The sequence below is a fragment of the Clostridium sp. UBA2485 genome, assembly GCF_002341865.1.
GTDB lineage: Bacteria > Bacillota > Clostridia > Clostridiales > Clostridiaceae > Clostridium_J.
Genome location: NZ_DDOV01000112.1, coordinates 58,257 through 107,776 on the forward strand (window position 1 = coordinate 58,257; position 49,520 = coordinate 107,776).

Sequence of the window (49,520 nt, forward strand, 5' to 3'; positions counted from 1 at the left end):
CTTTTCAGCCTCTGACTTTTCTTTATCTTTAATTGCTCTTGAAGCGTCATTTATATCTGTTTCTTTAGTAACAAATCTTTTAAACCCTCCACCGGTTCCAGATATTCCAATAGGAATTTTAACATCTCTGTGAATTTTATTAAATTCTTCTGCCATTCCTTCTGTAATAGGTGCTACAGTTGAAGAACCATCAATTTTTATCTCTCCAGTTAGTGAAGATGAACTCTCTTTCTTACCGCAACCTATAAACACTCCTGTTAAAGTTACTACTAGTAAAGAAGTAAGTATAAGTTTAATTGATTGTCTTTTCATTTTGCTTCCTCCTAAATATATATGTTATTATTTCTTCCAAATTTTCCTTACAAGTTTATTTTATAGAGGTTTTATTAAGTAAGTTTTATCATCTTGTTAATTAAAATTTACTTAATGTTAAGTATTATTTACAATTAGAATCTAGCCTATGCAGTTGAGAATTGATAATGAATAATTATAGTAATTTATCCTTTATAAGAGAATTCTTTTTGAAGCTACACAGTAGCTTCTTATAAAAAAAACTAGCAATATAATTGCTAGTAAAAAATATATTTAAAGAGATTAATTCATACAGAATTAATCTCTATCTTAATTTTCAATTGTCCATTGTCAATTCTCAATTGATTTAACTATAAGGTATAGTTATAATAAATTTTGTTCCCTTGTTTAATTCACTTTCTACAGATATATTACCGTTAAAACCTAACACAATATGTTTAACTATTGCAAGACCTAGCCCGGTTCCTCCCTTAGCTCTAGATCTGGCCTTATCCACTCTATAGAACCTCTCAAATAAGCGTGATATATGATCTCTAGATATTCCTATTCCTTTATCTTCTATCTCAATAATGCATTGATTATCTTTATAATATCTATTAATAATAATCTCTTCACTTTCGGAATACTTAATTGCATTATCAACCAAATTAATAAGCATTTGTTTAAATTTATCACTGTCTCCAACTAAATTAGGAACTTTTTCTCCTTTTATTACAATGTTTACATCTTTCTTATCCCCTACATTTCTCATAAGAGCATCAACATGAGAGATTATTCTATTTACATCAACTATTTCTTTTTTAAAGTCTTTTTGTAATTCAATATCAGAAAGAATTAATATGTCAGATATAAGCCTAGTAAGCCTATCCGCTTCCTCTTCAATTATATCTAAAAACTTATCTCTAGTTTCTATATCATCAACATATCTTAAAGTTTCTGTAAATCCTTTAATAGAAGTTAAAGGTGTTTTTAATTCATGAGACACATTAGCTACAAATTCCGTTCTGACATTTTCTAATTTTTTAACATCTGTCACATCCTGTATTACAGCTACTTTACCAATATGATGATTTCTATTTATAATATCTGCAGTTCTAACTCTTAAATATGCTTCTTTAGGGTAATCTATTTTAACTTCTTTATAATGATCATCTATATCCTTAAAAATCATACTTATATCAAAATTTTTGGAGATTGTGTTTATATTTTTGCCTATAACATCTTCATTAATTCCAAAAATTTTTTCCGTATATGCATTAACTATAATTATATTATCATTAATATCTATAGCAATAACTCCACTATCCATACTTTGAAGTATAGCAGATAATCTATTTTGTTTTTCTTTAACTTCATTTAAACTATATTCTAGTTTATTTGCCATTTTATTAAAGCTTGCACCTAGCTGTCCTATTTCATCCTTAGAAGTCACCTTAACCCTTCTATCCAACTCACCTTGTGCTATCATAGAAGTAGTATTTTCCAAGTCCATAATAGGTTTTACGATTATATAAGACAACTTTGAGGAAACCCATATTGTAATTAGGAGTATAACTCCTACTACAGTTACATAAGTGAATATATATGTTTTATCCTCACCGTTAATTCCTTTAACTGGTTGAGAAGTTCTTATAATATAATTGTCAAATTTTGATGCATAATAAACAGTATCTATATCTAAACTTTTACTAACTCTTACTCCATAACCTTCACCACTAACTAATGCATCTTTAAATTCTGATCTTTCTTTATGATTTTCTAAATTATTTTTATCTACTTTAGAATCAAACTTTACATTTCCTTCGATATCTAGTATTGTAACTCTTATATTTAAATCATCAAGTTTCTTAAACAATGCTTTATTATTATCAATTTCATTAACTTTAATAAACTCCATTATAATTCCATTATAGTTTTTTAAATTTTCTTTTACATTTTCCTGTCTTTGATAATTTAATATAGTTATAAATAAAACTGTCACAAATCCAAAAATAAATATCATGGAAGATAAAATATAAAACATTAATTTCTTCTTCATGGGATTAGTTTACTCACTTCCCTCAGAATAGTTGAATTTATATCCTATTCCTCTTATTGTTTGAATAAACACAGGATTTTTATCATTACTCTCAATCTTTTGTCTTAAATGCCTTACATGAACATCTACAGTTCGAGTTTCCCCTACATACTCATAGCCCCATATTTTATCCAAAAGAAAGTCTCTAGTCATAACCCTTCCACGATTTTTAATAAGTATCTCTAAAAGTTCAAATTCTTTTAAAGTAAGCTCTACTTTTTCTCCATTTCTCTTTACTTCATGCTTTTCAAAATCTATAACTACATCACCAAATTTGAAATTATTATCCTCATATTTTACTACAGTTCTTCTAAGAATAGCTTTAACTCTTGCCATAAGTTCTCTAACAGAAAAAGGTTTTGTTATATAATCATCTGCGCCAAGTTCTAAGCCTAATATTTTATCTAGTTCCTCACTCTTTGCAGTAATCATTATGATTGGCATAGAAGAGATGATTGGTTCCTTTCTAATTTCCTTACAAACTTCAAGTCCATCCATTCCTGGAAGCATTAAATCTAATAAAAGTAGATCAGGCATTTTTTCTTTTGCAATTTTTAAGCCTAGGTCTCCAGTATTAGCTGTTAAAACTTTATATCCATTTTTCTCAAGATTAAACTTTATAAGCTCAACTATATGCTCCTCATCATCTACTACTAAAATTTTTTTTTCTGCCATAAGTTTTCCTCCATTATTCAATATATACAAAAGAAAATAATCTTCCCTCTTTTTCATGTTCTTTTCTATAAGAATACAACTTATATTCACTATTACAATAAGTGCATATATCTGCAGAATAAATATTATCTTTTTTAATATTTAAGTTTGTAAGCTGTACCCGTATGCATTCTTGTAAATTTAAATATCGTCCATTACTTATATTTTCATATTTGTAAATGGGAAGGGCTTTAAATTTTTCTATTAATTCTTCACTTACCTCATAACAACATTCTTTATTATGAGGTCCTATATATACTTTTAAATCCTCTTCATTACAGCCATATTCTTTAATGATTTTTTCTATAGTTTTTGTAACAATAAGATTAAATGTACCTTTCCATCCACTGTGTATTGCTGCTACTACTTTCTTTTTATTATCTACAATTATTACAGGTACACAATCTGCTGTGAAAATTCCTATTGCTGTTTTATTCTTAGAGGTTATAATACTATCTCCATCTAAATTAGTTATATTGTCATTTTCATAAATATGAACTATATCACTATGAATTTGATTTAGATAAATAACCTCGTCTAATTTAAATAAATCTTTTAGATTGTTTAAATTATTCTGTCCTTCTTTTGTTCTTTTATTAAAGTTTAAATTATTTTTTGATGTTGAAAAAACTATATTTATATTTTCTTCTTTATATGTTACAAATTCATAATCACTAATATTTAGCTTTGCCATGTTGACCCTCCTAATTTCTACTTTGATAATATCACTTAAAGTAATATACTGTAACAGTTTCCTCTATTTTTTAACTTGTATTTAACATAAAATTTTCAGATTTCATCTAAAACTTTACATAGAAAAAAAGTAAAATACTTTTTAAGTATTCTACTTATGACTCATAAGATTTCTAATTTCATGCATAAAAGTATTTATGTCTTCAAATTGCCTGTATACAGAAGCAAATCTAACATAAGCAACTTCATCGATAGTTTTTAACTTTTCTAGCACCATTTCACCTATATCCTCTGAGCTAATTTCTGTAATCATTTTATTGTTTAAAGATTTCTCTATATCATTGGTTATATTTTCAATTACAGCTCTGGATACCGGTCTTTTTTGGCAAGCAATAACTAATCCCCTTATTATTTTATCTCTGTTGAAAAACTCTCTATTTAAATCCCTTTTAATGACTAATACCGGAATATCTTCTATCTTTTCATAGGTGGTATATCGTTTGTTACAGCGAAGGCATTCTCTTCTTCTTCTTATTGCAACATTATCATCAGTGGATCTTGAGTCAACTACTTTACTTTCTTCACCGCTACAAAATGGACATTTCACTTATCTTCACTACCTTTTTAAAGAATTTTATATAGTTAATTATACACATATTTTGATAAAATTCCATAAAAAAATAAAATATCTCTTATTCTTCCATTATATCTATATATCCTTCTCCATCAACTAGTATTACATCAATACCTATTTTTCTAATATTTTCCCAAGGAATTTCAATATCACTACTTTTATTAAACCATCCACCTTTTTCTTGAGAAGGTATTACAATTGACAATACTCTATAAACTTCACAGTCTATTTTTAAATCTTTTATATATCCAAGTTTTGATCCTGAATTTATATCTATAACTTCCATCATCTTTAAACTATTTATTGCATACATTGTGTTTTCCATAATATCCTCCCATATTTTTTTCTCTATGCTAATATATATTTTAAAGTAAAATATATATTCTTATGAATCTAAAATAAAATAATTAATTAAAGAAATTAGTTTAATTAAAACTAATTTCCACCACAATTATAAATTTTCTATTTTTAATTCTCCATTGATCAAAGCTGTGACTTGAAATATTTAAAGATATATCTATACATTATTTTAAAAATAGTTTATATATACAAAATTTCTCAACTTACTAACTGGTTATTTTTGAATATGCTTTATTTAATAAGCTTGTACTTAGAAACTGATTAATTTTTAGCCTTTACAGATTTTTATCAAGCTTTTAATAATATCTTTAATAAGAAAAAACAGAGCCTATATAGGCTCTTTAAACATATTTCCTCATATGCTTTAACGCTGTCTTTTCTAATCGTGATACCTGTGCTTGAGAAATACCTATCTCATCTGCTACCTCCATTTGAGTTCTTCCATCAAAGAATCTTAAATTTAATATTAATTTTTCTCTATCACTTAATTTTTTCATAGCTTCTTTTATAGATATATTTTCAAGCCAACTATCATCTAAATTCTTATTATCACTAATTTGATCCATAACATAGATAGCATCTCCACCATCATGATAAATTGGTTCAAACAAAGAAACTGGATCTTGAATAGCATCAAGTGCAAAAACTACTTCTTCTCTTGATACTTGAAGCTCTTTTGCTATTTGTGAAACAGTAGGTTCTTTATTATCTTTATTAACTAATCTATCTCTAACTTGAAGTGCTTTATATGCAATATCTCTAAGTGATCTACTAACTCTTATAGAATTATTATCTCTTAAATATCGCCTTATTTCACCAATAATCATTGGAACAGCATAAGTAGAAAACTTAACGTTTTGGCTTAAATCAAAATTGTCAATGGCTTTAATTAATCCTATACATCCTACTTGAAATAAATCGTCAACATTTTCTCCCCTATTGTTAAAACGTTGAATAACGCTAAGTACCAGTCTTAAATTTCCTTTTATAAATTTTTCTCTGGATTCTTCATCTCCATCCTTCATTTTTAAAAGCAATTCCTTCATTTCCTTTTCTTTTAAAACTGGTAGTTTTGACGTGTTTACCCCACATATTTCTACTTTGTTTATCATCATAAGGTCACCATTCCCTTCAGAGTAATTGCATTTTAATTATCTCCTTATGTGATAACTTTTATACTAAGGACAACTTTACAACATTTTATTAATTTCTTTTTTCAACCTTTTAATAATTCTTTTTTCTAATCTAGAAATATATGATTGTGATATACCAAGTATATCCGCTACTTCCTTTTGGGTTTTTTCTGCATATCCATTAAGGCCAAATCTCAACTCAACAATTTCTTTTTCTCTATCATTTAATTTTTCCATTGCTAAAACCAATAATTGCTTGTCAACCTCATCTTCAATAAGGTTGTAAACTACATCACTTTCAGTACCTAATATATCCGATAATAAAAGTTCATTTCCATCCCAATCAATATTTAGTGGTTCATAAAATGATATTTCTGTCTTGATTTTACTATTTCTCCTTAAATACATAAGTATTTCATTTTCGATACATCTTGAAGCATATGTAGCAAGCTTAATCTTCTTTTCAGGATCAAATGTATTTACAGCTTTAATAAGCCCTATAGTACCTACAGAAATTAAATCTTCTACGTTCACTCCTGTATTTTCAAACTTTCTAGCAATATATACAACTAGTCTTAAATTTCTTTCTATAAGTGTAGCTCTAATGCTTTCATCTCCTAAAACTAAATCCTGTACTAACTTATCTTCCTCTTCCTTAGTAAGCGGTGGGGGTAATGCATCATTTCCTCCTATATAATAAACCTTTTTATAAAAAATTTTTATTTTGCCTAACAAGCTGCTTAATCCACTTATTAATTTATTGAAAAAGACTTTAATTTTCACTTAAATACCCCCGTTCAAATTATTATGCCTCTTGGCAATAGTGCATTATAGTCATTGTATTTACTAAGTTTATTATCACAAAAAGCTATAATTGCATCTTTTAAAATTACATTTTCATCAAAAATAATACTAACACTATCAGGTTTAAATCCCTCTAGCTTTCCATCTTTCCCGTTTACCACTGAATAACCTATTAGATATTTTACATAACTGTTTAATTCCAATTCCTTTAAAGCATCTTTCTCTACTATAATTACTGGTAAATTAGTAATAGGCTCTCTTAATTCATTACCTGTATCTAAAAATCCTTTAACCCTTAACTTTTGATTATTAACAGAGATATCAATAGTACAAATATAGTTGTATAATATTTTTCTATCTTTTATGTATACTACAACTCTGTTAATAATTAAGTATAGAATCATTATAGCTAATGCTAATTTTTCATAATTAAATTTAAACATAGAATGAGTAAATAATAAATTAGGATCATTGTTTAGTGAAAAGTAATAGGTAGTTCCCGCAAGCAACATAGAATAAAGTATATAAATTAAAGTACCTTTAATGCAGATTAATTTGCTTTCTTTTCTTAAGCAAATTATTATCATTATAAAAGCAATGATTACATTAACTAATTTACTTTTAAGAAACATAAGTCTTGGAATAAACATCACCAAAACATACAGACTTCCAAAAGCTGCTGCAATGATCTCTTTTGTAAACTTTGTTTTCTTCTTTATAGTTTGAAGAGTAATACATAAGATGAATAAATTAACTAAAAAATTTTTAAATAAAATTTCATCTAAATAAATAACCAAAATTATTCCTCCTCTAAGAAATATTATACATGTAATAGAGTATAAAATTTGTAAAATTTTACCTGTATTTTTAGAATTATTCATTTTTTTTTACGTCAAATTATGATTATTTTCCCAAATAATTTTGATATACATAGATTTAAATAAATATTTTGATATTTTAACTAAAGTTATTTAATTACTAATTGTGAAAACTTGTTCTTTATACAATTGAGAATTGAAGATGTATAATCTATAGAAATTTCTCCTTATATTAAAGAAGTTTTAAATTAATTTATTTTTAAGTTACATCATAGTTTCCTATAAAAAAACTAGCAATGTAATTGCTAGTTAAAAATCAGTTAAAAAAATTAATTTAATTAAACTTAGAAATAATATATTATTTTGCAAAAAAGAAAAGCAAATGTAATTTTACATTTGCCTTAAAATTATCTATTTGTATTTCTTCTTAACCACGTTGGTACTGAATAATTTTCTTCTTCATATTTCTCTTCTGTTGCTGCTACTTCCTCTTTAGGGACATTTCTTGAAGAAACTATTGTATCAGCTTTCGAATTATTAATTATATTTTGAGGAGCTTTGTCACATTCAAATCCAGTTGCTATAACAGTTATTCTTATTTCTTCTTTTAAATTCTCATCAATAACCGCACCAAATATAATGTTTGCATCTGGGTCTGCAGCTTCTTGAACTATTTGTGCAGCTTCACTAATTTCTAATAATGATAAATCAGATCCTCCAGTAACATTTAATAGCACTCCTGTTGCACCAACGATTGAAGTTTCAAGAAGAGGGCTTGATATTGCTTCTTTTGCCGCTTCTTGCGCTCTATTATCACCTCTACCTGCACCTACCCCCATATGAGCCAGTCCTTTATCCAACATTATTGTACTAATATCAGCAAAGTCCAAGTTTATAAGTCCTGGTATAGTAATAAGGTCTGATATACCTTGAACACCTTGTCTTAATACCTCATCCGCTTTTTTAAATGATTCAACTAATGTAGTTTTTTTATCTACCATGCTCAACAATCTTTCATTTGGTATTGTCACTAAAGTATCTACCGATTCCTTTAATGATTTAATTCCAGTTTCAGCATGAATCATTCTTTTTCTGCCTTCAAATATAAATGGTTTAGTAATAACTCCTATTGTCAATATTCCCATTGACTTAGCAATTTCTGCTACTACTGGTGCTGCACCAGTACCTGTACCACCACCCATACCAGCAGTAATAAATACCATATCTGCACCTTTTAGTGCTTGTACAATTTCTTCTTTGCTTTCTTCTGCTGCTTTTCTTCCAATTTCAGGATTAGCACCTGCACCTAATCCTCTAGTAAGCTTCTCACCTAATTGAATTTTTTGCGATGCTTTTGATAAAGCTAAAGCTTGCTTGTCTGTATTTATTCCTATAAACTCTACGTTTTTAAGTCCTTCTTCAATCATTCTATTTACAGCGTTGTTTCCTCCGCCTCCACATCCAATTACCTTTATCTGGCATAAATCTCTGTCTTGAACATCAAAATCTAGCACAATACTACCTCCTCATTAGAAAAAATCTGATAAAAACGATTTTATTTTGGATGAAAATGTCTCTTTTACACTTTTACTTGACTTTTTATTATTTAAGTTTTTTGGTTCTACATTCTCTTCTACATTCTCTATAACTTTCATATTCAATGATAATTCTTTTATAATACCTGTAGCTGTTGTATATATTGGGTTAGCAGCTCCTACATAAGATGGAGTACCTATTCTACATGACTTGTCCAATATACTTGAAACTAAATCAGTAACACTCCTATATAGTGAAATACCACCACCACATATTACAATAGAGCTTATTTCATTATAATATCCAGCTTTAATTAAATCTCGTTTAACTAAAACTATTATTTCTCTAACTCTTTCTGCAACTATTTCAACTAATGTATTATAATCTACTTCTAATAACTCTCCATTCTCTGATGAATAAATCTTTAATTTATAATCTAGTGATATATCATCTTTAAATAGCCTTCCGCTTTTAATTTTTAAGTTCTCTGCATCCTCACGAGAAATTTTAAGACAAATAGATATGTCACTGGTTATAGTTTCACCGCCTAGAGGTATACTAGATGTATAGCTTAGTTTATTATTTTTAAATATGGAAATATCTGAAGTCTCCGCACCTATATCTATAAGTGCTACTCCTTCTTTAAGTTCTTCAGATTTTAACATATCCTTTGATACTCCTAAAGAATCTACAACTACACTCTTAACTTTTACTTTTGCTTCATTCATAGCTTTTCTGTAGTTATCAACTATTTCTTTTGATGCAATTAACACCTGAGCTCTAACTCCTAAAGTACGACCTAATAACCCTATTGGATTATTTATGTTACCCACCTCGTTGATTGAATATTCCTCAGGGTTTATTGCTACTACTTCCATGCCTCTAGAAGCCTCAACTTCAAGTCTCATCACATTAATAACACTATCAATGTCTTCTCTCTTTATTTCTCTATCCTGGGAAGATAAAGTTAATACTTCTCTTTCCTCAACTATTTCACATAATGATACAGGTATAGAAATATATGCATCTTCTATAGTAGTACCAACAATATTTTCTAGTTGTTTTACTGTTTCAGAAATAGCTTTAGTTGTACTTTCTACATCTTCAAGTAAACCTTTTTTTATGCCATTACATTTAGATGTAGTAATTCCTAAAACTTGAAGCTTTCCGATACCATCTAAATCTCCAACTACACCACATACTTTGGATGCTCCAATGTCTATTCCAACTATGTAATTGCTCACTTAAATTATCCCCCCTTAAGAGAAGCTTCAAAAGTATATATTCAACAAAAAACTTATTTTTCCTCTAAAATAGCTTATTTTTTAGAGAATATTATGTTAAAATATAAACTCCTATTTTCAGTATAATTGCTTTGTAAATAAAATGCAATATTTCACTAAAAACCATCTATTTTTATTTACGTTTATATAAAAAATAGATGGGATACTGCTCTCATCTATACCAAATATAAAGATTACTTATTTTAATACAATTCTTTTTTAAATCACATTTTATTAAATAAGATTATCTTTAAGTTCTAATTTGATTTCTTTCCTAGGCAATAAATTTGTGTATTGTAATTTACTGGTAGTATAAAGCTAACAGTATACACTTTAATAATAACAGATTTCATATTTACATATCAATACTATAATATATTTTCTTAATATATTATAGTATTTTTAAAAACTTTGCAAATTGTTAAAAAATAATCAATATGTTTATTATATATTGATAGACTACCTTAAAGCTTAATATATAACAAATATAATCATTTTCTTTACTATAATTATTTTTTTAATAATTATATAAAAAATAACTAATCAAATATATGATTAGTTATTTTTTGAATATTCTTAAGTAATTTTATAATATTTGTTTCCATATTTCTATAGCTTTATAAGCCTGACTATAAAGCATATCCATTCCATTTATAGTTCTTGCACCATATTTTTCTCCTAATTCCATAAACTTAGTAACCTTAGGATTATAATTCAAGTCATAAAAAACTATATTCTTATTACAATTCTTTATTTTTATAGGGCAACTTTCCATATAGTTTGCGCCACCTAATGGTGTACAGTTAATTACTATGTCATAATCTCTTAAATCCAATTCATCTTCAAAGCTAAAAAATTTACTTATATAAATACTATGATCTTTTATGGATTCTTTTTTTCTAAGTACCATATGTATTTCATCTACACCTAAGTCCTTTACTCCATAAAGTACAGCTTTAGCAGCTCCTCCGCTACCAATAATTAAAGTTTTTTTTCCTTGAAGATTAATATTATTTATTTTTAAACTTTCAATAAAGCCAAAATAATCAGTATTATAACCTATAAGTCTATTATTATTAATTACAACTGTATTAACTGCTTTAATCTTGTTCGCAGGATAAGCTAGCTCTTGCAAGAAGTCTATAATATATTCTTTATATGGAATGGTAACATTAACTCCTACTATATTATTACTTGGTAAAGATTCTAAAAATTTTTTTACTTCACTTTGCCGTATATCAAATATTCTATATTCTAACGATATATTGTTCTTCTTATAATATTCATTATGAATAGGAGGTGACAAAGTATACTGTATGTTTCTTCCCAATAGTCCACTATAATTCATTATATCACCTCCTTCAAGCTTTATACTATTTTAAATTCAATATTAAATGTAAAAACACTAATATAAAATTAATTAAGTAAGGATGAGAATTTGACTGTGTATTGCATGCAATTAAAAATTTAAAGCCTAGTTTCTTTTGAAGAAAATAATTTACAATAATTATTTTGCTCTCATTAATCACTAACTTTATAATTCAAATACAGTTCATAATTCACATCTTTAATTCAATTTTATACTCTTTAATATTATTTTGTAAATATCACTACACTTAAAACCTCATACTAAATTATATTAAATACCTCCAGGCTTTAAAAATCAATAAGTATTACTATCCGGGCTATTTAATTCTTTACATAGTTTTTTTAATGCTCTCTTCTCTATCCTCGATACATAGGACCTTGATATCCCTAGTATTTTCGCAATTTCTCGTTGAGTTTTACCCTTTCCATCAATAAGTCCATATCTCATTTCTATAATAAGCTTTTCTCTTTCCTGCAAAACAGTATTGATTTTGCTATAAAGCTTTTTCACCTGAATTTTATTTTCTACTATTTCTATAATAGAATCTTTATCACTACTTAATATATCCATTAATGAAATCTCATTACCTTTTACATGTTATATATCAAGTTAATTGAGTTCCTACATATTATATATAATCTACATTAAACTTTCTTGGATACTGCTTAACGATAAAAAAAATTCATTATTGAGCGTTTCTTCTTTTTCTGTTCTTCTCTCAGCTAAGAAATCGACTTCTTTTAAAAGTTCTTCTTGTCTTTTTAAAATCTCAATATTATTCATTTTTACCCTCCATAATTTAACCCTATAAATTATACTTTCTTTATTTCATTTGCGTTATCGTTATGTAAAATATTTTTTCATTAACATAATTATAACATTTTTTTAAGCTTAGTAAAGAACGTTTGTTCGCATATTTTATCTATTTTATATTTCCCTTAATTTGTATACAAATTTTCTAAATTAAATAAGAAGTTAACCCTCGCTTTGATTATACAACTAAAACGCATATCTCAACTCACGCTACTAGCATTATATGCAATAAACATTTTCCAACATTTTCTTATATACTCCTACAAAACGCTGTGCTATTATAGAAAATAAATGTATTATTATGTCGTATTATGTAATGTTGCACTATTCTATAGGAGTGTTATTCTTGTCAATAAAATATTGGAGAAAGAAAAGAAACTTAACTCAGCTTCAACTAGCTGCTTTATTAGGTACGAGTCCAGGTTATGTTTATGAACTTGAAGCTGGCAAAAGAAGACCTTCTTTAAAAATGATTTGCAAAATAGTTGAAGTATTAGATATATGTATGGGGGATATAATGTGTTATTACTGCCCTAAATTTAATAAAGATTGTACAGATAAAAGAAACTGTATATATTATCAAAAATAACCTCTGAAGTAATTTCAGGGGTTATTTTATATCAATTATAAAAATATGTATTAGCAATATGGATTCAATTTTATTAAGTCATCTAGTAGCGCTTCATTAATGTGCATTGTTAGCTTTATCCCATCACTAATCATTTTCATTAATCTATTCTGAATATCTGTAAATACCTTATGTATTTTAAATCTAAATGCGCTACTCACCTCATTAATTTCTATTATATCATTATTGAATATTATATTTTTTGCATAAATAACTCCTAAATCAGCTGAATAGCACCTATCAATATCTTGATATGAATTATAGTAACCTTCTAATGAACTCACTGTTATTTGTAATGCGCCTTCCAATTTTAAATTTGCTTTTAACAAATTAAAACAATCCCTTATAATTTCTTTTCTTATTTTTTCTTTTTCATCATGTATCTTTATTCTTTCTTGCTCTTTTTGTTTCTTTATTCTTTCTACTTCAGAAATATCATATTCATCTAAAATTTTAATATACTCTTTTATAGTAGTTCTTGAAATGCCATATAGTAACCCTTGGTCAGAAAAGTCTGTATTATAATCTTTATACGGTTTAAGCTCTTTAATTAGAATATTTTTCTCATGTTCTAATCTTCTTAATTCTTCGATATCTTCCTCAGCCACAACTTCATCTATTAAAGTATTAATATCTTTGAAAACAAAATATAAAGACTTCAATATTTGTTCTTTACCATTAACATCTATTCTCTCATATACATTCTGCTGACGTATCTTAAATATTACTTCTCCAATATTCATACCGATTTTTTGCTTATTTTTCCTCTTAAATATTAAACCTGAACTTATAAATACATTAAAAGCTTTATTAACTAATTTCATTGGTATATATTTATTAAATTTTAACTGCAACATTAGTCTAGCTTGCTCTTTACTACCAATAAAGCATTTATTATCATTAATAAAAAACAAATTATAAAACTCTTGTACAAATTCTTTATTTGTCATCTTCTAATCCCCTAACCCAATTTATTATCATTTATAAAATTATATTATATTAGATTTAATATATTGTACAGTTTTTAACATAATTAGGGCAAATAAAAAAGGTTACTAGGATCAACCTCCTAATATTCCTTTTTTATTTGTCTTTTAATTAGTCCTATAATTAGTCTTATAACCAGTCTTTTAGCATAAGACTAATAGAATAGTGCTAAACACTTGCAATAGGCTATGTGAGTCTTTGTTGCTTGTCGGCGATAATATATTATATTATTTGTTTTATCCCCTCTAGGGTGTAGCTCGTTCTCACCAGCTTGTACCCGATTTCTATTTTTTCATTTTTGCCTTTTCTTATCCTCTCTTTTTCTGCCACTAAAACTATAGGGAATGTTCCATACTTGCGCTGTATCTCTCCTTGTTTAAAAGCTGCTTGATACTTGTCATCTTTAGTTCTATTGTTAATATCTATTTCTAACAATATCATTTTAGCTATGCCTTTATATTTGACAATCATTAATGCATCACTTCTTTTATCACACACTTTAAACCCACGCTGAAAATAAACTATTTCGACACCCATAGAATAAAGCTCTGCATACACATTCATAATCATAACTGTATGTGAGGAAGGTTTCCTTACGATATAATAAACATCCTTTTGAGTTAAATAATCCTTACCTACTTTTATTAAGCCTTCACTTTGCAATTTCTTTAGCCTACGCCTTGCGGTGTCATATCCATATTTAGTATTAAAGAAAAGCTTTTTAGTCTGTTCTATAGTAATCCCTTCAAATTCATCAATGAATTCAAGAATATCACTATCATACTTTGATTTCATTTAATAAATTTAAGTCAATTACCCCATCATTACTAATTTTAGGGACTTTTTTAGTTTTTTTCTTTACTATAGAACTGCTAATATACTTCATAATTATATCATGGTTTATATATGGTGTTTTGATATATTGCTCTCCTAAAGTCCTAATGATAACCTCTCTTTCGCCTAGTTTTGACGCTTTACCGTTACCTAAAACTATAATACTAGTTTCCTTATCTTGTAGTCGAAATGATGCTCTAGTACATAGCTGTCCCTTAATCTCTGCCGGAATAGAGCTTGAGGTCGGCTTCTGTAAGCTTGTCAATATAAACACTCCTACACTCCTTCCGACTAAGACTATATTTCTAATTAAGCCTAGTATTTCTTTTTTAATTATTTTTTCCTCTTTACTATCTGCCCCGGATGGATTAAAGAAAGAAAACTCCTCTAATGCTACATAAACATATTTAAATTGCCTATATTTAAATGCTCTGTTCCAATCCTCTATATTGTATATACCTTTCCCAATATAATCTTCTATCTTTGCATCCCTTTCTTTACAAATTTTATCTAAATATAATAGCGTTTCTCTTACTTCTTCTAAGGTTCTAGATACCCTTTTTACTTGTTTACAATCTTTAAATACTGTTAAATCTCCCTTTCTAATCTGCATAAGATATATGTCTATATTATTATGCTGAGTTATTAGGTTAGTTAGAATTAAAAGCATTAGCCTTGACTTGCCTGTTCCAGTGTCCCCACCAATCAATAGGTGTGGGAATTTGTTCATATCTACTTTTATATATTCACCTTCTCTATTGTAGCCACATAATACTTCATGCTCTTTTGTTTTGACTGGCTCATAGCGTTTATTAGAGTATTCATTACGTATTAGGTCTAATTGTATTAATCCGTTGTTTAACCGTTTTATAAGCACATCTTTAGTCTTAAAATAGGTACTTATATAGTCTTTTTTCTTTTCTAGTTCCTCAAAGCTCATAATCCCGCTTACGTCCAATATGAGCCTATCTCCATAACTTATATTTAGATATTGTTTTAATATCGGTGTGTGGTCTAATTTATTGGTAAAACCGCTTTCTTTTGCATACATAGCATTTAATAAACTTTTATATTTATAGAAATCTTTGTTTTTAATCCTATGTCCAATATAACTAACTACCCCAATTGCTCCTAGCTCCACAAACATTACTTACCACCTCTTTTGCGGTTTTTTACGGTATAGAACTCTGCTATTTTAGCACCTAAGACAGATAGAAATACAAATCCACCTACTGGTATTCCTTCTATTGTTGTAGCGTCAAATACGGCTTTAAAATAATTTAGAACCAAATTATCTAACCAAAACATTCTCTTTCTCCTTTTCTAAATGCTTCATATAAAACTCAATTGCATTTTTAACAAACTCGCTTTTCTCGTTTCTCTCTCTTTTCATAACCTCTAAATATAATTCCATATCTCTAGTTGTCTTCCGAAAACTTACATCTATCTTCGGCATCTTTTCACCCCTTAATAAGCGTTTCTTAATACATATATATGTAGATGTTGCGGAAAGTTTCCTATTTGCGTAATATTTTTTCAAATAAGTTTTAAATTCGATTTTGAATAATAAAATATAAAAAAATAAGGACCTAATCACATAGGTACCAAATATCTTCTACCTTGCGATTAAGTCCTTCTGCTATTATTAACAAAGTTTCTGCATTGCCTTGTTTTATATTTTTCTCTATTGGATTATATGTGCTTTGACTTATGCCAAGCATTGCACAAAATTCCTTTTGATTCATCATATACTCTCTCATACGAATTTCTTTTAGTTTATTCTTTACCCCATGATACCACCCCTTAATAAATAATATTCGCTAAATGTATATTATTTCCTTTTTCGGGTGTAATTTAGAAAATACGAGAGGTGATTTTATGGAGTTATTAGAGATCGTTTCTATCGCACTAGTTGTATTATTCTTTTCAACGTTATTTTTGTTTTTGTATGTTCTATTTTGGTTGTTTGTATCCCTAATAATAGATTAAATAAAAAAGGTAGCCTAGTTTTCTAAGCTGCCTTTTTTAGATTCCTCATACTTTTGTTTAGCGACTTCTACAGGACAGATTTCAAATTCCTCTTCTGTTCTTAGGAAACATTCTTTATAAATACAATCTTTACAATTCATTGCTTTCTCTCCTTTTTATTTTTTATTATAATTATAGAATTAAAAGAACTTTTTAGCAAATAAAAAAAGGCAGCTCCTAACCTAAGTTAAGAACTACCTTCCACTACAACACATCTATATAATCACCATGTATATAACCACCATGTGATCCATAATAAATGTGTATCCAATCCCCTTCTTTTCTATATAATCTTATTTTTTCTCCATGTTGTAAAACACATAATATTTTGCTATTGGTGGATTTACCTTCTCTTACATTTAAACCGTCTTTGGCAGTTACAATGCCAGTTTTACCATCTAAAGAGTACCAATCGTTATTAGGCGTAGACTTACCTGTAACTCCTTCTACAATCGCACTAGCCAGTCTTTCTGCACCTACTTTTTTATATAGCTCCACATCTGCACTATCTATAAAGAATAGCTCTATTAACATTGCTTTAGCTTTTGTATTTCTTATTACATATAAATTGCTCCCGTTCTTAATTCCTCTATTATTAAAACCTAAAGCTGTTATGTTGTTTAAAATTTCCTGTGCTTCTGTAAATATATCATTATTATAGGTATATATTTCTGTTCCTTGTCCTCCTCCTGCATTTACATGTATGGATATAAATAAATCTACATTGTTAGAATTAGCCTTATTTACTCTATAGGATAAGCTTTCGTTTACACTATTTGCACTATCTATTGCACATTCTATAACCGCATGTCCTAAAGCTCTTAATTTAGATGTAACTATCTTCCCTACTTCTCTTGTAATGTCCTGTTCTTTAAGTCCATTTCCTATTGCTCCAGTATCATAACCTCTTATAGTGTGTCCATAATCTATACCTATTTTCAATTTCATTCCTCCTTCCTGATTTCTTTCTTATTTCCTTCTTTAAGTTGTAATAATGCTTCTTTTATTTTCTCTGGAATTGGTAAGCCTAGAGTTGCACAATTCTCTAGTAAACTAATTCCTTCGTTAGCAATGTAGAAATAACATACTAATGTTCTAAACACCCACGTTTCTGTATTTATAAGTCTATCAAGGCTTACTGCCACAATTAGAACTACAAATATTACTGCCTTTCGCGCTATTCCTTTAAGTCCTATATTGCTGGATAGCTCTTTATTTATATACCCTCTTAACAATCCCGTAATGTAGTCTAAAACCATAAATAAAATAAGGATACCTATTGCAGTATCCCATGTTCCAAATAGCCAAGTAAAAGCAGTTCCTATACTTGCTACTATTGTTTTTATTAAATTTTCTTTTTCCATATTACACCTCTCTTATAGGCAATAAAAAAAGACCTGTTACAGTCTGTTTCTTTGCCTTTAGTATTATAGTTATTTATTTAATTTTTTCTCAATAGCTAAAATCATATCTTCTTCTGTGCATAAAAATGCTAGTTCCTCTTTTTTAATTCTAAACATTCTATCTTCTCCATCTATGATAGCAGTTATTATTCTGCCATTATAATGCTCTTCAACTGCTCTAGTTGGTTGCCCTATTACTGGATTTTTAAATTGAACGCTTGAACTCTTTATAATAATTAACATATTAAATTTCCTCCGTAATTTCTTTTATTTCAATAATTTCTTCTATATCAAAATTATAGTTCTCACCTAACCAAGACTCTCCATTTTCTCGTTCAACTCCTTTAATTGACCAATCTTGAACGTTGTCATCATTTCTTGTACCTATTACAAGGCATTTATATAACCCTTCTTTTTCACACGTAACTTTCAATAAATCTCCAACTACTTCACCAAAGCCACGTCCAAAATGTTTATAACCATTCACCCATACATCAACATCTTTATTTAGGTATTTAAAGTAGTCAGGTAACTGCATTTCTACAATTTGTCCATCCTTCGTTGCTTCTATAGTATATCTATACAATGTATCTCCAGCTGTAGGGCTTTCTACTGCTCCGTGTCTAATTCTATGAGTTGCTTTTTTATTTGGGTTCGGATGAGGTATTTCAAAGTTTTTTGTACCTGTAACGGAAAACGAACCTGGTACAATCCAATTATTACCGCTAACTCCCAATACTCCCTCATAGCTATTTAGAGATTTAGTTGCTTGACCTATAGCTATTCCAAATAACCCTGAGCTGCTTGAATCTCTCCCTAAAGCAATGCTATTGATTCCACCTGCATTAGCATCCATCCCAATTGATATTGCACCAGCGCTTGTTGACTTAGCCCTATATCCTATAGAAATTGGGTTGTTATTTATTGCAACCGCTGTTTCAGCTTGCGTCCCAATTGCTATACCGTACTGACCATTGTTTAAAGAATTTGCACCTAAAGTGATATTGTCACTTTTTAAACCATGCGCATTTATATCTTTTTTATGCTCATTTATATTCAATTCATTTTCATTTAATTTGTTCTCAACTGTTTTGCTATCATTTGTTTTAATATCTTCTGCATTTAAAATAACTTCTCCTATCTTCCCATTAACACTAGCAACTTTACCTTCTCCGTCTTTACCTTTAAGAGAGTTTAAGAAATCTTCTTCTGTTCCTGTATTCCCTGCATCTAGCCACACTTGATAAGCTGACTTACCATCTTGACCGTCTTTGCCATCCTCGCCAGGTAATCCATCTTTCCCTGGCATGCCCTGTTCTCCTTGTAAACCTCTTTCTCCTTGAATTCCTTGAATACCCTGCTCTCCGTGTTCTCCCTGTTCTCCTTTAATTCTTCCGACATTAAGCCATTGCGTACCGTCCCATAAATATAAATCTTCACCTACAATATAAGTATCTCCAATTGTCCCAACAGGGTGTGTTTGTTGTAGTTCTTCTAAGCTATCATAACTACCTTTTATATTTATTCCTGTGCCTGGTTCTCCTTTTTCTCCTCTTTCTCCCTGTTCACCTTTTTCACCTTTCTCACCACGTTCGCCTTGAATACCCTGTAGTCCCTGTATGCCTTGTATTCCCTGCTCTCCTTGCTCCCCACGCTCTCCTTTTTCTCCTTGAGCACCTTGTAAGTCTACATAGATATACTCTTGCTCGTCCTCTCTTTTAACTCCTAGCTTTGTTCTGTCCCACTTAAACTCTAGCCCTACTCCTGCTTTCCCTGCGTTAGTTTGTAACCAGATTATCATGTCTGTAAGTGCTTTCCCTCTTATAGCATCATTTAAGTTTGTGTTGTTAATATCTCCAATTTGAGCTTGTAATTTTTGCAATGCATCTGAGTCCCCTACGTCCACAACTTCTGTTGTATAAATACTTTTCCTTATATAAAAATTAAACAATGTGCTAGTTAATATTTGTTCATCCTTATTCACCCTAATTTCACAATAACAACGTCCTGGTGCTGATATAGTATTTTTAGAGAGAACGCATTCAACTATTCCGTTTTTGGGGTCTTTTATGGTTGTCCCATTATCTTGCTTTTGTCTGCTAACTTTTCCATTAGGTTTAGCAAATAAAAATTCTACCTCTAACCCTGTTAGATCATAATTTTCAGTTCCATCAACTAGTTGAACTGTAAATACGTTGCTATTTATATCACCTTGTACAGCTTCTATTCCTGTGTGTTCCATAGGATGTTTTATATCTAATAATATATTAAACTCTTTTGGTTGCATATCATCCCTCCTTAATTAAAGACTCTTCCATCTATAGAGCCTAATATAACGTATGTCCCCGACATCTTTATTAAAATAACTCTCTTCCCAACTGACAATACTGCATTACCAAGATACCCGTACATCTTTTTACTTGGGATTGTCTCGCCATCAAACTGAACTTCATAATTTGCATATCCAGTAAATTTTTTAGTTATAACGCCAAGTTTATATTTTTCTTCATCTGTTTTCATATTCATCAAAAACTTTGTATTGTCCATGAATAACCTCCTGTATTAGATATACACAATCTTTTTACATTGATGCTCCATTGTGCCGCTAAAATTAATTCGCCATGATTTCTCTAAGTATTTAGAAGATACATCCATGCCTTTAACATCAACGAATAACATATTATCATTCGAGTGATGTGGCATAATTGATGTGCTAAAAGTAAATGTACTGTATATTTGACTATCATTGTAAGCAATTCGCTTTGTAACAGACTCCAAGGTTTGTTGATCGGGTATATTCTCTATCTTTTCTAGTTTAACAATCCTTCTGTTTCTATTAGGTATAGACGTTATGGATGATAAGGAGTTATTTTCATAGGTCGCAACTTTAGGTAAAGCTTCGGGGTTGGAGTATGTTACATGCCATACATTCGGGGCGTTAAACAAGTCTATTTCCTCAACCATATCAGGCGTTATTATGGATGTATCATCAGAGCGATAAGAATATTCAATCTCTCTTTTTGAAGGTTCTATATACTTATTCACTTGATAAACTCCATTATTATCAACCCATATTTTTTTATAGTTAATTTCTTCTAGTAGTTCATTTATAATTTGTAGTTTAGGTGTGCCTAAATCGAATTCTCTTTCCAAGGGTAATACTAATGAACTGTCCTCTATTTCTATTTGCGGTATACCAGCACTATTTATAATATCCTTTATCAAGTCTGTGTATTTCTTATTTTTATCATAAAATAATCTTTCTGTTATTTTGTCTTCTCTAAGAATTAGATTTTTGTCAAATAATTCTAATTCTCTTATCACTTGTGTACCGTTATATTTTCTATTTGGTGAGGAAATAAGAAAAACTCCTAAATTCCATTTTGCCACACCTCCGTCTGGCATTTTCAAATTAAATATTGGTCTTATCCTGTCATTAAGCCAGTCTATAGCTCTAAATTGCTTTTCTGGTACAGATACACTTCCAACCCTTTGGATTTGCGCTTCAGAATCAAATTGAATATGCCCGCTATCTTTTATTGCATCTAATTCACCAATTTTAACATCATACTTATTTAATAAGTCTACAGTTACAAAACCTTCTCTTGCACCATGTTTAAAATGCAGTTGATCTATTATATCTTGTGTTCTATAACCATCAACACCTAAATCAACCATTGAATTCCTCCTTGTAGTCTGTTTCTATTAAATTCATCTGTACTGAGTATCCTCCTATATTAGTGCTACGAATATCTATTCCATTTTCTACGGTGCAATATATTTTTTTGTAGTTATCTCTATAAAGTAAAACAGAATTGCTGTTATATAAATCTTCTACAAGCTTTAATTGTTGCTCTCTTATAAAGAATGTTAACGAATAGGAATTTCTTTTAAAGTTGTTAATCTTCTTAACGGGGTGTTGTCTGCCCTCAAAATAAAGATAATCACCTTCATTTATTAAATTGTAGTTTCTTTTTAACGGTTCATCAAAATTGCTTTTTATCTGTAGTACCTTAGATAGGTCATTAACGCTAGCTAGTATTGGGTATTTAAGATAAGTTTCAATTAAGGCTCGTTTGCTATCTGTAAATTCTTCTGATAATACAGCTCTGACAAAGTAAACATATCTTGCATTGCCTTTAATTGCGTAGTCTTTATAATTATTTTCCTTAGTTTGTCCTACTATTTTAAATTCTTTTTCTTCATATAATCTACGATATATTAAGAAGTAATCCCCATTAGCATTAAATCTTATATGTGTAAAATCACCTGCGGATTGAATTATTATATTAAATGGTTCCTTAGGTGTAGTTGAAATAGTAAATACCTTAGTACCCCAATTAGAGAACAAGTCAAATTCATTCTTTATACGGACACGCGCCGTATAATTGCCATTCTCCATGAATATAGGCACCTTATAAGTTTTATTGCTTAAAGATGCAATAGAGCCACTATCATGAATTACTTCTCCTTTAGAATTTAATATTTGTACTTGATATACTTGTTGATATGTCGCAGTCCATGTAACAATCGGTCTAGCGCCTTCTTGAACAACAGTTACAACTGGAGCTTTGGGTAACCCTAAGGCATTGAATGATACAGCCTCAGACCAAGGTGACCATTCGCCATATATATTAGAAGTCCTTATTTGCCATTCATTTTTCCCTGTTTCAAGTTTGTGTTGCGTTGACGTTAATGATATTTCTTGTTGAGAATAAGTTGAACTAGAATAAGCAGTATACCAATTACCTAATTCATGCTTAATTCTAATTTCAACGCCATGTTGCTTATCTAATAATCCAAGTTTCCTGTCTTTTATGCCAGTATTATATTTCCATTCAAATATTACGTTTTCTTGGTTATTAACATATATATTTATAGGGTTATATAGTGTAGGTTTTAAAGGTATAGCATCCTCATAAAATACATCAATGTACGGAATATAACCACTTTCAGAGCTTCCCCAAATATCAAATCTAGATTGGTCAAATGAACCATTACTTCCTTCTAAAAACATCCCATATTTTAATTCGGAATTAATCTGCATATCTATGGCCATTTCATTCCATATTCTCGTCTTTTTCCATCTATTCGCTAGACCATTCTCAACTCTTGCAAGCCTATTTCTATTCTCTGTGTTTTCTAAATTTAAAGATGGTATGTTTTTAGATGTTACAGTATTTACATTCCAAGATGAAGATATCCCAAAAACTCTGAACTCACTATAATCATTATCAGTTAATGATTGGCTATACATATTAAGTTCTATATATTCGATATTTTTAAATCTTAAATCACTAAAATCAACATCTAATAATATACTTCTGTAAGATTTATCTCCGTTGCTTTCTTGTCGCTCTCCGCTTTCAAGATAATTACGTCCATTATAATTAGTGTTACTAGAACCATATCCACCTCCAACTCTATCTCCATCAATATAGGTATCAGCTTTGATTGTATAACGTTTTGTAGCCATATTTTACCCCCTTCCATAAGCCCTCGCAGTTTGTTTATATTCCTTAGCCATACGAACGACAGAATTAAATTCTTCTACGTTTTTGGCGTCTATGGTTATATAAATATTGTCCCCTCCACCAAAGCCACCATTACCATTTATATAAGGGTTTTGGCTTTTAGGTATTACCGCTTCTCCTTCGTGTAGTTCTGCGACATATCTATCTCTAGGTACTCGCTTTATACCTGTGGCATGGCTACCAGCTATTTGTCTATAAGCTCCTTGCCCAGTTTGATTAATTGTGTTCCTCATCTTATCCGCTTGCCCTGTCATACTGTTAGACATAGTGTTCATAGTCTGGTTGACCTGTTCTCCTCTACCTATCAATATGTTAATCATAGCAAGTAACCCTGCAATCGCTGCTGATACTCCTATAATTATCAATGCAGTCTTAGCAAGAGTTAAGTTTAAACCTCCAAAAGTTTGATTAAATACCCCTGTCATCTTAGATACACTCGATATTATCTTAGCTATACTCCCCAACACTAGAGTTAACGTTCCTGCTATAGCTACAACTGCTAGCAATGGTTTAGGTATAGCAGCTATAACATCAACGAATACAGCGGCGATTTTAACTACAGGATCAAACCACTCTCCAAGCTCTGTAAGTTTAATCTTTAGTCTGTTAACTGCCGCACTAAATTCTTCAGCTGGTGTTGTAATTTTCTCTAGTGCTTGATCTGCAAACCCTGTAGAGTTTGCGATTTTGTCCATACTTTCCTTGTACATATCAGCTCCGCTACCTGTTAATACAAGCACGCCATTTAATGCATTAATATTACCGAATAAGTTTCCTACAGATTCCGTGTTCCCTCTAGTCTTTTTGTTTACATCTTCGAGAAATCCGCTTAGGCCTTTTGTTTTTAATGCAGTCTCATTGAATTGTAACCCAAGTTTTTTAGCCTCTTTTCTAGCTTCAGCAGTCGGGTTAATTACTGCTGACAATATACCTCTTAATCCAGTTATAGCCTGCGCTGAGTCTATACCACTTTGTGTCATTGTAGCAATAGCCGCAAATAAATCTATTATAGGAACTTGTGCCTGTGCTGCGAGCCCTGCTATACGACCGAACGACTCTCCTAATTCTCCTACTGTTATTTTACCAACTTCTTGAGTTTTAACTAATTGGTCTACTAGTTTAGTTGAATCCTTTACACTTAATCCATATGAGTTTATAAGAGTAGTTAAAATATCAACCGCAACAGCGTTTTCTGTAAATCCTACCTTTGATAGTCTAGTAGCATCAGTTAATAACCCTATAGCTTCACTTGATTGTATTCCAGAAGATAAAGTATTATACAATCCCTCAGCTACTTCTGTACTCGCAACGTTAAAGTCAGCTGATATTTGAAGCACCTCTTTGCCCATATCTTTAAAAGATACTGAACTCTCATCCATTATCGTGCGCGCCATGGCCATGTTTTTAGCAAAATCGGCTTGAAATTTGATAGCTGCGGCTCCAACAGTTGCCATTATACCGCCAACCATTTGCATTTTACTACCAACATCATCAAGGCTTAATCCTACACTTTCCATTGATGAACTGAAGTCTTGTGCTGCTGTTCTAGCTTGGCCCATTCTAGTATTTTGAAATTCTAATTCCCTGCTTAAATCCTTAACTTCCGTTTCCATTTTGCTCATAGCAGTTTCAGCGTTGTTAAGCTCTATTCTTTTATTTGCGATAGCTTTCGCATTCTTATTTTCAGCATTAGTTAACTCATTTAATTGTTGCCTAAGAATTGCCACCTTATCTTTCTGTATGTTCATTTTCTGTACAGCATGGTCATATTGTAATCCTAGCTTATCAACCGCACTCCCTGTTTTGCTAGCCTGTTCCATTTGTTTACGGAACTCTGAGTTCAGAAGTGCCATTTGTTTACTAGTACCCGATACTCCTGCTTTAACACTGTCGTAATTGAAGTCCAGGACAATCGAACGTCTATATCCTTTAAAGCCTGCCATTTCACACCTCCTCTATACGAATCCAGGTATATCTTTCATGCTATTTATAACCTCCGGTTCTCCGAATTGATACTCATTATTTTGAATTTGTTCATGCATTAATAAAACCGTCATAACTTTAGCTACACTCGAACGTAAATATTCCTCTTCACTTCTTTTTAGTTCTATGCAAAATTTGTAGTATAACAAATCATAATCTATTGCATTGTTGCCTTCATCAACATGTTTCTGTCCACTTCTCGTTGTATCTTTTTTTTTAATAGTTCTTCATCCATTTCATGGCTCTCTATAACTTTTCCAAGAACAACATTGACCATATCTATACCGCCGCCAACAATTATAGCTTGCGCTTCTTCGTATTCCACTGTAAAATCCATAACTTTCATTCCACAATGTAATATCATGGACGCAAGTGTATAAGGTTCTGTTTTGTACATTTCTGATAATACAGTTAAATCCCCGTATTCTTCCTGTAATAATAAGAACGTCTCCACTCCAAAGGCTGCCTTTTTTGTTGTTCCGTCTTCAAACTCCATCACTAGCGGATATATAGGTTTAACTTTCGATACTTTAACTTTCATACTTCCTCCTTGTTTCTGGGCATAATAAAAGCACCTACATAAAGTAAGTGCTTTAAATCTACTATTTAATTATTCTTCAAGCAGCTGACTAGCCCAAAATTTACTTGCTACATTTCTTATTCCATCTGTTGTTACAGTGTCCCATTTTATTTTTTTAAAATCCTCTTTTTTAATTGTTATAATGCATCCAACTTCTGGTCTTACATTCCCATAAGAATCCACTACATTCATCACCCACTGAAAGGAAATATTATCTTGTGGCATATTCATAAATTCAGTATCATTTACTAGTTCCTTCATCATTTTTATTGTTTCTAGTATACATCTTTCACTGCTATATTTATACATAGTTAAAAATACCGTTTTCTCAGTTTCATTTGTCTTGAGGTCTGTAACTATATTTTTCCTACTGCTGTTTCCTCCAAGTGTATCAATCGCTGTAACTGCTATATACTGATCCAAGTTTAGTTTATCTCTCCTTGTTATATTATTATAACGAACTGTTACAATAATTATCACTGTAATAGAGATAACAATTATTGCCGCCGATACAATCATAATAGTATTAAAAACTTTTGATGTTTTCTTATTATCTCTATCTGGTGTTTTATTATCTATGTTGCCTTTCATAAAATCCCCTCCCTTACTTAAATTTTACAATAAGTTTAAAGTAAAGGATAGGGTTTATTTTATTTACCTAAATCTACACCAGTACTCCCTGGAACACTTAAAAACCATTTGTCTTGCATTTCCTTTGTGAATGCAAGGTCAGCACTGTCTGCAAATTTTCGTATTTCTTCATCATGTTCGCGTGGTACAAACTCAATTGTCACCGAGTCTGTGCTAAAGTTTATGTTATCCGTTTGTTGTTGCACCGTACTTGCATACGGTTGAGGTCTGCCTTTAAGTAGCCATATATATTCGTCAGTGTCTCCTGTTTGCTCTACTAGATAGCCTAGAGCAATTTCTTTTGCTTCGTCTCCAGCTTTATCCGTTGCAACTCCATTTTCGTAGGTAATCCCTAGTATTTCTGTTCTTACATCAATAGGCAATTTGTTTATGTCTGCCACTACTGTAAGACCTGTAAGTTTTCCGATTACTTCTTGCTTAATTCCATCACCGTAAAGTGTTCCGCTCGAAACACTTGGTGTAACTTGTATCTGCATTGCTTTTGCAAATGGTTTAACTGGCCCATATTCAACAGTTTGTGTATCATCTTTTGTTAGGATTGCATACACCATATTCTTAACATTTATTCTTGCTGTTTTTTTAACTTCTGCTGCCATTACATTACCTCACTTTCTATATAACTAAAAGTCATTACTTTGTGGTAAAGCTTCATAGACCCAATATCCTCAATGGTGTCAGCTTGCATTGAGTCGGGTACAAACCCTTTTGCTTTCATTAGCTTCTTAATTTGTTTTGCTAGTTGGGTGTAGTCCGTCGTAGAGAAAATATCTATCTGACAAGTTCCGCCCTCTAGTTCTTCTTCTCCGTCTCCATACAGAAGACCGCCTTCATCAAAAAAATGAAAAGAGACTGCGTGACCGCAATCTCCTATTTTAGGGCGTGTTTGCCATTCTATTGGTATTCCTAAAGGTTTAAGGGTTTCATATACTGTATTAATCATCCTAACCACCTACTTAACTCTTCATCTATAATAGCTTCTATCTCTGCGTCGCTTTCCGCAATGCTTCTATCCATGAAGTGTGTGGCATCTGTCTTGTAAGTTCCATCATTCACTAGATGCCACTTACGGCCAGTCTTTTTGCCACCTCTTACTCTTGCTACATAATCACCATCTTTATCTTTCCTTACGCTAACTTGTATATCATCTACCATATGCTTATAAGCAGTTTTACTTATTTTACTTCTCTTTAAGTTCTTTTTTACATTTTTTCTTAATGCATTAGCCCCTTTTCTTAAAATTCTCTTTTGTACTTCTATGCTTTCAGTTGGCAACTTACCTATAGTTACATCAAATTGGTCATCGTTTACTTTAAATGCCGACATTCTTCACCTCACTTGCTAGAATTATAGTCCACATCTTAGAGTTATCTAATGGATAAACTGCATTAATATCATATAAAGTTTCTTCACTTAATAGCTTCATTTCTGTGTTAATATCTGTTCTATATCTAATATAAAATTTTACTGAGTTTTCGGCGTTAACTGCTTTAGCTGCCCAAAACTCCTTGCCTCTTAGATGTTCTTTCTTTGACCATAACTCCGTGAAAATATCATACTCTGGTTCAAGTGGTTGAACAGGGCCATCAACTTCTTTTCGTGTTTTTATAATTATGTGGTCATGCAAGGGTTTTTCTAAATCCCACGTAACTTGACGTTTATCCTTCAAGCGTTTTCACCCCCTCCATTAGCTGGAGTCTTAGAATTTCACTTTGAAAATTCTCTTCAAAGTACTCCAACCCATTATTGTAAGCGTACCTACAATAGTCCATTAATAAACTCTTTGGAAGGTCTTCCACTGAAAAGTCTAACTCTGTACCTGTTAACCCTTGCAGATAATTCTTGCCTCTGTTAATATACCCTGTTATGTCCTTATCTTCTGAATTCCATGTTATTTTAAGGTAACTCTTTACTTCTTCTAATATAATAAATCACCTACTTATTCTAAAAAAATAAAGGGCAATTAAGCCCCTTTTATTTATGCTTTAGTACCACCTGGAAATTCAGCTGCATTTGTAACATATACTTGCTGTACAGTTGGTTTTAGATTGGTTATATCGAGAAGAATGAAGGAATTGTTGTCCTTTGGTTGTCCATGTCCATAGAATTTTGTTAAGTAGATTCTTTCGTCTTCCAAGAATCTATATTCATCAGAGAATTCAATTTTGCCACTCTTACCTGTTCCGGCTGCCATTAAATATCTCTTCCCAAGACCAATTATTGCTTCATTCTCTGCTATTCTGGAAGATTGAATAACCGTTGTAGGGAATGGGAATACATTCATTGTATATGTTCCATCTGCACTCCTTGGTGTAGTTGCTGGCATTATCTTTTTCAAATAGTCCTTTGGATTTACAACTAATATAACACTTTCAACCACTCTAGTGTGTCCATTCTCTGTTTCTGTAAGTGTAGCTAATAAATTTCCGTAAGAAATAGGGTCTAATGAATTTAATTTAACTTTAGTTTTGTCGGGATATCCATTTGTTTGGTCTATTGAACCCGCTAAATTCTTTCTCATTCCAATAGGTTCATGTAGGTTAGCAGTTTGACCTTTGCCGTTTAAAACACCATCTTCTAAACCTAGATATAAAGCTTCAGATAGAATTGTTCTAACATATCTATCTAACCATGCTGGCCCTAAATCCAACATTGCTTTACATACAGGTAAGAATGCAGAAAGTTTATTTTGTTGTAAGTCAATCTTCTTAAATCCAGAAGTTAATTCTTTTATGATTTCAGCGCAAAGTGGTGACCACGTAGCTAATTGGTCGGTATTTGCATTTAACAACCACTCTGTAACTGCTCCTGCATTTTGGAAGTCAATAGCATCTAGCAATGGGTGGCTTGTTGTTAAATCAGTAAAGACATCATCTATTACAGTTTTAGGCATCACTACGTCTAGGCTTGTTAATGCTTGTTGTGGATTATTAGATCTCATCGCCTCGATTACTTTTTGGTAATATTTATTTTCTTCGGATGTTAATTGCCTAACTCCTCTGTTAGCTAATACTTGTGTATCAACTGCATTCATTACGCCTCTCGCTTCTTGCAACACAGATTGGTGAATATTCTCTGCAAAGTCTGTAAATGCTTTTGCAAACTCTTCTTGATTACCTTCCGTTGCTGCTTGGGATAATTTTTGCATAATTTCTGCTTTCTTTTGGTTTTGTGCATCTAGGTTTATCATAATATCAATCTCTCCTTTTAAAATAAAAATTAGCGGTACAATGCCGCTATCAAATTTAATACTTTATTTTCTTTTTCTTGCTCTTTAGGTTCTTCTTGTGTTTCTTCAACTTGTTGCTCTTCTTGAGTTTCTTCTTTAGTTTCTTGTACAACTTGATCTAGTTTTTCTTTTTCACTTTGCTTTATCATAGTCATAAGCCCTCTTTTTACATTTTGACTAGCCTTATTGCTTACACTATCAGCTATAATAGATGTAGCGAATCCCATTTTCAGTGCTTCTTCTGCATTTAACCAAGTTTCATTGTCTAGTAGTTCTCTTAATTCTTCCTCTGTTATATTAACTATGTTCATATAAGCATTAATTGAAGCTTTAGTTATTTTCTCTAGATCATCAGCCTGTTTTCTGAAATCCTTAGCATTCCCGGCGGCTGTAGTCCAAGCATTATGAATCATCAATAAAGATGTATCGTAAACAATTCTTTCATCTCCTGCTGAAAATATAACTGATGCTATACTGCAAGCAAATGGATCAGCATAAGTTCTTATTTTTGCATTATGCCTTTTTAATTCATTGCTAATAGCTAACCCCTCTCCTACTTCTCCACCATAAGAATTGATATAAACATTAATATAATCCACATCTTGTAATTCCTGTAGCCTTCTCGATAAATTATAGCTTGATACATCGCTCTCTGCCCATGGCCAAGAAGTTATATCACCATAAATATAAATATCTGCTTCATTATTGTTTTGTACTAAAGAATAATATTTTTTCAATTTTCTCACCACCTTCTATGGATTCAATTAATTTAATAGTGTCTTTTAATTTTCACTATCTAACCCTCCTCTAAATTCCTCAACTGATTGATAATTTTTAGTTATGAATCTCTCATTTGCCCATTCTTCATTTATAGGTTCTCTACCAATCATTCTTAAGTTGTCATTGATTGTGTTTACTGCTGATCTAAACAATATATCTAATGATGAAGCCATTTCCTTGATGCTTAATACTTTAATTCTTGTTGTGTCTAATTTAACATAGCTCTTTTGTAAATAAGCTTCTTTCTTATAATATTTCCTGTTAATTTCTGTAGTTATTATGTCAGCTATAGGATTAACTCTAAACGTCAAGAAAGTATTAATTACACCATCTGTATCAGCAACAGTGCCTTTTAATAGTTGTGGTGGTATTTGAAACCCCATAGCCACAAAATCGAATATATCATCAACTAATTGTCTTATGTCCCTGGAGTCTATGCTCCCTTTATACCCTGTACTGGATAAGTCAGTATACTTAATCCCATTAGTTAATGGAACTACCGCTCCACCTTCTGCTTCAAAGAACTTTTTAAACTTATTTCCTAACAAGTCTTGTAATTCTTGTTGATGTTTTGGTGTTTGTGGGTAGCTAGTCGGAACATCTAACACCCCTCTTTTAGCATTGCTACGTTTATAATTATCACGTGAATAAGCTATTAAACTTCCATAGCTTTCATATATGCCGTTTACGATCATACTAATTCTGCTGTCATGGAGCTTGAACCGTAATACCTGATTTTCGTAAAATGTATCAGATAATTCATAACCATCAACTACTACACTTTTATATACATTCTCTTTTAAAGCATACTTTTCAATATTCCATGAGTCAGCGACATAAAACATATTATTAGTTTGTACCACTAGAGCCTCATTCTCATAGACCATTTTCGAAATTACTTTCGACCAAAATTCAGCCGAATTGTAATTCTGATTAGGTTCTATATTAAATAAATAATAGTTAGACCCTTTTGTTTCGGTTCCCTTGTCAAAGGTTATAAATTCGCTTTGTGATATAGCTGCTGCTATTAGATTTATACATGACTGAACTGCTAATTCTCTGAAAAATATCTCTGTAGCTATATCACGACAATATGCATCTAACTCAATAGACCCACCATGCTTATTAAAAAGCTTTCTAAACCAATCCGTTAATACCATTTATTCACCCCCTTTTCTAGTAAGTATAAACATCTAACATAATAGTGCTACTATCCTCGATTAGTTCCTCGTCAGCGTTCATAGCGTGCAATAGTGCAAAAAAGCCATCTGTTTTGCGCTTGATTGGATCTATTTTTAAGAAAGATTTATTTCCCTTCTTATCTGTGTGTACAAATACATTGTTAACATACCAACGCATAAGCTTATCGTCACCAAATGCTATTGTGTGTTCAAGGAATATTTGCGTTATTAATGGATGTAGCTTATTGTGAGATATAAACCCATTAGGAATTGCCCCAAGTATTAACCCTTCTTTGTCAAACTCCTCTTTCAATGCAGAATACCTATATCTATCAGCCACTACTTTAATTATGTTATATTTCTCAGCCTGTTCTATAAACCATTCAACTACAGTTCTAGCTGGTATTTGTGGAGTACCTCTTACAATGGTTAGTAAACCCAATTCCTCAGCTTCTTCTATATTAATGTTGTATTTAGTTAGTTGTATGCTTTTTTCATGCACAAAGGTATGTTGTATAAAATATCTTTTGCCACCGTGCTTAAATAACAAACCTACTGAACAGAAGTCTCTTAAATCTGCATAATCCACTGAACCAATACAAGAATATCCTGTTAAATCTGGTATAGGTTGATTAGTAGCTTTTATATCCTTCCATGTAGCTACTGCTCTACCTTCTACTATATTTGGTATGTTCATACGTTTAGTTAAAAAAGCCTGTTTTAAGTCCACATTAGTTAGCATATTGGTGTATTCTTTGTTAACTCTATCTTTAAGTACCTTAGAATGATTAATGCGTGGTATGGATTTCTCCCAAAGTTCCTTCTTATCTACTTCTTTAATGTCGTCCATCTTAAATATAAATGGAAAGAAACCATTATGCTCGTCTTCACCCTTTAATATCCTATCTGATTTTTCCTTAAGGTCGTCTAATACACTTTCTCTAACTTCCCCATCAGTAGTTATATAGAAAGTCCGAGGTCTATCTACTTTACCTAATCCACCTATATGAACGTTGATATTATCATAATTTTCATATTGATGAACTTCATCAAATATAACGCATCCAGGACGCCCACCATCTTTAGTTTTAGCGTTACTAGTACGGAACTTCAGTTTTGATCTTGTCTTTTTATATATTATTTCTTCTTTTGTTTTCTTAAATAATTTTTGTAACTTATCCGTGTCTTCTATTATGTTATATAATTCATCAAAACTAGTTTTAGCTTGGTCTTCAGATGTGGCGATTATATCGACGTTATAATCTTTTATTCCGTGCTTATCTGATAAGAAATAAAAGACCAATGCAGTTATAAGCCCATTTTTACCACTACCACGCCCCATTAAAGCGAAAAATTCATCAAATACTAGGCTACCATCTGTATAATATACACCAACAACCATAGCAATGAAGAACTTTTGAAAATGTATAAGCTTAAAAGGGAAGTATTTCTCAATGACGTCTACCGCTTCATCAATAATACTTCCCTCTATTACTACATCTTTACTATTAAGTACCTTCTTAGTGAACTTTATTAGCGCCTTTTGTTCTTTACACGATTGGACTTGTCCTGTTTCAACTAAATTTACCCAATCATCTATATATGGATGGTAATTATAACTCTTCATCTTCCTCATTCTTTATAGGTTTATATTCAGCACCTTTCAACCCTAAATCACTAAGAATTGTCAACATCTGTTTAGACACCTTAACCAGTTCTGATACAGAGTCATTTTTCTTGTATCCTTCCTGCCCTCCGCCATTACACCAGTAAATAGAAACGCCTCTCTCTGCTATATCTTCTTTTAATTTATTTTCTATCTCCCAAAAATCAATATAATCTTGTACTAATTCCTTATAATGTGCGTGGGTAGCGTTTTTTTCTTTTAATTGCTCCATCAAATCACTTTCAATTTGTTTTTTAATATCTATCTCTTTTTTGGTTTTACTCATACTCTCACCCCCTCACACGTGATTTTTAAAAAACTTTCCGAAATCATGGGCTATACACGGTTACAATATCCCTTAAAAAATTCAAAAAATAAAAAGAGGGGGGACTATTTTTTATTCCCACCTCTCCTCATTGGTGAAGCGTTCTGTCTTCTTATACTCTTCCATCTTCTCTGGATGAAAGACAGTCTCATGACAGTTGTAACATACGCACATTAGATTACTATCTGTTAATGCTAAGTCTATTCTATCTTTTAAATGTTCTATATGGTGTACACATTCAGCTTTACTAAGTCTACCGTTCTTCTTACACTCTTGACATTCATTGTTATCTCTTTTGATTATATCTTTACGTTTGTTTCTCCATTCTTTACTTCTATAAAATTGTTTTGTATCTCCTCTTTTGAGTGCATCTATTATTTCTTTCCTCATTGTATATCGGTATATAGGGTATACCTTACTCACTCTCCTTTTATATTCTCTATAGATACTTTATCTGTTAGTAATTATAAATGTTCCATTTTCTAATCTAGTTATGCCTCTTTCAAAGCAAGCAACCCCATATAAGCTTGTTAATTGTTCCAACGCTGTCATAACCTCATCTATCTCTAACCTTTTATTAGTATTTATAGTTATACTTTTCTCTCCGTCTTTACCTTCTAATGTATAGCGAAGATCTTGCAGTACAACCCCATCGCCATCATATAACGTGCCTATACGTGTCGGTTTTATCCTTGCCATTATGCGCTCTGAAATCTTTCCCATTGATATAGTTGCTGTACATTTACTCATATTCAACCTCCTTATGCCTTTATATATGCTCTAAGCAATTAATTGTCATTATCTTTACTGCTTCCTTTAATTGTTCTCTTGTCGGCCTATATTGATTTAATATCTTTATTCTTTCAACATCTGCATTATCTTTTACTTTATCTATATCCAAGTAGTATTTTATTCTTTTAGCTCTTTCTTTCTCTTTTTCTATTATGTCTCTTTGTATATCATCTGTTGGTTGTTCTTTATCTAGTTCCTTTATTCTTTTCTTTAGCAATAGATATATATAAGCTCTATCATCTTCTTTATCTCCTAACGCCTTTGTTAACTTATCAGCCATTTCATTTGTTATTATAGAATCTCTTATGATTGCTCCTGTTCTTTTTAATATTTCTTTTGCATTACTTTCTTCCATACTCTCTATTACATCTTTTAGTTGGTCCACTTTATATTGCCTTTCATTTACCTTGTTTTGTTCTTCTCTATGCATTTCTTTTAATTTTTTTAGTAGCTCTTCTTTATGCCCTAACTTCTCCATTGTGTCTATTATCATTCTTATATTATCTTCCATACATATTAACCTCCCATCTGTTTTAATCTACCATTGTTCCTTTTATATCTTCTCTGCCTCATACACTCTTCTAAATCTTGATAAGGATCAAGTGCTACCTCTAACTCTTCACACTTTCCCCATTCACTACATAAAGGATTAAAAAAGGAACACGCACATTCTAAGTTGTGTTTGTTCCATCTTGTATAAAGTACAATCTTTTTCACACTATCACCTCACTTAATTTTTTATATAAAAATAGCACCTAGTTTCCTAGATGCTACTTAACAGCTGTAACCACTTGTAATCCCTGTTGTGTTACTGCCTTTTTCTATTAATTCCATATCACACATTTTTTACTTTGTTTCATCCCAAATTTGCTTCATTTCTTCACTGTAATTTTTATTTGTACTTATAAAATCTATAAATTCTCTTTTGTTTATTTCATCTCCAATTGTATTATATAAGCTTTCTATTTCTTCAACCGAACAACCTATTAACAGTAACTTACAAACTGTCGAATGTGATATATCTGGATACTTTTTAATTAAGTTTACACCTTCTTCTCCACCTAATGTTTTAACTTCAACTTCCATTGCTAGCTCCCTTCTTCTCTAATCCTAATTCTATTAAGTTCATTATAGAATAATTCTTTGAGCTCATCAATTAGGAATATCCAACATAACATTACTGCCTAAAATTAAAACTTTCTATAATACTATTATAAAGCATATTTCTTGTGTATTTATTCCTTTTTTATTCCTATTTTATTCCTACTTTTAGCTTAACCAACTATCCCAATTAGATATGTCTTTTATTAAATCATTTTTCATTTTATTAACCCTAGATTGAGAAGAGTTAAGTTTCTGACCTATCTGCCATTCTTTTTTCTTATCTTTGTATTTCAATTTTAATAGAATTTTAGATTCATCATTTAAGAACTTTATATTATACTCAATGATGCTGTTATCTAATTCTATATCCCTAATTAACCCCTTGGTTATTTCTATCTCATATTTCTTTTTTTCTATATCCTGTAGTTGTTTTTCTGTAGCCCTAATAATAGCTCTCTCAGCATAAGAACATCCATCCCCAGAACTTTGTACACGTTCCTCATAGCTTATGCTCCTGCTTTCTTCTTCTATGTTGACATTACAGGTCCTTAAATCATTTTCTATATCCCTTATTTGTTTTTCTAGTATTTCTATTTTGTTCTTAAGACTATTTATTTTCTTATCTTTGCTATAAAAATTATAAAGTTTTCTCTCTGTTGATCTAAACAAACTCTTGTCCATTCAATTCCCCCTTTGTAACCATAATTGCATTTCCTATATCCTGTATTGCAACTTTCTTACCTCTAAATTCTTCTAGTATTGCTGTTCTTTCTTTTAATCTATCTGTTGCTTTATAGGTTTTATATGGTATAGCTTGTACTACTTGCATAATTGTACCTCCTAAGAATTCTTTAATTCTGTCCGAAGCCATGTAAGCATACTCCTTAATGTTTCTATTTCCAACCTAAGATTGTTAAGTGCATCTATAGCCACATAGTAAGAACTTTCTGCTATATCTTTATTTAATCGTAATTCCGCAACCTTACTATCTCCTCTGGCTAAGTCCTGTATTAATGTTGCAGGATACTTGTCCGCCTTTAACTCTAATATCTTCTTATTAAGTTCTATATAATATTCTTTCTTAGTTTTTGCCTTCTCTATTGCTAGAGTTTTAAGTTGTATGTTTCCGTTTTGCAGGGCCAGTATTGCTATATTAATTTTTTCTATGATTTCTCCTGGTGTCATCACATCACGTCCTCAAAAGTTTTTGTCAAATTAGCAGCATACATCTTTCCAAAATACCTATTAATTATCCCTGTGCAGTAATTAAACACCTTTCTCCACTCATCATCATCTCTAAATTTGATGCCACATAAGAAAGTTTCAAAAGTATTAGTCCATAACTCAGCCGAATACGACCCTGTCTTTTCACTTAATATTTTTATATCTTTATGAGTAACCTCTGTATCAAATACTCTATTTAGACTCCTTAAAGTTTTATTTTTCAATACAACCTTCCCCCCATCATTCTAGAAATTATATCCTTGGCATAATAACCTTCTTTATAGATTATTAGTGTTTTAACTATCTTCATAGCCTGTTGTCTGCTTATACCCAGTAACTGGTGTATATCTGTTACATTGTAATACTCTCTATCGAATAGGTTTTCTAGTTTACTTTGCAGTTCTTTTTTAAATGTTAAATCTAACTCTCTATTCATATGCGGACTGTAATTTCCTCTGTGGTGGTTAGGACATAAATACATGAAGTTTATTTTAATGTTAGCCATGTATGAAGCTTGGCTTTTGAATACTGTATGATGTAGTTCTGTGTTACCGCTACCGCATATTCTACATGTATTCATGGCTAACACTCTCCAACTGTAATTCCACACGAGGATTTTCGCTATAAAATTTTTCAACTTCTAGTTTGACTATCTGACTATCATCATCAAACGCCACTTTATTCAAACTATCTAAAACTATCTTTGCAACATTATCAAGGTCCGGCTTCTTTATTGGCCTTAGCCTTTCTTCAACCATTTCTAGTCTTTTCTTTTTACTGGTACTCTTAGGAATACTATAGTAAGCTATTATAGTTGCTTTCAACTCTCCATCTAGCTTTAAATTTTTAGCTTGATCCATATAACATACTTTAACTAAATTTTCATAATTAACAGTGTCTTTAGGTGTATAGGTAAAGCTTTTGCCTAGTCTTGGTCGACCTTTTCCTTTTGGCTCTCCTGGTATTACTATTGCTATCATTTCAACCCTTCTTTCTAACCTATAATCGTTATTCCGTTTCTTTCTGCCATGCTAACTAATTCTATTCCTCTTAGGTCTTTAGTGTCGTATTGGCAACACCAATCTAAGAAACTTCTATATTCAATCGTTTTAGGCAATTCCTTAAAGTTCCTATTACTAAAGTGCAGTAAACAATCTTTACTCTTTTTCTCTCTAGCTTCTGAACTTCTTTGTTGCATTTCCATATAACGAGCTTTGCTAGTTTCATTGTACTGTTCATTGAAGCGCTTATATAATTCTGGATAGTGCCTTTCTATATAACTTATATGAGTTCTAACTAGCCTAGAAAGATTTTCTCTACTAGTCCCATAGACACTTACTAATTTGCCATAACTCCCGTATTTAGCATAATCTTTGACTATATGAACAGCTATTTCTTTATAATCTTTATTTAATTTCTCTTTTAACTTCTTATATTTATCCACACTAACCCTCCTTTGGTAGATAGGCTATAGTGCAAAACCTACCTACCGTTTAATTTATATATAGTGTTTTTCGACTTCTTTTTAACTGTGTACTAGATTAATATTTAACTAGTACACTTACTTTATAAAAGTTCATGGATTAATCCTAATCCCTTAGATATTTAATATCCTTTTTCTTGTCTTTCTATATTTACATCACATTTTTCTAAATAATATAATTCTGCGGTCTTGCCATCTATACCACACGCTTTTGCTATGGATGGCACAAATGCTAATATATCAGCAAATTCTTTGCATATTTTATCAAAATCCCCCTGTCTACGGTCACTCCAGTACTTAAAGCACCTTGTTTCATTCGCAAATTCCCCTAACTCAGTCGCTAAGGCTAGAATCCTTTCTGTAAGAAACTCCGCGTGTCCGTAATTAGTTTTATGCTTCTCATTGTATTTAGCAAGGATATAATCATCTACCTTACCCTGTTTTTTAAACCACTCTTTAAACATTGCTCCACTCCTATATAAACATCTTAATAAACATCTTTTTACTTATACTTAACCTTGTGCAAGCTTCGTCCAGTGCTTGTCCAATACACTTACTGTAGTTTTTCCCTGTTCTCTCTTGTTCCTGCTGTGCTAACTTAGATGCTAAAGTAATTACATTCCTTCTTAGTTCTTTATTGTTCATATTAATTCACCTTTTTTATTTTGCAATCTACAATTTCTATTGCTACAATTTTATTTCCTATATCGTTTGATTCTTCATATTCAAACAAGCACTCATTTCCTTCTAAATCAGTTAATGTCATTGAAAAAGTTTCGCAATCATCATTAAGTCTAAAATTGCAATCATTTTCTATAAATCTTGATATATCATCTTCGTCAATGTAATCAACATCAAAATCCATTACATTTATGCCTTGACAGTTACCTTGAACTTTATATGCTATATGTCCCTTATATTCTTCTGATTGAAACGTAATTCTAATTACATGTTCTCTATTTCTAAAATTATCAGTATTATCATAACTTTTCATATTAATTCTCCTCCAACAAGTCTGAATTTAATCTCCCTCATACCCTTACCACCTTCGTATTCAAAAGTTGTGCTATATTAAAGCTCTCTTTATAGTTTTTAAATTTAACTAATATATTGTGACTTGTTCTATCTATTACCCTTCCTCTCTTAATCCCTCTATTATCATCTAGTTCGATTTTTAGCTTGTCCCCTACTTTGTAAGGGATTACTAACTTTTTAGGCTTTTTCATGTTTATCCCCCTCTTCTTTTAACTTGATGCCGCAACTATACGTATTCTTAAAATTGCCTTGATAATCTGTATCTGCTTTTCCATAAGGGCAAATACTGCAATCATTTACTTCGTAACAAACTTCTAATTGCTCATTTGTCATAAAATCACTCCTTCGTAATTTATTTGAATTACGTCATATTACTTCTGCAGTATTTGCTTTAAATTCTTCAATTCTTTCATTTGCTAAATCTGCCCAATGCCTACCACAATGTTTACCTTTCTTTTCACATATACCATTGTCAAAAGCTATAAAATTTCTATTTAGTTTTACTGCAGCTAATGGTATACTTCCATAACCTGTAGTTAAATCTAATATTGTCATTCCCTCGTTTGTGTATGTTTTAATAAACCATTCACATAAAGCTATAGGCTTTTGAGTTGGGTGAATAGGATGTGTGTCCCATGCAAATTCTAATACATCAACTGGATAGCGTTCTGTACTTCCTCCGCCACTAATACCAATCTTAGTAGCTCCGTAATTACTTCCATCAGTTTGATGTTTTGTATAGCTATGCACTGGTTTATGTCCTGTAGTTTTCTGCGGGTTATATATAGGTAATTCATCATAAAACACCAATACATCTTCATGTGCTTTCATTGGCATCTTTTTAGCATTTAAATGTCCTTTGGGCTGCCTTTTCCTGCATACTACCTTATATCTATAGCTATCAAGATTACTGCACATTAGTTGCCCTACAAATTTACCTTTAGCAAACAAACATACTGCAGCATTATCTTTTTTTACCCTATTTATAGCACCCCATAATTTATCAAAAGCTATTATTTTATCCCATGAGTTTTGCGTTTCTCCGAAAGGTAAATCACAAAATATTAAGTCTATACTTTTGTTTTTTACGTTCTTTATGCCTTCTAAACAGTCAATATTTTGTACAATATTTAACTTCATACCATCACCTCTTACATAGTTCTTAAATTATCTATTTATTGTTATATATAGATAATTAGATTCCTAAACTACTCTAATATTTCAATACCACTATTTAAGTTGCTTATAACCTCTTCCGTATCATCATCACTTCCTAATTGTTCACCGTCTTTGTAATAATACGTTACGCTATATTCTTCGACTTCAAATTCCTTAAGAATACACTCTGTACAATAGTGTTTACCGTTATATTTGTATTCAGCTTTTTCTCCTTCACATTCGCAACAAATATAATTGTGATCATTACATGCAGGCGGTTTATCTGTATGGAAGAAACACCCTCCCGTTTTATCTGCCCAATAACAATTATCACAACTTTTACACATCTTTATATCCCCTTCCTATATTTCATAAAATAATCATTTTACGAACCAAGTTATAATTTCACCCTTCCGTCAGAATCTGCTTTTTCTAATATTTTTTTACACCTCTTACAAGTTACTTCTGAAGCATTACCTTCGCTTGTTTTATCATCATGTTTCCACCAACCATTGCAAACACTTGTTAACACATATTCTGTACCATCCCATACTTTAACTCCACAGTGCATTAGCTTATTTCTTTTAATTAAATTAACTCTACCTTCAAACATTTAATCACCTCATTGCTTCCCCTTCTTCTCTTGATATTGAAACGTCATAGGTGTAAATACGATTTTACTGTACAAATCGTTAATCTCTTTAGTTGCCTGCTCTTTATTGCTGTTTAATTCCTCCATGATTATGTCTCGAGTATTCAACTCCTGTAATTTTAAATTCTCTATATCCTCTTTGATTTGTCCCATATTATCCAATACGTTATCCTCTAAACAATTAATCCTACGTTCTAAATATTTAAGCTTCACATCTATAGCTAATGTTCCGATAACAACTGATAGCGATAAAAATATTAAACAAACCTCTGTAATCATTCCTATACCCCCTTAACCTCTATAAAATCAATTCCTGAAGGATTTATATGCACTTTTTCTCCGTCTAAAGGTGTATAATTAATGTCCAGTCTAATTTTTGTATTTCCCTCATAGTCAAAATATTTATTTTGTACAAAATCAAATTCCTTAAAATTTTTACTTACTATTTGTCCGCTTCTATAGAATATCTTTACTTTTTTCATTTTCTATCTCTCCTTATTTCAATCTATAATTATTTTCTTTACCTTCTATTTGCACTGTATAATCCTTACACATTTCGTATATCCTGCTGCCTACTGCTTCATCAAAGTTCAACATCCTGTCTAACGTGAACTCTGTACTGACTATAATAGGCAAGTAATTTAAATACCTATAGTTGATAATCTCAAACATTATGTTTATGTCTGACTCGTTTATTTTGCCTTTGAATAGATCATCTATCAGCATGATTTCTGCTTCTTGATATTTGCTTAATTGTTTTTTATAAAACTCTTCATCTAACATATTTTGTTTTAATTCTGTTATTACATCCCTGTATGGCATATAAACCACCCTAATGCCCTTTTGAATGAAGTTTAAAGCTAAAGCTATACTAAGATGTGTTTTGCCGCTCCCAACTTGTCCACATAGCATTATGGAGTTTCTTCGGCTATCCCTTATGTCACCAAAGTTTTTATAATAAGTTATTGCTGTTTCTCTAGCTACTTTCGAGCTATCATTCCATGTTTCGAAATTCCCAAAAGTTTGTTTGCTCTTTTCTGGATTAATACCTGCATTCTTCCACTGTCTTTTAGCTATGTCTATTTCTTGGCATTTGCACCTTCTCATAACAGGTTGGCTATCTTTCTCTTGCGTTATTAGATATCCAGTGTCTTTGCATATCGTGCATTTATATAAGCCCTGTGTCGTCGACTTCTCCTGTGACTTTTGGTGCTGGTGGTTTAAATCCTGTGTACTTGCCTTTATCCTCTGAATTATCTTTTCTATTTCTGTCACGGTCCTTTTGTCCTCCCTTCTGCTTTCTATTCTCTGAATATGCTTTTGCTTGATCTAAAGTTTTAATACCGTTGCTATCCCAATCCATGAGTATACGTTCTATATACTTCCAATTCCTTACGTTGTTCTCTGCTGCTATCTCTATTGCTTGTACAACTAATTCATTTCCTAGTGTATTTGACCATTCTCTAATGCCTTCTATTTCTATTACTCCTGGCATAGGAAATATATTATTTTGATATACCTTTAATGGGTTTATTTCTTCTTTATTATTAATATAGTTATTATCATTATTTATATTATTATCATTATTGTTAGTGTTCTTCTGTTGTTCCTCCGTTGTTCCCCTGTTGTATCCTCCGTTGTTCTTCTGTTGTTCTTCTGTTGTACCTATACTTTGATATAAGCCCCAATTTACAATGGTTAAGATTGTACCCTTTGTAGACCTTTTTAGCTCTATCATTTTTTCAGTAGCTAATGTTTCTAAAAATGTCCTTGCCTTCTTTCTACTCCATCCCCATCTATCTGCTAGCGATTGGTCTGATGTTAAGAAACTACCTCTTCTAACGTCAACTAATTCGCCCTTAGAAAATGTTTTTTTATCTTTGTGGTTGGCTTGAAGGAGAAGATCAATCCAAGCTTGTCCTCTAGCAAAAGGCTTATCTTGCCACAGCCAACCATCTTCCATTGCTCTATATAGACTTATCCACCCTTTTTCTTTTCCTTCTGCCATGCTTTCCTCCTAATCTAACGATATAACTAAGGTCGGTGTTCCTGTTAACCTTTCAAATTCATCATCATGTGCAGAGCAGTCAAACAAAGTTTTCTTTATTTCTATTTTTACATTGTCTTCGTCATTGAAGTTTTTAATAAGTTCTTTTAATTTTTTAATATTCATCTTAACCCCTCGTTCCAATCTAAATATTTATCATAAAACTCGTTGTAATCCATGATATATTGTTCCTCTGTTTCCTCTTGCTCCATTTGAGTTAAGTATCTTTGATAAGCTAAATCTACATCTAACATAGTTAACCTCCTATAGCTCTAAATAATGTAATATCTTATCTATCTTTTTAGTAGCTCTGCAATAATCACATTTTTCACACCTAGTAGGTTTTATTTCACCGTTTTTAACTTTTATTNNATGCGGTAGTAGTGTTTCAACTTCTAATAGCTTGTCCTGTATAAATTCAGTACCCATGAATATTATTTCCTTGTCCGGTACTGGTTCTTTGGATACTGCAATTATGTGTGGTTGAAAGTAACTCCTACCACCTCTATTAAGTCTTTCTACCTCTGCATATACTGCCATTTGTAATAGATAATCATAGTACTCTATAAAGTTTTGCTTAACTCCTTCGTATTCATTCCAATACTTTTGATGTATGGATTTAGTTGTCTTTAAATCTACAAATACTTTATTTTTAGGATTATAAATATCAATCATGATTTTCCACTTAGCGTCAAAGAGTTCAGCAGTCATTATAATTTCCTTTTGCCCTTCTCTAACTCTCTCTACTGTAGGATCATTAGATAAAGTTTCTATCATTTTATTGCCTATTAGAAAATTAGATTTTAACTGTCCTTTTGTAACTCCTCTACTAGAATACATTTCCGGATGCTCTTCCTTAAACTCTTCTAAAGTACCTTCGTTCCAGGCATGGACATAACTTCCTAGTAGAAAAGCTTCATTCTCTCCGTCTGTCCATTCTCCGTTAAGCTTAGCTATGGTCTTGGCTTCACATTCTCTAAAAGATTTAAATTGTGATACTGAAAAGTATTCTCTATCAGCTTCTAAACTAAAGTAATTATCTTTATTTAGTTCCATTAGTTTCCCCTCCATCAAATGGGCTGCCTTCGAATAAATCTTGTTGAGCTTCGCTTTGTTCTTCTGGTCCAACTTCTTTATATTCAACGTCCGTTACCTCGAATTGGGATACTTCTTTTATTTGTTCTTCTTTGTTATTAGAAAATTCCATTCCACTTGCTTCATCAAATGTTTTCTTTTGCTCTATTGTTTCAAAGTCTAGTTCTATGTTCTTACAAAGCCTTCTTAAAACTGTCTTTTTATACATTTCTCCTGTGCTTTTAGACCATGCTGTACTATTCTTAGCTTTCGAATAGTTGTTTCTAACTCCCTCAATTTCTTCTTTTGACATTGTTTCGTACATCATACTACCGTCTTTGAATAACGCTACCGCAAATGCTCCAATTATATCTCCGTTATTAAATGGGATAGGTTCAAAGTCTAGACTCTGTAGTCCGTTCACAATCTTTTCTGTGAACTTGTCCCCTTCTCTAACAAGCTTTGCATATATATCCTTAATTGGATTTACACTGTATTTTTTAGCTAATTTCTTTTCGCCTTTATAATCTGTTTGAAATTCAGCTTTATTCCCATATACAATGCAGTAACACTCTTTAGTAAAGAAATCTAATCCTAGATAAGCGCCCTTCATTATCGTTCTAGCAAGGGTATATTCATTGCCTTTTAGCTTATCTAATCCAACAGTGTCTTTTAACACTGTCATAGCGTTTTGTTTAAATCTAAGAGCGTCAAACCCTGCGGGTAATGCTTTAGACTCTCTTTTAAGTAATGTATCTACATAATTATTAGTTGTCTTTAAAACTAAATCTGTATCATTTGCCATTATTTTTAATCCTCCATTTGATTTTTTATCTATTTTCTTTTATACTGTACTTAACGATTTTTTATTTTTGCCCTCTGCAAAGGGCTTTTTTTATGCCTAAAATACATTTTAATTCCTCTGTAGTAAGCTCTGTTATGTCTCCAATAGTTTCTCCTGTTACACTGTCATATATCGTTGTGCCATCTATGCAACCGCGCCTCCTTTCTGCTATCCTAAGCACATCCTGTAGGCTTGTCCTTTTGCCAAAGTTAATTCGATTGAGCTTTATATCTTTTGTTGTCATTTGCATTACTACATTAAACTCTGTGTTGTCTAGGTTTAAATCTGCTAATAAACCTTTTAACATATTAATCCTCCTCTATATACCATTTGCCTTCTAAAATCTCTCTAATAGATACCGCCCTTCCATATTCATCTAATACTTTGCCCCCTTCTCCCAAATCACCAGCTCTATACTTTATTCTGTGTAATTTTGTTTCGCAGTAAATATCCTTACCTTTGTTGTACGCTTTTATAGCTTCTAAGAACGATACTTCTGTTTCTTTCATCCTCCATTTGCAATCTGTTTTTAGCCAATGCGTTCCAATGTTTCTTCCGTCACAACTATATAGCGTTATATCTCCATATGTTATTTTTAATGTTCTTTTGGTTTCATCAATAAACACCCTATTAGGGTTTTCTGTTAACACCTTAATTACTTCCCATGTTTTATAAGTTTTCATAATTACGCCTCCTTAGCTAACTTTCTTATATAATCAACACCCTTTTGAAATACTAGAGTTTTGATATTAATTTTTGTTTCTCCCTTATTGGTGGTGTACTTTTGTTCTACAACTCTAAAATACTCTCTATCCACAAATTGTTGATATGGGATGTTATTAGGTTGTAGTATTTTTCTTTGTCTTAATAGGTCAAATAACTTATTTCTACCTAATCCTTTTATACCTAACACTTTGGCTACATCTGCCATTTCTATTGCATCTTTAGAACCTGCTACATCATCATAGAAGTCAGCTTTAGGTTTAAGAGCTTTTACCTTCTTCTCTGCTTCAATTCGTGCCTGTCTTTCTTGCTTTAGCCTGCTTGCAACTTCTATAAGTAAGTCGGGGTTGTCCAATAGTTCATCTTTGGCATACATTCCGTGTTTACGGATTGATGGTAATACTTCGGATGTTACCCACTTTTTAAATTTTTTAGCTTGTGGTAGTTTACTTCCTAAAACTGCGTTGTATAAACCACTTTCGTTTATTATGGTCATTTCTCTAGCCATACTATTTGCACCGACTATTTCGGTCGGTTCAATTTTTAACATTTCATCTTCATCTAATCTTCTTAACATTACTGATGTCTCGGAATATCCTAATCTTTCTCCTATGTCTTTTGCTACAAACCAAGGTTGTCCATATTTTTCTAAAACTCTTATATCTCCAAACTCTGGATTATTGAAAATTTGTAAATCTGACAATCTATCCTCTCCTTTGTTTTATTTCCCCTTCATGGTAAAATCTTCTTGAAAGGGGGTGTTGTTTTTATGAAATGTCCAAATTGTGATTTTGAAAATCATGTTGAAGACGCTGAATTTTGTCAAGAATGTGGAATCTATTTAATAAATATTTGTACTAATGAACGTTGTGATTTAAACAACGGAGATATCGTTTCAATTCCTAGCGATGCAAAGTTTTGCCCTTATTGTGGTTCCGAATCTACTTTCAAAGAGCAAGGTTTTTTTGATAAACAATAGCATGTCCACAGTTCATACAAAATTGAGGTTTCAGTCTATTCGGTAAGGTAACTTTATTATTTTTATTACAATGATTACACTTTCCTACATACTGCTCTTGAACTGATACTTCGGGAGCAGTTTCCTTTTCTTTTAACTTTCTTATTTCATAATGTTGCATTATCAATTCTCTTGTTTGTTTCAATAATTCTTTTCCTAAGTTTGAGTTTCTATCTATTTTTTCTTCTTCTAGCCATGTTGCCATCTCTTCTAAATGTTCTTTCAGTAATTTATTTTTAACTGAATGAGTAAGAATTGCATCTCCTCCATCTATTGGTGCAAGGTTATAATTACTTCTCATTTGATTTATAGTTTTTAATTTAATATCATTATCATCAAAAATTGGCTCCCCTAAATTTATTAGTCTTTTATCATATTTTCTTTTAAGTTCTTCAAGGGGAGTATTTTTTATGTGTTCTTCTGAATAAAGCCAAGACATCCCTCTGTAATATTTCATAGGTTTATCGAATTCTTTTATCCCGACTTCCTCCATCCACTCTAATTTTTCTTTTGATATTCCTTGTACTTCTTTTAATTTTTTATTCATAATAATTCCTCCTTAAATTTGCTATCTAAAAAATGTTATAAAGCTTATTGCTAACGATATAAGAGAAATAATTAATGTAACTAATATAATTCTTAATGTTGCTTCGTTTCTCTCGTGTCGCTCTTTTAACATTTCTAGTCTTTCTAAATCTTCATGTTTGTCCAACTTATCAACTCCTTTAAATTTATTACCGTTCCAATACATCTCTTTATGCCCTTTGCCCGAGAGTGTGGTTTTTTCGGGGGCTTGTCCAATAAATTATTTTTAATAAAAAGTAATATTCTAAATTTGTTTGCGTATAAATATTTTAGAAAGTGTTTTCATTTTTTTAGAAAAACTTTTTATTTAAAAGGCTTATTAAGCCTCTCTTATCTTATGCTTTTCTATGAAAATCTCTTGTGCAATACTTTCTAACACAGCAATAATCTGCTTTAAGTTCTCCTCGCTCTCCTCTCGGGTGATATTTGGTTCTACTATAATAACTTTGCCCAATTTTAATCACCTCTCTATTTTTTATGTTTAATCAGCTTTAAATATTCGTTTTATTTTTTTGTAATTGTGATTTGATTTTTCTCTCATTTTGAGTGAAAAAGTTTGCTAAAAAATCAACTTCTTTAAGAAGTTCTTCTTGTTTTTTTAAAATCTCTAAATTATTCATTTTTGCCCTCCTCATACATGGACCTAATCTCTTCGAGTTTGACATTATATAAATTCGAAAGTTTAGAAGCTATATTATCAGTTAAGTTCACCTTCCCTACTTCAATGTCATTTAGGTGTTTCCCGCAAATGCCAATCTTTTCAGCAACGAACTTTCTTTGTAGCCCTTTATCATATCTAAGTTTTCTTAAGCTTGTCTTCACTCTCTCGCCTCCTTTGATTACATTCTCTCTCGTTTCGTGTGAAAAGTAAAGGTTAATTTTAGCTTAAATGAATGAAATAGCTCTTAATTACTTCAATATTCTTAATATTTATCCGTTTCTCTCGTTATGTGAGAATTTATTGTCATAATTTTTCTCTTGAAATGTGAGAAAATATATTATACTATAGTAAGGAGGTGTTGAATATGAATAATGTTAAGAATGAATTATTTGCTAAAAGATTAAAAAAATACAGAAAAGAATTAGAAATAAAGCGAGGCCAAAAAGTTGGGCAAGTAAAGTTAGCGGAAGAATTAGAGGTTAGTAAGGGTAACATAGGTGATTTAGAGCGTGGCGAAAGAGAACCTTCAAAGAAATTATTAATTAAACTTGTGGAGCATAGTGGAAAGTCTTTAAGTTACTGGATGGATGGCGTGGAGGAATATGAAGCTCCGAACAGTGTAGATTTAGTTCTCGACCGAATGATTGAAAAAGGACTAATAGAAAATACTGATCTTAGTCCAGAAGTTTGGGAGATAGTTAAAAAAGCTGTTCTGTTAGAAGTAGAACGAAAACTAAGATAATATGAGGTGATATTTTGAGTAAAGAT

General features: G+C 31.2%; 80 protein-coding genes and 1 pseudogene (1 of these 81 only partly in view). 3 read left to right on the plus strand and 78 right to left on the minus strand.

What is annotated here, in order from left to right:
* The 14 genes and pseudogenes from B3603_RS20635 to B3603_RS20700 all read right to left on the minus strand — a co-directional run.
* Nucleotides 1–312, minus strand: the 5' portion of a protein-coding gene (locus B3603_RS20635) for a PstS family phosphate ABC transporter substrate-binding protein (protein WP_291568483.1). Its footprint begins 618 nt before the window's first position; 312 of the gene's 930 nt are visible here — the first part of the coding sequence; its start codon is at nt 310–312; the stop codon falls past the left edge of the window.
* A gap of 346 nt (nt 313–658) precedes the next feature.
* Nucleotides 659–2,350, minus strand: a complete 1,692-nt coding sequence (locus tag B3603_RS20640) for a HAMP domain-containing sensor histidine kinase (RefSeq protein WP_291568485.1) — start codon at nt 2,348–2,350, stop codon at nt 659–661.
* Between the two features lie 9 nt (nt 2,351–2,359).
* On the minus strand, nt 2,360–3,064 hold the full coding sequence (locus B3603_RS20645) for a response regulator transcription factor (protein ID WP_039631714.1): 705 nt from the start codon (nt 3,062–3,064) through the stop codon (nt 2,360–2,362).
* 13 nt (nt 3,065–3,077) lie between these two features.
* Nucleotides 3,078–3,797: a peptidoglycan editing factor PgeF gene (gene pgeF, locus B3603_RS20650; protein ID WP_291568488.1), complete on the minus strand. Its 720-nt coding sequence runs from the start codon at nt 3,795–3,797 to the stop codon at nt 3,078–3,080.
* 150 nt (nt 3,798–3,947) lie between these two features.
* A complete protein-coding gene (gene nrdR / locus B3603_RS20655; RefSeq protein WP_291568490.1) occupies nt 3,948–4,403 on the minus strand; it encodes a transcriptional regulator NrdR in 456 nt (151 codons plus the stop codon).
* A gap of 85 nt (nt 4,404–4,488) precedes the next feature.
* Nucleotides 4,489–4,755 carry a YlmC/YmxH family sporulation protein gene (locus tag B3603_RS20660; protein ID WP_291568492.1) on the minus strand — a complete coding sequence of 89 codons (267 nt, stop codon included), beginning with the start codon at nt 4,753–4,755 and terminating at the stop codon, nt 4,489–4,491.
* Between the two features lie 376 nt (nt 4,756–5,131).
* Nucleotides 5,132–5,905 (minus strand): RNA polymerase sporulation sigma factor SigG, encoded by a 774-nt coding sequence (gene sigG / locus B3603_RS20665; RefSeq protein WP_291568493.1) that lies wholly within the window; start codon nt 5,903–5,905, stop codon nt 5,132–5,134.
* A gap of 75 nt (nt 5,906–5,980) precedes the next feature.
* A complete protein-coding gene (gene sigE / locus B3603_RS20670; RefSeq protein WP_291568638.1) occupies nt 5,981–6,676 on the minus strand; it encodes an RNA polymerase sporulation sigma factor SigE in 696 nt (231 codons plus the stop codon).
* Between the two features lie 44 nt (nt 6,677–6,720).
* A complete protein-coding gene (gene spoIIGA / locus B3603_RS20675; RefSeq protein ID WP_291568495.1) occupies nt 6,721–7,524 on the minus strand; it encodes a sigma-E processing peptidase SpoIIGA in 804 nt (267 codons plus the stop codon).
* 428 nt (nt 7,525–7,952) lie between these two features.
* On the minus strand, nt 7,953–9,059 hold the full coding sequence (gene ftsZ, locus B3603_RS20680) for a cell division protein FtsZ (protein WP_291568497.1): 1,107 nt from the start codon (nt 9,057–9,059) through the stop codon (nt 7,953–7,955).
* Nucleotides 9,060–9,074: 15 nt separating this feature from the next.
* Nucleotides 9,075–10,325: a cell division protein FtsA gene (gene ftsA, locus B3603_RS20685; protein WP_291568499.1), complete on the minus strand. Its 1,251-nt coding sequence runs from the start codon at nt 10,323–10,325 to the stop codon at nt 9,075–9,077.
* A gap of 625 nt (nt 10,326–10,950) precedes the next feature.
* A complete protein-coding gene (locus B3603_RS20690; protein ID WP_291568501.1) occupies nt 10,951–11,712 on the minus strand; it encodes a shikimate dehydrogenase family protein in 762 nt (253 codons plus the stop codon).
* A gap of 315 nt (nt 11,713–12,027) precedes the next feature.
* Nucleotides 12,028–12,324, minus strand: a pseudogene (locus B3603_RS20695) (sigma-70 family RNA polymerase sigma factor); the annotation flags it as partial.
* Between the two features lie 48 nt (nt 12,325–12,372).
* On the minus strand, nt 12,373–12,516 hold the full coding sequence (locus B3603_RS20700; protein WP_291568503.1) for a hypothetical protein: 144 nt from the start codon (nt 12,514–12,516) through the stop codon (nt 12,373–12,375).
* A gap of 376 nt (nt 12,517–12,892) precedes the next feature.
* On the opposite strand from B3603_RS20700, the gene B3603_RS20705 reads away from it, so the two are divergent.
* Nucleotides 12,893–13,135 (plus strand): helix-turn-helix domain-containing protein, encoded by a 243-nt coding sequence (locus B3603_RS20705; protein ID WP_291568505.1) that lies wholly within the window; start codon nt 12,893–12,895, stop codon nt 13,133–13,135.
* Between the two features lie 50 nt (nt 13,136–13,185).
* On the opposite strand, the gene B3603_RS20710 is transcribed toward B3603_RS20705, so the two are convergent.
* From B3603_RS20710 to B3603_RS21000, 59 genes are all read right to left on the minus strand, one after another.
* Complete coding sequence (locus tag B3603_RS20710; RefSeq protein ID WP_291568507.1) at nt 13,186–14,124, minus strand: hypothetical protein; 939 nt, start codon at nt 14,122–14,124, stop codon at nt 13,186–13,188.
* A gap of 259 nt (nt 14,125–14,383) precedes the next feature.
* On the minus strand, nt 14,384–14,956 hold the full coding sequence (locus tag B3603_RS20715) for a hypothetical protein (protein ID WP_291568509.1): 573 nt from the start codon (nt 14,954–14,956) through the stop codon (nt 14,384–14,386).
* Complete coding sequence (locus B3603_RS20720; protein ID WP_291568511.1) at nt 14,940–16,142, minus strand: FtsK/SpoIIIE domain-containing protein; 1,203 nt, start codon at nt 16,140–16,142, stop codon at nt 14,940–14,942. Before B3603_RS20720 ends, B3603_RS20715 begins: the two co-directional genes overlap by 17 nt.
* On the minus strand, nt 16,142–16,303 hold the full coding sequence (locus B3603_RS20725) for a hypothetical protein (protein ID WP_291568513.1): 162 nt from the start codon (nt 16,301–16,303) through the stop codon (nt 16,142–16,144). Before B3603_RS20725 ends, B3603_RS20720 begins: the two co-directional genes overlap by 1 nt.
* Nucleotides 16,287–16,451, minus strand: a complete 165-nt coding sequence (locus tag B3603_RS20730; protein WP_291568514.1) for a hypothetical protein — start codon at nt 16,449–16,451, stop codon at nt 16,287–16,289. The genes B3603_RS20725 and B3603_RS20730 overlap by 17 nt, the downstream gene beginning before the upstream one ends.
* 133 nt (nt 16,452–16,584) lie before the next feature.
* On the minus strand, nt 16,585–16,803 hold the full coding sequence (locus tag B3603_RS20735; protein WP_291568640.1) for a helix-turn-helix transcriptional regulator: 219 nt from the start codon (nt 16,801–16,803) through the stop codon (nt 16,585–16,587).
* Between the two features lie 195 nt (nt 16,804–16,998).
* On the minus strand, nt 16,999–17,124 hold the full coding sequence (locus tag B3603_RS20740) for a hypothetical protein (RefSeq protein WP_291568517.1): 126 nt from the start codon (nt 17,122–17,124) through the stop codon (nt 16,999–17,001).
* A 103-nt stretch (nt 17,125–17,227) separates the two neighbouring features.
* Nucleotides 17,228–17,965, minus strand: a complete 738-nt coding sequence (locus B3603_RS20745) for an N-acetylmuramoyl-L-alanine amidase (RefSeq protein WP_291568520.1) — start codon at nt 17,963–17,965, stop codon at nt 17,228–17,230.
* A gap of 2 nt (nt 17,966–17,967) precedes the next feature.
* Nucleotides 17,968–18,387 (minus strand): phage holin family protein, encoded by a 420-nt coding sequence (locus tag B3603_RS20750; RefSeq protein ID WP_291568521.1) that lies wholly within the window; start codon nt 18,385–18,387, stop codon nt 17,968–17,970.
* Nucleotides 18,388–18,456: 69 nt separating this feature from the next.
* Nucleotides 18,457–18,669, minus strand: coding sequence for a hypothetical protein (locus tag B3603_RS20755; protein WP_291568523.1), 213 nt, complete (start codon nt 18,667–18,669; stop codon nt 18,457–18,459).
* A gap of 1 nt (nt 18,670) precedes the next feature.
* Nucleotides 18,671–20,713 (minus strand): BppU family phage baseplate upper protein, encoded by a 2,043-nt coding sequence (locus B3603_RS20760; RefSeq protein WP_291568525.1) that lies wholly within the window; start codon nt 20,711–20,713, stop codon nt 18,671–18,673.
* 11 nt (nt 20,714–20,724) lie between these two features.
* Nucleotides 20,725–20,973 (minus strand): hypothetical protein, encoded by a 249-nt coding sequence (locus B3603_RS20765; RefSeq protein ID WP_291568527.1) that lies wholly within the window; start codon nt 20,971–20,973, stop codon nt 20,725–20,727.
* A gap of 15 nt (nt 20,974–20,988) precedes the next feature.
* On the minus strand, nt 20,989–22,104 hold the full coding sequence (locus B3603_RS20770; RefSeq protein WP_291568529.1) for a hypothetical protein: 1,116 nt from the start codon (nt 22,102–22,104) through the stop codon (nt 20,989–20,991).
* Nucleotides 22,097–23,902: a DNRLRE domain-containing protein gene (locus B3603_RS20775; RefSeq protein WP_291568532.1), complete on the minus strand. Its 1,806-nt coding sequence runs from the start codon at nt 23,900–23,902 to the stop codon at nt 22,097–22,099. The genes B3603_RS20770 and B3603_RS20775 overlap by 8 nt, the downstream gene beginning before the upstream one ends.
* Nucleotides 23,903–23,905: 3 nt before the next feature.
* Nucleotides 23,906–25,903 (minus strand): phage tail tape measure protein, encoded by a 1,998-nt coding sequence (locus tag B3603_RS20780; protein WP_291568535.1) that lies wholly within the window; start codon nt 25,901–25,903, stop codon nt 23,906–23,908.
* 12 nt (nt 25,904–25,915) lie between these two features.
* Nucleotides 25,916–26,092, minus strand: coding sequence for a hypothetical protein (locus tag B3603_RS20785; protein WP_291568536.1), 177 nt, complete (start codon nt 26,090–26,092; stop codon nt 25,916–25,918).
* 8 nt (nt 26,093–26,100) lie between these two features.
* Nucleotides 26,101–26,484, minus strand: coding sequence for a hypothetical protein (locus B3603_RS20790; RefSeq protein ID WP_291568538.1), 384 nt, complete (start codon nt 26,482–26,484; stop codon nt 26,101–26,103).
* Nucleotides 26,485–26,553: 69 nt separating this feature from the next.
* A complete protein-coding gene (locus B3603_RS20795; protein WP_291568541.1) occupies nt 26,554–27,114 on the minus strand; it encodes a hypothetical protein in 561 nt (186 codons plus the stop codon).
* 59 nt (nt 27,115–27,173) lie between these two features.
* Nucleotides 27,174–27,770: a major tail protein gene (locus B3603_RS20800; protein WP_291568543.1), complete on the minus strand. Its 597-nt coding sequence runs from the start codon at nt 27,768–27,770 to the stop codon at nt 27,174–27,176.
* Nucleotides 27,770–28,114, minus strand: coding sequence for a hypothetical protein (locus B3603_RS20805; RefSeq protein WP_291568545.1), 345 nt, complete (start codon nt 28,112–28,114; stop codon nt 27,770–27,772). Before B3603_RS20805 ends, B3603_RS20800 begins: the two co-directional genes overlap by 1 nt.
* Nucleotides 28,111–28,497 (minus strand): HK97-gp10 family putative phage morphogenesis protein, encoded by a 387-nt coding sequence (locus B3603_RS20810; RefSeq protein ID WP_291568547.1) that lies wholly within the window; start codon nt 28,495–28,497, stop codon nt 28,111–28,113. The genes B3603_RS20805 and B3603_RS20810 overlap by 4 nt, the downstream gene beginning before the upstream one ends.
* Nucleotides 28,484–28,840, minus strand: coding sequence for a phage head closure protein (locus tag B3603_RS20815; RefSeq protein ID WP_291568550.1), 357 nt, complete (start codon nt 28,838–28,840; stop codon nt 28,484–28,486). Before B3603_RS20815 ends, B3603_RS20810 begins: the two co-directional genes overlap by 14 nt.
* On the minus strand, nt 28,830–29,099 hold the full coding sequence (locus B3603_RS20820) for a head-tail connector protein (RefSeq protein WP_349676837.1): 270 nt from the start codon (nt 29,097–29,099) through the stop codon (nt 28,830–28,832). The genes B3603_RS20815 and B3603_RS20820 overlap by 11 nt, the downstream gene beginning before the upstream one ends.
* Before the next feature lie 50 nt (nt 29,100–29,149).
* Nucleotides 29,150–30,361 (minus strand): phage major capsid protein, encoded by a 1,212-nt coding sequence (locus B3603_RS20825; RefSeq protein WP_291568552.1) that lies wholly within the window; start codon nt 30,359–30,361, stop codon nt 29,150–29,152.
* A 29-nt stretch (nt 30,362–30,390) separates the two neighbouring features.
* Nucleotides 30,391–31,137 carry a head maturation protease, ClpP-related gene (locus B3603_RS20830; protein ID WP_291568555.1) on the minus strand — a complete coding sequence of 249 codons (747 nt, stop codon included), beginning with the start codon at nt 31,135–31,137 and terminating at the stop codon, nt 30,391–30,393.
* Between the two features lie 45 nt (nt 31,138–31,182).
* Nucleotides 31,183–32,340, minus strand: coding sequence for a phage portal protein (locus B3603_RS20835; protein ID WP_291568557.1), 1,158 nt, complete (start codon nt 32,338–32,340; stop codon nt 31,183–31,185).
* Nucleotides 32,341–32,356: 16 nt separating this feature from the next.
* Entirely contained in the window at nt 32,357–33,988 is a 1,632-nt protein-coding gene (locus B3603_RS20840; RefSeq protein WP_291568559.1) for a terminase large subunit domain-containing protein, read from the minus strand.
* Nucleotides 33,975–34,313, minus strand: coding sequence for a P27 family phage terminase small subunit (locus B3603_RS20845; protein ID WP_291568561.1), 339 nt, complete (start codon nt 34,311–34,313; stop codon nt 33,975–33,977). Before B3603_RS20845 ends, B3603_RS20840 begins: the two co-directional genes overlap by 14 nt.
* Before the next feature lie 111 nt (nt 34,314–34,424).
* A complete protein-coding gene (locus B3603_RS20850; RefSeq protein WP_291568563.1) occupies nt 34,425–34,742 on the minus strand; it encodes an HNH endonuclease in 318 nt (105 codons plus the stop codon).
* 60 nt (nt 34,743–34,802) lie between these two features.
* The gene (locus tag B3603_RS20855) at nt 34,803–35,102 is read right to left on the minus strand and encodes a hypothetical protein (RefSeq protein WP_291568566.1); all 300 of its coding nucleotides are present in this window, start codon (nt 35,100–35,102) and stop codon (nt 34,803–34,805) included.
* Between the two features lie 19 nt (nt 35,103–35,121).
* Nucleotides 35,122–35,655 (minus strand): hypothetical protein, encoded by a 534-nt coding sequence (locus B3603_RS20860; protein WP_291568568.1) that lies wholly within the window; start codon nt 35,653–35,655, stop codon nt 35,122–35,124.
* 5 nt (nt 35,656–35,660) lie between these two features.
* Nucleotides 35,661–35,861, minus strand: coding sequence for a hypothetical protein (locus B3603_RS20865; RefSeq protein ID WP_291568570.1), 201 nt, complete (start codon nt 35,859–35,861; stop codon nt 35,661–35,663).
* A gap of 129 nt (nt 35,862–35,990) precedes the next feature.
* A complete protein-coding gene (locus B3603_RS20870) occupies nt 35,991–36,230 on the minus strand; it encodes a hypothetical protein (RefSeq protein WP_291568572.1) in 240 nt (79 codons plus the stop codon).
* 183 nt (nt 36,231–36,413) lie between these two features.
* Entirely contained in the window at nt 36,414–36,929 is a 516-nt protein-coding gene (locus B3603_RS20875; RefSeq protein WP_291568573.1) for a hypothetical protein, read from the minus strand.
* Nucleotides 36,910–37,077, minus strand: a complete 168-nt coding sequence (locus tag B3603_RS20880; protein ID WP_291568576.1) for a hypothetical protein — start codon at nt 37,075–37,077, stop codon at nt 36,910–36,912. The genes B3603_RS20875 and B3603_RS20880 overlap by 20 nt, the downstream gene beginning before the upstream one ends.
* 11 nt (nt 37,078–37,088) lie before the next feature.
* The gene (locus B3603_RS20885) at nt 37,089–37,433 is read right to left on the minus strand and encodes a hypothetical protein (RefSeq protein WP_291568644.1); all 345 of its coding nucleotides are present in this window, start codon (nt 37,431–37,433) and stop codon (nt 37,089–37,091) included.
* Entirely contained in the window at nt 37,433–37,696 is a 264-nt protein-coding gene (locus tag B3603_RS20890) for a hypothetical protein (RefSeq protein WP_291568577.1), read from the minus strand. Before B3603_RS20890 ends, B3603_RS20885 begins: the two co-directional genes overlap by 1 nt.
* Nucleotides 37,693–37,908: a hypothetical protein gene (locus tag B3603_RS20895; protein ID WP_291568579.1), complete on the minus strand. Its 216-nt coding sequence runs from the start codon at nt 37,906–37,908 to the stop codon at nt 37,693–37,695. Before B3603_RS20895 ends, B3603_RS20890 begins: the two co-directional genes overlap by 4 nt.
* A gap of 130 nt (nt 37,909–38,038) precedes the next feature.
* Nucleotides 38,039–38,452: a RusA family crossover junction endodeoxyribonuclease gene (locus B3603_RS20900; RefSeq protein WP_291568581.1), complete on the minus strand. Its 414-nt coding sequence runs from the start codon at nt 38,450–38,452 to the stop codon at nt 38,039–38,041.
* A gap of 14 nt (nt 38,453–38,466) precedes the next feature.
* Nucleotides 38,467–38,916 carry a hypothetical protein gene (locus B3603_RS20905; protein ID WP_291568582.1) on the minus strand — a complete coding sequence of 150 codons (450 nt, stop codon included), beginning with the start codon at nt 38,914–38,916 and terminating at the stop codon, nt 38,467–38,469.
* Nucleotides 38,917–39,077: 161 nt separating this feature from the next.
* Nucleotides 39,078–39,419 (minus strand): dUTPase, encoded by a 342-nt coding sequence (locus B3603_RS20910; protein WP_291568584.1) that lies wholly within the window; start codon nt 39,417–39,419, stop codon nt 39,078–39,080.
* Between the two features lie 10 nt (nt 39,420–39,429).
* A complete protein-coding gene (locus B3603_RS20915; RefSeq protein WP_291568586.1) occupies nt 39,430–39,600 on the minus strand; it encodes a hypothetical protein in 171 nt (56 codons plus the stop codon).
* Nucleotide 39,601: 1 nt separating this feature from the next.
* On the minus strand, nt 39,602–39,949 hold the full coding sequence (locus B3603_RS20920; RefSeq protein ID WP_291568588.1) for a DUF5406 family protein: 348 nt from the start codon (nt 39,947–39,949) through the stop codon (nt 39,602–39,604).
* A gap of 37 nt (nt 39,950–39,986) precedes the next feature.
* Entirely contained in the window at nt 39,987–40,181 is a 195-nt protein-coding gene (locus tag B3603_RS20925) for a hypothetical protein (RefSeq protein WP_291568590.1), read from the minus strand.
* Nucleotides 40,168–40,323 (minus strand): hypothetical protein, encoded by a 156-nt coding sequence (locus B3603_RS20930; RefSeq protein ID WP_291568592.1) that lies wholly within the window; start codon nt 40,321–40,323, stop codon nt 40,168–40,170. The genes B3603_RS20925 and B3603_RS20930 overlap by 14 nt, the downstream gene beginning before the upstream one ends.
* A gap of 33 nt (nt 40,324–40,356) precedes the next feature.
* Nucleotides 40,357–41,130, minus strand: coding sequence for a DNA-methyltransferase (locus B3603_RS20935; protein ID WP_291568594.1), 774 nt, complete (start codon nt 41,128–41,130; stop codon nt 40,357–40,359).
* Between the two features lie 68 nt (nt 41,131–41,198).
* Nucleotides 41,199–41,495 (minus strand): hypothetical protein, encoded by a 297-nt coding sequence (locus B3603_RS20940; protein WP_291568596.1) that lies wholly within the window; start codon nt 41,493–41,495, stop codon nt 41,199–41,201.
* 50 nt (nt 41,496–41,545) lie between these two features.
* A complete protein-coding gene (locus B3603_RS20945; RefSeq protein ID WP_291568598.1) occupies nt 41,546–41,761 on the minus strand; it encodes a hypothetical protein in 216 nt (71 codons plus the stop codon).
* A gap of 9 nt (nt 41,762–41,770) precedes the next feature.
* The gene (locus B3603_RS20950) at nt 41,771–42,079 is read right to left on the minus strand and encodes a hypothetical protein (RefSeq protein WP_291568600.1); all 309 of its coding nucleotides are present in this window, start codon (nt 42,077–42,079) and stop codon (nt 41,771–41,773) included.
* Nucleotides 42,080–42,081: 2 nt separating this feature from the next.
* A complete protein-coding gene (locus B3603_RS20955) occupies nt 42,082–42,282 on the minus strand; it encodes a hypothetical protein (RefSeq protein ID WP_291568602.1) in 201 nt (66 codons plus the stop codon).
* A 13-nt stretch (nt 42,283–42,295) separates the two neighbouring features.
* Nucleotides 42,296–43,075 (minus strand): ATP-binding protein, encoded by a 780-nt coding sequence (locus tag B3603_RS20960; protein ID WP_291568604.1) that lies wholly within the window; start codon nt 43,073–43,075, stop codon nt 42,296–42,298.
* Complete coding sequence (locus B3603_RS20965; RefSeq protein WP_291568606.1) at nt 42,969–43,808, minus strand: DnaD domain-containing protein; 840 nt, start codon at nt 43,806–43,808, stop codon at nt 42,969–42,971. Before B3603_RS20965 ends, B3603_RS20960 begins: the two co-directional genes overlap by 107 nt.
* A 9-nt stretch (nt 43,809–43,817) precedes the next feature.
* Complete coding sequence (locus tag B3603_RS20970; protein ID WP_291568608.1) at nt 43,818–43,991, minus strand: hypothetical protein; 174 nt, start codon at nt 43,989–43,991, stop codon at nt 43,818–43,820.
* Nucleotides 43,970–44,101 carry a hypothetical protein gene (locus tag B3603_RS20975; protein WP_291568610.1) on the minus strand — a complete coding sequence of 44 codons (132 nt, stop codon included), beginning with the start codon at nt 44,099–44,101 and terminating at the stop codon, nt 43,970–43,972. Before B3603_RS20975 ends, B3603_RS20970 begins: the two co-directional genes overlap by 22 nt.
* A 10-nt stretch (nt 44,102–44,111) precedes the next feature.
* Nucleotides 44,112–44,903: a PD-(D/E)XK nuclease-like domain-containing protein gene (locus B3603_RS20980; RefSeq protein ID WP_291568612.1), complete on the minus strand. Its 792-nt coding sequence runs from the start codon at nt 44,901–44,903 to the stop codon at nt 44,112–44,114.
* Complete coding sequence (locus B3603_RS20985) at nt 44,890–45,726, minus strand: RecT family recombinase (RefSeq protein WP_291568614.1); 837 nt, start codon at nt 45,724–45,726, stop codon at nt 44,890–44,892. Before B3603_RS20985 ends, B3603_RS20980 begins: the two co-directional genes overlap by 14 nt.
* Nucleotides 45,727–45,787: 61 nt before the next feature.
* The gene (locus B3603_RS20990; protein WP_291568616.1) at nt 45,788–46,072 is read right to left on the minus strand and encodes a hypothetical protein; all 285 of its coding nucleotides are present in this window, start codon (nt 46,070–46,072) and stop codon (nt 45,788–45,790) included.
* 1 nt (nt 46,073) lies between these two features.
* Entirely contained in the window at nt 46,074–46,448 is a 375-nt protein-coding gene (locus B3603_RS20995; protein ID WP_291568617.1) for a hypothetical protein, read from the minus strand.
* Nucleotides 46,449–46,450: 2 nt separating this feature from the next.
* Nucleotides 46,451–47,191 carry a phage antirepressor KilAC domain-containing protein gene (locus B3603_RS21000; protein ID WP_291568619.1) on the minus strand — a complete coding sequence of 247 codons (741 nt, stop codon included), beginning with the start codon at nt 47,189–47,191 and terminating at the stop codon, nt 46,451–46,453.
* 66 nt (nt 47,192–47,257) lie between these two features.
* Between B3603_RS21000 and B3603_RS21005 the strand changes: the two genes are divergently transcribed.
* Nucleotides 47,258–47,467, plus strand: a complete 210-nt coding sequence (locus B3603_RS21005) for a double zinc ribbon domain-containing protein (protein WP_291568621.1) — start codon at nt 47,258–47,260, stop codon at nt 47,465–47,467.
* On the opposite strand, the gene B3603_RS21010 is transcribed toward B3603_RS21005, so the two are convergent.
* From B3603_RS21010 to B3603_RS21030, 5 genes are all read right to left on the minus strand, one after another.
* Complete coding sequence (locus B3603_RS21010) at nt 47,436–48,053, minus strand: hypothetical protein (RefSeq protein ID WP_291568624.1); 618 nt, start codon at nt 48,051–48,053, stop codon at nt 47,436–47,438. The genes B3603_RS21005 and B3603_RS21010 overlap by 32 nt on opposite strands.
* A gap of 21 nt (nt 48,054–48,074) precedes the next feature.
* On the minus strand, nt 48,075–48,218 hold the full coding sequence (locus B3603_RS21015; RefSeq protein WP_291568626.1) for a hypothetical protein: 144 nt from the start codon (nt 48,216–48,218) through the stop codon (nt 48,075–48,077).
* A gap of 192 nt (nt 48,219–48,410) precedes the next feature.
* The gene (locus tag B3603_RS21020) at nt 48,411–48,545 is read right to left on the minus strand and encodes a hypothetical protein (protein WP_291568628.1); all 135 of its coding nucleotides are present in this window, start codon (nt 48,543–48,545) and stop codon (nt 48,411–48,413) included.
* Nucleotides 48,546–48,582: 37 nt separating this feature from the next.
* Nucleotides 48,583–48,711: a hypothetical protein gene (locus B3603_RS21025; protein ID WP_291568629.1), complete on the minus strand. Its 129-nt coding sequence runs from the start codon at nt 48,709–48,711 to the stop codon at nt 48,583–48,585.
* Nucleotides 48,704–48,913, minus strand: coding sequence for a helix-turn-helix transcriptional regulator (locus B3603_RS21030; RefSeq protein ID WP_291568631.1), 210 nt, complete (start codon nt 48,911–48,913; stop codon nt 48,704–48,706). The genes B3603_RS21025 and B3603_RS21030 overlap by 8 nt, the downstream gene beginning before the upstream one ends.
* A 203-nt stretch (nt 48,914–49,116) precedes the next feature.
* Between B3603_RS21030 and B3603_RS21035 the strand changes: the two genes are divergently transcribed.
* Entirely contained in the window at nt 49,117–49,494 is a 378-nt protein-coding gene (locus B3603_RS21035) for a helix-turn-helix domain-containing protein (RefSeq protein ID WP_291568633.1), read from the plus strand.
* The last annotated feature ends 26 nt before the right edge of the window (nt 49,495–49,520 follow it).

Bases quoted from the DNA above. Each gene is read 5' to 3' on its own strand.
- B3603_RS20775 (WP_291568532.1), bottom strand. From the start codon at position 23,902: ATGGCTACAAAACGTTATACAATCAAAGCTGATACCTATATTGATGGA.
- B3603_RS20875 (WP_291568573.1), bottom strand. From the start codon at position 36,929: ATGGACAAGAGTTTGTTTAGATCAACAGAGAGAAAACTTTATAATTTT.
- B3603_RS20925 (WP_291568590.1), bottom strand. From the start codon at position 40,181: ATGAAAAAGCCTAAAAAGTTAGTAATCCCTTACAAAGTAGGGGACAAG.
- B3603_RS20855 (WP_291568566.1), bottom strand. From the start codon at position 35,102: ATGAGTAAATGTACAGCAACTATATCAATGGGAAAGATTTCAGAGCGC.
- B3603_RS20950 (WP_291568600.1), bottom strand. From the start codon at position 42,079: ATGATTACAGAGGTTTGTTTAATATTTTTATCGCTATCAGTTGTTATC.
- B3603_RS20715 (WP_291568509.1), bottom strand. From the start codon at position 14,956: ATGAAATCAAAGTATGATAGTGATATTCTTGAATTCATTGATGAATTT.
- B3603_RS21010 (WP_291568624.1), bottom strand. From the start codon at position 48,053: ATGAATAAAAAATTAAAAGAAGTACAAGGAATATCAAAAGAAAAATTA.
- B3603_RS20710 (WP_291568507.1), bottom strand. From the start codon at position 14,124: ATGACAAATAAAGAATTTGTACAAGAGTTTTATAATTTGTTTTTTATT.
- B3603_RS20760 (WP_291568525.1), bottom strand. From the start codon at position 20,713: ATGCAACCAAAAGAGTTTAATATATTATTAGATATAAAACATCCTATG.
- B3603_RS20965 (WP_291568606.1), bottom strand. From the start codon at position 43,808: ATGGCAGAAGGAAAAGAAAAAGGGTGGATAAGTCTATATAGAGCAATG.
- B3603_RS20920 (WP_291568588.1), bottom strand. From the start codon at position 39,949: ATGAAAAGTTATGATAATACTGATAATTTTAGAAATAGAGAACATGTA.
- B3603_RS20900 (WP_291568581.1), bottom strand. From the start codon at position 38,452: ATGATAGCAATAGTAATACCAGGAGAGCCAAAAGGAAAAGGTCGACCA.
- B3603_RS20640 (WP_291568485.1), bottom strand. From the start codon at position 2,350: ATGAAGAAGAAATTAATGTTTTATATTTTATCTTCCATGATATTTATT.
- B3603_RS20810 (WP_291568547.1), bottom strand. From the start codon at position 28,497: ATGTCGGCATTTAAAGTAAACGATGACCAATTTGATGTAACTATAGGT.
- B3603_RS20740 (WP_291568517.1), bottom strand. From the start codon at position 17,124: ATGAATTGTAAAGATTGTATTTATAAAGAATGTTTCCTAAGAACAGAA.
- B3603_RS20850 (WP_291568563.1), bottom strand. From the start codon at position 34,742: ATGAGGAAAGAAATAATAGATGCACTCAAAAGAGGAGATACAAAACAA.
- B3603_RS20930 (WP_291568592.1), bottom strand. From the start codon at position 40,323: ATGACAAATGAGCAATTAGAAGTTTGTTACGAAGTAAATGATTGCAGT.
- B3603_RS20870 (WP_291568572.1), bottom strand. From the start codon at position 36,230: ATGGAAGTTGAAGTTAAAACATTAGGTGGAGAAGAAGGTGTAAACTTA.
- B3603_RS21025 (WP_291568629.1), bottom strand. From the start codon at position 48,711: ATGAATAATTTAGAGATTTTAAAAAAACAAGAAGAACTTCTTAAAGAA.
- B3603_RS20770 (WP_291568529.1), bottom strand. From the start codon at position 22,104: ATGGTTGATTTAGGTGTTGATGGTTATAGAACACAAGATATAATAGAT.
- B3603_RS20915 (WP_291568586.1), bottom strand. From the start codon at position 39,600: ATGAACAATAAAGAACTAAGAAGGAATGTAATTACTTTAGCATCTAAG.
- B3603_RS20690 (WP_291568501.1), bottom strand. From the start codon at position 11,712: ATGAATTATAGTGGACTATTGGGAAGAAACATACAGTATACTTTGTCA.
- B3603_RS20975 (WP_291568610.1), bottom strand. From the start codon at position 44,101: ATGTTAGATGTAGATTTAGCTTATCAAAGATACTTAACTCAAATGGAG.
- B3603_RS20910 (WP_291568584.1), bottom strand. From the start codon at position 39,419: ATGTTTAAAGAGTGGTTTAAAAAACAGGGTAAGGTAGATGATTATATC.
- sigG (WP_291568493.1), bottom strand. From the start codon at position 5,905: ATGATGATAAACAAAGTAGAAATATGTGGGGTAAACACGTCAAAACTA.
- B3603_RS20985 (WP_291568614.1), bottom strand. From the start codon at position 45,726: ATGGCAAATGATACAGATTTAGTTTTAAAGACAACTAATAATTATGTA.
- B3603_RS20730 (WP_291568514.1), bottom strand. From the start codon at position 16,451: ATGCCGAAGATAGATGTAAGTTTTCGGAAGACAACTAGAGATATGGAA.
- B3603_RS20860 (WP_291568568.1), bottom strand. From the start codon at position 35,655: ATGGAAGATAATATAAGAATGATAATAGACACAATGGAGAAGTTAGGG.
- B3603_RS20990 (WP_291568616.1), bottom strand. From the start codon at position 46,072: ATGTTAAAAGGTTTATTAGCAGATTTAAACCTAGACAACACAGAGTTT.
- B3603_RS20895 (WP_291568579.1), bottom strand. From the start codon at position 37,908: ATGAATAGAGAGTTAGATTTAACATTTAAAAAAGAACTGCAAAGTAAA.
- B3603_RS21005 (WP_291568621.1), top strand. From the start codon at position 47,258: ATGAAATGTCCAAATTGTGATTTTGAAAATCATGTTGAAGACGCTGAA.
- B3603_RS21035 (WP_291568633.1), top strand. From the start codon at position 49,117: ATGAATAATGTTAAGAATGAATTATTTGCTAAAAGATTAAAAAAATAC.
- B3603_RS20660 (WP_291568492.1), bottom strand. From the start codon at position 4,755: ATGGAAAACACAATGTATGCAATAAATAGTTTAAAGATGATGGAAGTT.
- B3603_RS20765 (WP_291568527.1), bottom strand. From the start codon at position 20,973: ATGGACAATACAAAGTTTTTGATGAATATGAAAACAGATGAAGAAAAA.
- B3603_RS20800 (WP_291568543.1), bottom strand. From the start codon at position 27,770: ATGGCAGCAGAAGTTAAAAAAACAGCAAGAATAAATGTTAAGAATATG.
- B3603_RS20750 (WP_291568521.1), bottom strand. From the start codon at position 18,387: ATGGAAAAAGAAAATTTAATAAAAACAATAGTAGCAAGTATAGGAACT.
- B3603_RS20880 (WP_291568576.1), bottom strand. From the start codon at position 37,077: ATGCAAGTAGTACAAGCTATACCATATAAAACCTATAAAGCAACAGAT.
- B3603_RS20795 (WP_291568541.1), bottom strand. From the start codon at position 27,114: ATGAAAGGCAACATAGATAATAAAACACCAGATAGAGATAATAAGAAA.
- B3603_RS20955 (WP_291568602.1), bottom strand. From the start codon at position 42,282: ATGAAAAAAGTAAAGATATTCTATAGAAGCGGACAAATAGTAAGTAAA.
- B3603_RS20840 (WP_291568559.1), bottom strand. From the start codon at position 33,988: ATGAAGAGTTATAATTACCATCCATATATAGATGATTGGGTAAATTTA.
- B3603_RS20720 (WP_291568511.1), bottom strand. From the start codon at position 16,142: ATGTTTGTGGAGCTAGGAGCAATTGGGGTAGTTAGTTATATTGGACAT.
- B3603_RS20995 (WP_291568617.1), bottom strand. From the start codon at position 46,448: ATGAAAACTTATAAAACATGGGAAGTAATTAAGGTGTTAACAGAAAAC.
- B3603_RS20755 (WP_291568523.1), bottom strand. From the start codon at position 18,669: ATGTTAATTATTATAAAGAGTTCAAGCGTTCAATTTAAAAATCCAGTA.
- B3603_RS20645 (WP_039631714.1), bottom strand. From the start codon at position 3,064: ATGGCAGAAAAAAAAATTTTAGTAGTAGATGATGAGGAGCATATAGTT.
- B3603_RS20725 (WP_291568513.1), bottom strand. From the start codon at position 16,303: ATGTTTTGGTTAGATAATTTGGTTCTAAATTATTTTAAAGCCGTATTT.
- B3603_RS20940 (WP_291568596.1), bottom strand. From the start codon at position 41,495: ATGTGTAAAAGTTGTGATAATTGTTATTGGGCAGATAAAACGGGAGGG.
- B3603_RS20935 (WP_291568594.1), bottom strand. From the start codon at position 41,130: ATGAAGTTAAATATTGTACAAAATATTGACTGTTTAGAAGGCATAAAG.
- B3603_RS20835 (WP_291568557.1), bottom strand. From the start codon at position 32,340: ATGGTATTAACGGATTGGTTTAGAAAGCTTTTTAATAAGCATGGTGGG.
- B3603_RS20790 (WP_291568538.1), bottom strand. From the start codon at position 26,484: ATGAAAGTTAAAGTATCGAAAGTTAAACCTATATATCCGCTAGTGATG.
- B3603_RS20945 (WP_291568598.1), bottom strand. From the start codon at position 41,761: ATGTTTGAAGGTAGAGTTAATTTAATTAAAAGAAATAAGCTAATGCAC.
- B3603_RS20825 (WP_291568552.1), bottom strand. From the start codon at position 30,361: ATGATAAACCTAGATGCACAAAACCAAAAGAAAGCAGAAATTATGCAA.
- B3603_RS20885 (WP_291568644.1), bottom strand. From the start codon at position 37,433: ATGACACCAGGAGAAATCATAGAAAAAATTAATATAGCAATACTGGCC.
- B3603_RS20700 (WP_291568503.1), bottom strand. From the start codon at position 12,516: ATGAATAATATTGAGATTTTAAAAAGACAAGAAGAACTTTTAAAAGAA.
- pgeF (WP_291568488.1), bottom strand. From the start codon at position 3,797: ATGGCAAAGCTAAATATTAGTGATTATGAATTTGTAACATATAAAGAA.
- B3603_RS20805 (WP_291568545.1), bottom strand. From the start codon at position 28,114: ATGATTAATACAGTATATGAAACCCTTAAACCTTTAGGAATACCAATA.
- B3603_RS20845 (WP_291568561.1), bottom strand. From the start codon at position 34,313: ATGAGTAAAACCAAAAAAGAGATAGATATTAAAAAACAAATTGAAAGT.
- B3603_RS20780 (WP_291568535.1), bottom strand. From the start codon at position 25,903: ATGGCAGGCTTTAAAGGATATAGACGTTCGATTGTCCTGGACTTCAAT.